The sequence below is a fragment of the Delftia sp. JD2 genome (assembly GCF_001682645.1).
Taxonomy (GTDB): domain Bacteria; phylum Pseudomonadota; class Gammaproteobacteria; order Burkholderiales; family Burkholderiaceae_C; genus Comamonas; species Comamonas acidovorans.
On sequence record NZ_LFJT01000054.1, the window covers coordinates 1 to 43,969 of the forward strand.

Sequence of the window (43,969 nt, forward strand, 5' to 3'; positions counted from 1 at the left end):
GAAAGTAGGTCATCGTCAGGCTCTTACAGCCCAAGAAACCCCGTAGCCCAAAGCTACGGGGTTTTTTGCATTGGGGTGCAGGAAACGGGGAAACAGCCAAAACGAACATCAAAACGGGCATCCCAAAAAAAAAGAGAGCGCTGACGCGCTCTCTTTTTTCATTCTGAATGCGCAATGCTTCAGAGCGGCAGGCATTCACCCTGTACAAAGACCTTGAGTTCGCCCGACTGGATTGATGTCCAGGTTTCATTCTTGGTCAACGGCGCTGTGACGATGATGGCCACACGGTCCTGTGGTGTGGTCTCTCGGGCGAAGTCCACGGTCAGGTCCTCATCCGACAGATGGGCCTGGGCAAAGGGGTGGCGACGCTCGATGTAGCACAGGTGTGTGGTGGCATGGGCCCACAGCGCCTCTCCGTTGGACAGCAGGAAGTTGAAGGTACCGTGCGGCGAGATGCGCCTGGCCAGTTCGCGCAGCGTGTGCGTGAGTTCCTGGACGCTGGGCAGGCCGGCATGGGACTTCCAGAGCTCCTGAAGAATCCAGCAGAAGGCCTGCTCGCTGTCGGTGTTGCCTACCGGATGGAAGTGGGCATGCAGTTTCGGAGCGAAGCCCTTGAGATCCCCGTTGTGGGCAAAGACCCAGTTGCGGCCCCACAGTTCACGCACGAAGGGGTGGCAGTTCTGCAGGCTTACTGCGCCCTGCGTGGCCTTGCGGATGTGGGCGATGACGTTGCGGCTCTTGATCGGGTACTCGCGTATCAGCTTGGCGATGGGCGAGTCGATGGCGCGCTCGTAGCCGACGAAGTGGCGCAGGCCCTTGTCCTCGAAGAAGGCGATGCCCCAGCCGTCCGTATGGTCGCCGGTATTGCCCGCCCGCTGGGTGAATCCCGAGAAGCTGAAGCGCACGTCGGTGGGCGTGTTGCAGTTCATTCCAAGCAGCTGGCACATGGCGGTATCGTTGTTTGCGTAGTTCAAGCCATAGCCTAACGCCTGGCGCGGCAGCTGCAAGCACAATGCGGGGCAACGGCAAAAAAACGGAACATACCCATGCCCATCCTCTGTCTGCATACGGCGCACAGCAACGCCGTGATCTTCGAGCAGGCTGCTGCCGAACTGGGCTGGCCGGCCCACTCAATCGTTCATCAGGTGCATGAGGAACTGCTGTTGGAGGCGGAGGCTGCTGGCGGCATGAATGCGTCGCTTCGGCAGAAAACGGCAGGGCAGCTCGATGCGCTGGCAGATCATGTCGATATCGATGCCGTGCTGCTGACCTGCTCGACCCTGGGCCCGGCCGTGGCGGATTGCCGCAGTGGCAAAGTCTGGCGTGCCGATGGCATGCTGGCCCGCAAGGTGGCCGCTGCCTTGCAAAGTGACCCCGAATCGCGCATTGCACTGCTGTGCGCCGCTCCCACGACGTACGAAGCCACGCGCAATCTGTTCATGGGAGAACTGCAGCAAGGCAACGCAGATCAACGCATGCAGCTGCAATGTGTTGAAGGGGCCTGGGCTCTTTTTCGCAGTGGTGATGTCGCCGGCTATGTGGCGTGCATGGCCGATGCGGCTGTTCAGGCCCATGCTGCCGGTGCTACCCAGGTGGCCCTGACCCAGGTGTCCATGGATGGCGTTGCCAGGCACTGGAAGCCAGATGCCCCCATGCCTGTGCCCTGGACGGTGGCAGGGAGTGCACTGCAGGCACTCATGAAAATACGGGATTAAAGACCAGGTTTCATGAAAAAAGGCAGCCAAAGCTGCCTTTTGCATGCATTGAGCGAAAGATCCTCAGCTGCGTTCGGACCAGAGCTTGCCGCCCGTGGCCCAGTTTTCGCGCTTGATGTCGGTGATCAGGATGTCCACCGATTCGGGCGAGCCACCGAGGACTTCGACCGAGACGCGCGTGATCTCTTCGACCAGCTTGCGCTTTTGTTCGACGGTGCGGCCTTCCATCATTTCGACGTGGTACGTGGGCATGTCAATCTCCTCAGGGATCAAGTTCTAGGGGGTTGGGTCGGCGACATCATATCGGCCGACGCGGGCGGTCGAGGCTTGTCGGTGCCAAGCGCGCAGGCGGGGCACAGGCAGGCCTTGTTGCGCAGTGGCTCCGGAATGCGGGCCAGTGCATCGGGTGCCACCGGCGTGTCCATGCACCAGCAGTTCAGCGGATCAACGCCCGCAAGAATGGCGCATTGATTGCTGCGGCCGCACAGCGGACACAGGCTGGCATCGGGGGGAGGGGCACTCATCGTGGTTCCGAGTGTAGGCCCATGAAAAAAGCACCTCAGGCAAGCCTGGGTGCTTTTGCAGCCTTGGGCGCCGCCAGGTGTCAGGCGGCTGCCTTGACCTTCAGGCGCCAGGCGTGCAGCAGGGGCTCGGTGTAGCCACTGGGTTGCTCCTTGCCCTTGAAGACCAGGTCACAGGCGGCCTGGTAGGCCATCGAGGTGTCGAAGTGGCCGGCCATGGGCTTGTACAGCGCATCGCCCGCGTTCTGCTGGTCGACCACGGCGGCCATGCGCTCGAAGGTCTCGCGCACCTGGGCCTCGGTCACGATGCCGTGCTGCAGCCAGTTGGCGATGTGCTGGCTGGAGATGCGCAGCGTGGCGCGGTCTTCCATCAGGCCCACGTTGTGGATGTCGGGCACCTTGGAGCAGCCCACGCCCTGGTCCACCCAGCGCACCACGTAGCCGAGGATGCCCTGGACGTTGTTGTCCAGCTCCTGCTGCTTCTCGGCGGCGCTCCACTTGTCTTCCTTGACCACGGGCACCTGCAGCAGGTCGGCCAGGATGGTGGCGCGCTCGGCGTCGGCATTGGTCTGCTCCAGCTGCTTTTGCACTTCGGCCACGTTGACCTGGTGGTAGTGCAGGGCGTGCAGCGTGGCGGCCGTGGGCGAGGGCACCCAGGCGGTATTGGCGCCGGCCTTGGGGTGGCCGATCTTTTGCTCCAGCATGGCCTTCATCAGGTCGGGCATGGCCCACATGCCCTTGCCGATCTGCGCCTTGCCGCGCAGGCCCAGGCCCAGGCCCACGAGCACGTTGCTGCGCTCATAGGCGGCCAGCCAGGCGCTGCCCTTCATGTCGGCCTTGCGGACCATGGGGCCGGCATACATGGCGGTGTGCATTTCGTCGCCCGTGCGGTCCAGGAAGCCGGTGTTGATGAAGGCCACGCGCGATGCGGCGGCGGCAATGCAGGCCTTGAGGTTGACGCTGGTACGGCGCTCCTCGTCCATGATGCCCAGCTTGACGGTGTTCTCGGGCAGGCCCAGGACCTTTTCCACGCGGCCGAACAGCTCGCTGGCGAAGGCGGCTTCCGCGGGGCCGTGCATCTTGGGCTTGACGATGTAGACGCTGCCCGTGCGCGAGTTGCGGATGCCGTTGGCGCCCAGACCCTTGATGTCGTGGACGGCGATGGCCGTGGTGACCATGGCGTCCAGGATGCCCTCGGGGATTTCCTTGCCGTTGCCCCAGAGGATGGCCGGGTTGGTCATCAGGTGGCCGACATTGCGCACGAACATCAGCGAACGGCCATGCAGCTTGACGGGCTTGCCATCGGCGCCCGTGTACTCGCGGTCGGCGTTCAGGCCGCGCGTCATGCTCTTGCCGCCCTTGTCGAAGGTTTCGGTCAGCGTGCCCTTGAGGATGCCCAGCCAGTTGGCATAGCCGACCACCTTGTCTTCGGCATCCACGGCGGCCACGGAGTCTTCCAGGTCCAGGATGGTGGACAGGGCGGCTTCGACCACCACGTCGGCCACGCCGGCGGCATCGGTCTGGCCGATGGCCGTGGTCTTGTCGATGCGGATGTCGATGTGCAGGCCGTTGTTGAGCAGCAGCACGGAAGAGGGCGCTGCGGCATCACCCTGGTAGCCGACAAACTGGGCGGTGTTCTTCAGGCCCGTGGTGCCGCCGCTCTTGAGCGCGACGACCAGCTGGCCAGCTTCCACGCGATAGCCGGCGGCATCCTTGTGCGAGCCCGAGGCCAGCGGGGCCGCCTGGTCCAGGAAATCACGTGCGAAGGCGATCACCTTGGCGCCGCGCACGGGGTTGTAGCCCTTGCCCTTTTCCGCGCCGCCGTCTTCGCCGATGGCATCCGTGCCGTACAGCGCGTCATACAGCGAACCCCAGCGCGCGTTGGCGGCGTTCAGCGCATAGCGGGCGTTGAGAATGGGCACGACCAGCTGGGGGCCGGCCTGGATGGCCAGTTCCGCATCCACATTGGTGGTGGTGGCCTTGGCATCCTTGGGCTGCTCGACCAGATAGCCGATCTGCGTCAGGAACTGCTGGTAGCCGGCCATGTCGGTGATGGGGCCGGGATGGGCCTTGTGCCAGGTGTCCAGCTCGGTCTGCAGGCGGTCACGCTCGGCCAGCAGGGCGGCATTGCGAGGAGCCAGATCGTTGACGATCGCGTCGAAGCCTTTCCAGAACGCCTCGGGAGCGACACCGGTGCCCGGGAGCACTTGTTCATTGATGAAACGGTGCAGCTCTGTAGCGACCTGCAGGCTGTGGGCTTGGGTGCGATCGGTCATGGTGGGAACCCCGGGTTGGATGGATGGAAAGGCTTGGCAGACCCTTTTCGGGCCTGACTATAAGGAATACTTTATTAGATTTATTTGCGTACATAAATAGACCATAAATCTTAAAACTCGTGACTTTTACGCAAAAATGTGGGAAGGTTATGCGCGCGCCAAAACCGGCCGGCTTTGGTGCGCAGCCCTATGCATGGTGCACATGGAGGACAGCCAGTGCCCACTATGCAAAAAAGGCGAGTCACAGGAGACGGGTGTGCGGTCGCATACCCCACAAGAACACGGAAAAGAAACGGACAGCGGTCATGGACAAGCTCAAGGCATTCGAGTCATTCGTATCGGTGGCAACGCGCGGCAGCCTCACGGCGGCGGCCAAGGCGGAAGGCGTGGCGCCGGCCATCATGGGGCGGCGCCTCGATGCCCTGGAAGAGCACCTGGGCGTCAAGCTCATGGTGCGCACCACGCGGCGCATCTCCCTCACGCATGAGGGCAGCGCCTTTCTTGAGGATTGCCAGCGCCTGCTGTCCGATGTGTCCAACGCCGAGGCCAGTGTCAGCGCGGGCGGGGTCAAGGCCACGGGCCACCTGCGCATCACGGCGCCGGCGGGTTTTGGCAGGCGGCACGTGGCGCCCCTGGTGCCGCTCTTTCGGGATCTGCACCCGGATGTGACGATTTCCCTGAACCTCAGCGACCGCGTGGTCGATCTGGCCGGCGAAGGCTTTGACTGTGCGGTGCGCGTGGGCGATCTGCCCGACTCGGCCCTGGTCAGCGTGCGCATTGCCGACAACCGGCGCCAGTGCGTGGCCACGCCTGCCTATCTGGAGCGCCGGGGCACGCCGCGCCACCCCAGCGAGCTGACCCAGCACGACTGCCTGACGCTGTCCAGCGACGCTTCGCAGACGCGTGGCTGGGCCTTTCGCATCCCCCATCCCGACAGCGGCACCAGCGAGGTCGTGCACTTCAAGCCGGGCGGCCCGCTGGACTGCTCCGACGGTCAGGTACTGCACGACTGGTGCCTGGGCGGCTGGGGCATCGCCTGGCGCAGCACCTGGGAGGTCGAGGCCGAGATCACCTCGGGCCGTTTGGTGGCCGTGCTCGAAACATTCGCGGCGCCGCCCAATGGCATTTTTGTCGTCTTTCCCCAGCGCAAGCACATGCCGCTGCGTGTGCGGCTGTGGATCGACTATCTCAAGCACCACTACGAGCAGCCGGATTTCTGGCGGCGTACCCACGCGGCCTGAGCGGGCCGCCCAGCAAGGAGGAATAAGCATGGCAGTGTCGATAGCGACGAAAGCGGTATCCGCAACGCAGGGCGCGGCCCCAGGACGGCGGCGCTGGATGCGCATGGCGCTGGGAGCCGCCTGCCTGGGCATGGTGGCGGGCTGCGCCGTCCAGGGGGCGGGGCAGGGCCGGCCGGACGGGATGCGGCAGGGCGCGGTGCCTGCCGGCATCGTGAGCGTGACCTTTGACGATCCTTCGCGGTTCGACGCCGGGCGCAACGGACCCCAGGAGTCCGAGAAGGCGCGCCGCGCCTGGGTCGATGCGCTGGCCCAGTTCCTGGCCGAGCGTGCCGCGCCCAGGCTGCCCCAGGGCCAGCGGCTTGAAGTTCACCTCACCGATGTGCAGCGCGCAGGCGGCTTCGAGCCCTGGCGCGGGCCCCAGGCTGCCGATGTGCGCATCGTGCGCGACATCTACCCACCGCGCATCGACCTGCGCTTCAAGCTGCTGGGAGCCGATGGAAAGCTGCTGCGAGAAGGCAGCCGCCAGCTGCGCGACGCCAGCTTCATGATGCGCCCGGACCTCTATCCCAACGATCCCCTGCGCTACGAAAAGACGCTGCTGGACGACTGGGTGCGCGCGGAACTGGGGCGCTGACCGGACCGCAGTGGTCTACCGATTGCCTCGGACATCACGATGGCAGTCCCCGTTTCTGGCGTAATGGACGCTTGGCCCAAGAGGCCCAATTTCTATACGGATTCCCCATGACGATAGAAGCCATCCTGGCCAGCCTCCACCTGCTGGCCATCCTCACCTTCGTGGTGTTCCTGTCCAGCCAGGCGGCGCTGTGCCGCAGCGAGTGGATGAACGCCGCCGTGGTGCAGCGCCTGGCGCGGCTGGACATGATCTATGGCCTTGCCGCGGTCTTCCTGGTGCTCACCGGCATCGCCCGTCTGGTGTGGGGCGTCAAGGGCATGTCCTGGTACGTCTCGCAGCCACTGTTTCATCTGAAGATGACTTTGTTTGTCGTCGGCGCGCTGCTGTCGATCAAGCCCACGCTGGCCTTCCGGCGCTGGCGCCGCGCGCTGGATGCCGGCCAGGGCCTGCCCCAGCCGGCCGAGGTCGCCAGCACGCGCCGCTGGGTGATGTGGCAGGCCCATGTGGTGCCCGTGATCGCCGTCGTCGCGGTGTTCTGGGCGCGGGGCATGTAGGCTCCGTTTTCCTGTCCGGCGGCATGGGGTGGGCCTGCCACGTAGAATCCGCCGATGCTCTCCGTCAAACAGGAACTGCTCGCGGCTCTGGCCGGCGAGCTTGAAACTTTGTCGCCCGGCGCCGGTGCCCGTGCCGCTTTTGAATCCCCCAAGGTGGCTGCCCATGGCGATTTCGCCTGCACGGCCGCCATGCAGCTGGCCAAGCCGCTCAAGCTCAACCCGCGTTCGCTGGGCGAGCAGCTCAAGGCTGCGCTGGAGGCCACGCCGTCCTTCCAACGTTGGGTCGATGCCATCGAGATCGCCGGCCCCGGCTTTCTGAACATCCGCCTCAAGCCCGCCGCCAAGCAGCAAATCATCCGCGAAGTGCTGGAGCAGGCCGAGAAGTTCGGCTGGCTGGCCGACCGTGGCGCAAAGATGCTGGTCGAGTTCGTCTCCGCCAACCCCACCGGCCCGCTGCACGTGGGCCATGGCCGCCAGGCCGCGCTGGGCGATGCCATCTGCAACCTCTATGCCACGCAGGGCTGGGGCGTGCACCGCGAGTTCTACTACAACGACGCGGGCGTGCAGATCGACACGCTGACCAAGAGCACGCAGCTGCGTGCCAAGGGCTTCAAGCCCGGCGACGAATGCTGGCCCATCGATCCCGAGAATCCGGCAAGCAAGGCCTTCTACAACGGCTCCTACATCCAGGACATCGCCGACGACTTCCTGGCCCGCAAGACCGTCAAGGCCGATGACCGCGAATTCACGGCCAACGGCGATGTCGAGGACTACGACAACATCCGCCAGTTCGCCGTCGCCTATCTGCGCAACGAGCAGGACAAGGACCTGCAGGCCTTCAACCTGCACTTTGACGAGTACTACCTCGAATCCAGCCTCTACACCAACGGCTATGTCGAGGACGCGGTGCAGCGCCTGATCGCGGGCGGACATACCTACGAACTCGACGGCGCGCTCTGGCTCAAGTCCACCGACTACGGTGACGACAAGGACCGCGTGATGCGCAAGCAGGACGGCAACTACACGTACTTCGTGCCCGATGTCGCCTACCACATCCAGAAATTCAAGCGCGGCTACTCCAAGGTCGTCAACATCCAGGGCACGGACCACCACGGCACCATCGCGCGCGTGCGCGCAGGCCTGCAGGCTGCCGACGTGGGCATCCCTGCCGGCTATCCCGACTATGTGCTGCACACCATGGTGCGCGTGGTGCGCGGCGGCGAGGAAGTCAAGATCAGCAAGCGCGCCGGCTCCTACGTCACGCTGCGCGACCTGATCGAATGGACCAGCAAGGACGCGGTGCGTTTCTTCCTGCTGTCCCGCAAGCCCGACACCGAGTACACCTTCGACGTGGACCTGGCCGTGGCCCAGAACAACGACAACCCCGTGTACTACGTCCAGTACGCCCATGCGCGCATCTGCTCGGTGCTGGCCGCGTGGGGGGGTGACGCGGTCACGCTCAAGGACGTGGACCTGTCGGCGCTGGAAGGCCCGCAGGCCCAGGCGCTGATGCTGCAGCTGGCCAAGTACCCGGCCATGCTGACCTCGGCCGCAGAAGGCAATGCGCCGCACGACGTGACGTTCTACCTGCGCGAACTGGCCTCGCTGTACCACAGCTACTACGACGCGGAACGCATCCTGGTGGACGACGAAAAGGTCAAGCTCGCCCGCTTGGCGCTGATCTCGGCCACGCGCCAGGTATTGCACAATGGCCTGGCAGTGCTGGGCGTCTCGGCCCCGCAACGCATGTAACTTCGAGCGACAAGCGATCTATGAAGACACAGCAACGTGGGGGCACCGTCATCGGTCTCATCATCGGCATGATCGTCGGGCTGGCAGCAGCCCTGGCCGTCGCCGTCTATGTGACCAAGGTGCCCGTGCCCTTTCTCTCCAAGGGCGGCAAGACGGCCGACCAGGACGCGGCCGAGGCCCAGCGCAACAAGAACTGGGACCCCAACGCGCCGCTGCAGGGCAAGAACCCGGCGCCGCCACCACCGGCCGCCGTCACGCCCAGCCTCCCCGGCAGCACCGCACCAACCGCCCCCACCCCGCCCGCCGTGGCAGGAGGCGTGACTCCGCCACCCTTGCCGGCGTCTCCGCCACCCGCGCCCGTGGACCCGGCCAAGCCGCCCGCCAAGCCCGAAACCAAGGCCGATGGCAAGAGCTCGGCCGATCCGCTGGGTGACCTGGTCAAGTCGCGCTCCGCCGCCGCCGAGAAGGCGGAAAAGGCAGAAAAGGCCGACGCCGCCTTCAACTACTTCGTGCAGGCCGGCGCCTTCCGCAGCCAGGGCGATGCCGATGCGCAGCGCGCCAAGCTGGCCATGCTGGGGTGGGAGGCGCGCGTGAGCGAGCGCGAGCAAAACGGCATCACCATCTTCCGCGTGCGTGTGGGTCCGTTCACCAAGCGCGACGATGCCGAGCAGCTCAAGCAAAAGCTCGATGGCGCCGGGGTCGAGTCCACGCTGGTGCGCGCCGCACGCTGAAAGCGCGTTGCAACAAGAGCGCTGAACTTTTGGCGGGCCCCTGCCTCCTAACCTGCAGCATTGAACGAGGAGTTTGTTTTGATGAATCGCCGCGACTTTTCCCTGGCTGCCTCGGCAGCCGCTGCCAGCGCACTGACGCTGGGCACTTCCGCCGCCCAGGCCCAGGCCGCAGCGCCCAAGGAGGGCAAGGACTACATCAAGCTGGCCAAGCCCGCACCCACCAGCGCCGGCGCCGGCAAGGTCGAGGTGGTCGAGTTCTTCTGGTACAGCTGCCCGCACTGCAATGCGTTCGAGCCCACCTTTGCCGCCTGGAAGAACCAGGCACCGGCCGACGTGGTCGTGCACCGCGTGCCCGTGGCCTTCAACGCCAGCTTCGTGCCCCAGCAAAAGCTCTACTACGCCTTCGAAGGCATGAACCTGCTGGACACCATGCATGCGCGCGCCTTCCACGCCATCCATGTGGAACGCAACCGCCTGGCCAAGGACGAGGACATCTTCGCCTGGGTCGGCAAGCAGGGCGTGGACGTGGCCAAGTTCAAGGAGGTCTACAACTCCTTCAGCGTCTCCAACCAGGTTCGCAAGGCCACCCAGCTGCAGCAGGACTATGACGTGGAAGGCGTGCCGGCCATGGGCGTGGCGGGCCGTTACTACACCGACGGCACCAAGGCCGGCAACATGACCAATGTGCTGCGCGTGGTCGATCAGCTGATCGCCACCAGCCGCAAGGGCTGAGGCCCGGGCCTCGGCCCAGCCAGTCCGCGACAGGCCCGCCATTGCGCGGGCCTGTCGCTTTTGGAAACCTCTTTTTGTGCCTTTGTGTCAGCGCTTTCCGTGCGCGTTGAAAGACGCCAGGAACGGTTGCGCGCGACACCCCCTACAATGGATGCAAGAAGCGTGCCCTCCATGAAACAACGACTTTCCTCCCTCCTGCTCGCCGCCGCCCTGGCGGCTTTCGCCGGTATGGCCCAGGCCGAAAAGGCCGACAGCACCAAGCCCATGAACATCGAGGCTGATGCGCTGCGCCATGACGAACTCAAGCAGACCAGCGTCTTCACTGGCAACGTGGTGATGACCAAGGGCACCATCGTGCTGCGCGGCGCCCAGCTCGATGTGCGGCAAGACCCTGAAGGCTTTCAGTACGGCGTGGTGACGGCCGAGGCGGGCAAGCGTGCCTTCTTCCGCCAAAAGCGCGATACCGTGCCGGGCCAACCCGAGGAATTCGTGGAAGGCGAGGGCGAGGTCATCGAATACGACGGCAAGGCCGACCTCGTGAAGTTCATTCGCCGCGGCGAACTGCGCCGCTATCGCGGCGGCCAGCTCAGCGACGAGATCACCGGCTCCATCATCGTCTACAACAACCTCACCGACGTGTTCACCGTCGACGGGCAAAAGACCAGCGGTGGCCAGCCCAGCTCCACGGCCGGCCAGGGCGGGCGCGTGCGCGCCGTGCTGGCGCCCAAGGAAGGCACGCCGGGCTCGCAGCCGCGCGCCCCCGCAGCGGGCACGCCGGGCACGTCCCTGCAGCCCAGCAACAGCCTGGACAGCCTCGGCGGTACCAAGCGATGAGCGGGCAAGCCGCAGCCCCGGCTGCCACTGCACGCGCCGACCAGGGCAGCAGCCTGCAGGCACGCCATCTTGCCAAGTCCTACGGCAGCCGCAAGGTGGTCAAGGACGTGTCGCTGTCCGTGAAAAAGGGCGAGGTCGTGGGCCTGCTGGGACCCAACGGCGCGGGCAAGACCACCTCGTTCTACATGATCGTGGGCCTGGTGCGCAGCGACGGCGGCGACATCTTCATCGACGGTCAGGCCGTGGGCAACATGCCCATCCACCAGCGCTCGCGCCTGGGCCTGTCCTACCTGCCGCAAGAGGCATCGATCTTCCGCAAGCTCAGCGTCGAGGACAACGTGCGCGCCGTTCTGGAGCTGCAAAGGGGCGAGCAGGGCCGGCCGCTGGCGCGCAGCGTCATCGAGGAGCGCCTGACGGCGCTGCTGCAGGAATTGCGGGTGGACCATCTGCGCGCATCGCCTGCGCTGGCGCTGTCGGGCGGCGAACGCCGCCGCGTCGAGATCGCGCGCGCCCTGGCCACGCAGCCGCGCTTCATCCTGCTGGACGAGCCCTTTGCCGGCATCGACCCCATCGCCGTGATCGAGATCCAGCGCATCATCGGCTTTCTCAAGGCGCGCGGCATCGGCGTGCTGATCACCGACCACAACGTGCGCGAGACGCTGGGCATCTGCGACCATGCCTTCATCATCAGCGACGGCCACGTGCTCGCCCAGGGCACACCCGAGGAGATCGTGGACAACGCCGAAGTGCGGCGTGTCTACCTCGGCGAACACTTCCGGATGTAGCGCCATGCCCTGCCTGGCCCGTCTGCGAGACTGTCTGCGCGAAGGAGCTGCCGCTTGAAGCCCGGTCTGTCGCTGCGCGTCTCCCAGCATCTTTCGCTCACTCCCCAGCTGCAGCAGTCGATACAGCTGCTGCAGCTGTCCACGCTGGAGCTGGCGCAGGAAGTGGAGCAGATGCTCGGCGACAACCCCTTCCTGGAGCTGGCGAACGAGGATGGGGATCACGATGCGGCCGCCGGCACCCGCGAGCCTGCCGTGCCCGGCGCCGAGGCCACGGAGTCCTTCCAGGAAAGCCGCGCAGACCAGCCTTCGGCGGCGGTGGAGTGGGAGCCCTCGTCGGACGCACCCTCCGGCGATGCCGTGGAGACTTCCGGCACGGCCGAGTCCCTGAGCTGGGAAGGCGACGGCCAGACCAACTCGGGCAACGATGACCGCGACTGGGGCAGCGATGCGCCCTCCAGCCGCACGCGCGGGCAGGGCGAGGAAGACGAGGCCGATGCCACCGAACTGGCTCGCAGCGCCGAAAGCCTGACCGACCACCTGCACCGCCAGGCCCTGAGCCTGCGCCTGGGCGAGGTGGACCGCGCCGCACTGCGCTTTCTGATCGAGAACCTCAACGACGACGGCTACCTGGAAGACCCGCTCGACGAACTGGCACAGGGCCTGGCGGGCGACGATCTGGAGGAGTGCGAGGAACTGGTGCACCGCTTCACCGTGGCGCTGCGCCTGCTGCAAAGCCTGGAGCCCGTGGGCGTGGGCGCGCGCGACCTGGCCGAATGCCTGACGCTGCAACTGCGCGACCAGCTGGCCGATGCCGAGCGCGAAGGCAACGGCAGTGCCGAGGACGAAGACCGGCAGGCCGTGCTGCGCACCGCGCTGGACATCTGCGCCCAGCCCATGGACCTGCTGGCGCGGCGCGACCTGCGCAAGCTCGCCAGCCTGTGCGGTGCGCGCGAGGAGCGGCTGCGCGAGGCGCTGGTGCTGATCACCCGGCTGGAGCCACGCCCGGGCCGGCGCTTTGCTGACGTGCAGCGCCAGATCGTCGTGCCCGACGTCATCGTGCGCCCCGTGCGCAGCGGCGCGGGCCGCATGGACTTCAGCGTGCAGCTCAACCCGGACGTCATGCCCAAGCTGCGCGTGCACGACATCTATGCGAGCGCGCTGCGCAGTCACAGGGGCAGCGAAGGCCATGCAGCGCTGCAGCAGCGGCTGCAGGAGGCGCGCTGGTTCATCAAGAACATCCAGCAGCGCTTCGACACCATCCTGCGCGTGTCGCAGGCCATCGTGGAGCGCCAGAAGAACTTCTTCGTGCATGGCGAGCTGGCCATGCGCCCGCTGGTGCTGCGCGACATTGCCGATGCGCTGGGCCTGCATGAATCCACCATCAGCCGCGTGACCACGGCCAAGTACATGGCCACGCCGCAGGGCACCTACGAGCTCAAGTACTTCTTCGGCTCGGGCCTGGGCACCGAGGCCGGTGGCAATGCCTCCAGCACGGCCGTGCGCGCGCTGATCAAGCAGTTCGTCGCGGCCGAAGATCCCAAGAAGCCGCTGTCGGACAACCAACTCGCCGACATGCTCAAGGAGCAGGGCATCGAATGCGCGCGGCGCACGGTGGCCAAGTATCGCGAGCTACTCAAGATCCCGCCGACCACGCTGCGCAAGGCGCTGTAGCCCAGGCGCGCAAACTCGCCATCGCGCCACCGTGGTGTCTATGGCGTTCGGCCGGCCACGGCATCCCACTTCAAGCCGAATTTCAGCAGGTACTTGCGCAGGCGGTCGGCATCGTTGACCACGCTGCGCTGGGTGCGTGACTGGTCGAACAGGCGGCGCCCCGCATCGGACAGCGAAGGCGACTCTCGGCACACGCGCAGCACCGCTTCGAGCTGCATGCGGTCGAACAGGTCCAGCGGCTCCAGCACTTCGGCAGACAGCAGGCTTTGCAGGCTGGCGCCGGCCGGTTGCACGGCATCGCCTCTTTGCCACAGCCACTTCAGGCGCTGGATCTCGGCATCGACCAGGGCCGTGGAGATGCGCCCCCCGTCGGCCAGCGTGGCCAGGCGCGTCATGCTGGCCGACAGGTCGCGGAAGTTGCCGCTCCACAGCGCCTCGGGCGAGCGCGCAAAGCGCAGATAGCGCTCGCGGGCCTCCACGTTGAAGCGCACCATCTGGCCGGTCTCGTCGGCCGAGCGCGCGAGCAGGTGGTCCATGTTGGGTTCGATGTCCTCGGGGCGCCCGGCCAGGCCCGGCAGCGCGTAGGACCACAGATTGATGCGCGCGAACAAATCCTCGCGAAAGCGCCCCTGCGCCACGTCGATGCGCAGGTCGCGGTGCGTGCCGGCGACCAGTTGGAAGTCGCTGCTGACCTCGCGGTCGCTGCCCATGGGATAGAAGCGCTTTTCCTCCACCGCCTTGAGCAGCATGGCCTGTTCGTCCAGGCCCAGCTCGCCGATTTCGTCCAGGAACAGCACGCCCTGGTGCGCGCTGCGCAGCAGGCCGGCGCGGTCGGCCGCAGCGCCCGTGAACGCGCCCTTCTTGTGGCCGAACAGCACCGAGGCCGCACCATCGCCGCGCAGCGTGGCGCAATTGACCTCCACGAAATCGCCCTGGACCTGGTGCCTGGCCTTCTTCAACTCGTACATGCGCCGCGCCAGATGCGACTTGCCCGCACCCGTGGGACCCGTGAGCAGGATGGGCGCGCGCGAGCGCACGGCCACGCGCTCGATCTCGTCGATCAGCGCGTTGAACCCGGCATTGCGCGTGGCGATGCCGCTCTTGAGAAATTGCACGGCCTCGCTCTGCTCGGCGCCGAAGCGCTGGGCGATCACGTCGTAGCGCGACAGGTCCAGGTCGATCAGCGCATAGCTGCCAGGGTCGCCCATGCGCTGGCGCCGGGGTGGCGAGGTCTGGGCCAGCACGCCGGGAATGCGGCGCGACTCCACCAGCAGGAACAGGCAGATCTGTGCCACGTGCGTGCCCGTGGTGATGTGCGTCCAGTACTCCTCGCGCTCGGGGTCGAAGCGGTAGGCCTGCGTCCAGTCGAACAGCCGCGCATAGACCTCGCCGAAATCCCAGGGATCGGCAATGTCCATGGGCACGAGGTTCACCTGGGTCTCGGGCGATGCCGTGGCGATGTCGCCCTGCAGCAGCTGCGCCAGGGCCAGATGGGGCGGCGTGTAGAGCAGCTCCAGCCGCTCCACCACCAGATCCTCATGCTGCATGAGGGAGAGGGTCGGCCGCCATTTTTCCCAGCGCCCCGCGCCCCTGCCGGAGTCCAGCTGCGTACCCAGAAAGCCGATGACGACCTTTTTCTTTTCCATGGTTTTGTCTAGTTGAATAGCTGAAATTCTAGTTTCTTTGGATCGAATACGAATTCAAGAAAAGTGTGATTTGAGATTTATTCAAATAAATCAATGGGTTGAAGAATTGTTTGGCGCCTGATGCCAGGCTGGCACGCATCTCGCAATAGCCAAGGCATCCAGTGCAGGCGGTGACCGCTCACAGGCCGGGGTTGGGGCAAAGGCCCGCCCCGCCGGTGCCGGAAGTCCGGGCCCCCAGGGGCTTGTCGATTTCCCGCATGCCGCACGCCGCAGGCGCTGGGTGACGGCAAGGTTGTGGAAACCGTCCCGCAAGGGACGCCTGGTTCGACTCCAGGCTTGCCAGCCACTGGTAGCTCAGTCTGGTAGAGCACCCTCGCAAGAGGACTGTCGCAGGTTCGATTCCTGTCCACTCTTCCGGCCGCAAGGCCGGGCTATTGAAACGGTCGAAAGACCACCCGCCGAACGCGGGAGGTGGCCACCGGGTTGCGATGCAGCCCAAGGCCCCCACCCGTCAGCGGCGGCGGCTGTGCCAGGTCCCGGCACGGTCCGCGCCCGCAGCCAGCCACGCTGCAACCTGTTTCCAGGGTTGCCGCCGCGGCGCACTGCAAGGCCCGGGCCGTGCCCCCTGGAACCCCGCCGCTGCTGTAACGGCACCCCTATTGATTGCGGCGAAGACGCCGAACGAGGAGAAGGAGAAATGCTGAAGATCCAACGCATCACCGTCAAGAAGAACGAACGCGCCCTGCTGCTGCGCAATGGCGATTTCGAGCGCGTGCTGCACAGCGGCCGGCACTGGCTGTTTGCCGGCACCGACCAGCTGCGCGTGGAAACCTTTGCCCTGGAGCAGCCCGCCTTCACGCACGGCCTGGCCGACTACCTGATGGCGCAGGAGCCCGCCGTGGTGGCCGCCGAATTCCTGCGCGTGGAACTGTCCGAGACCGAGGCGGGCCTGCGCAGCGAAAACGGCGTGCTGGTCGAGATCCTGCCGCCCGGCACGCGCCGCCTGTACTGGAAGGGACTGGTGGATGTGAGCGTGCAGGTGGTCGACCTGCAGGCCGGCGCCGAGCTGCCCGCCACCCTGGCGGCGCGCCTGACCCAGACGCAGCTGCGCCAGCGCAGCGTGTCCGGCCTCAACGGTGTGCTGCAGGTGCAGGTGCCCGCAGGCCAGTGCGCGCTGCTGACCATCGACGGCAAGGTGGACCGCCTGCTGCAGGCCGGCAGCCATGCGTTCTGGAAGTTCGGCCGCAGCATTGCCGTGGAGCTGGTGGATCTGCGCCTGCAGGCTGTCGAGGTCTCGGGCCAGGACATCATGACCCGCGACAAGGTGAGCCTGCGCCTGAACCTGAGCGCCACCTATCGCCACACCGACGTTCTGCGCGCCTTTGCCCAGCTGCAAAAGCCCGCCGAGCACCTGTACCGCGAACTGCAGTTCGCGCTGCGCGCCGCCGTGGGCACCCGCACGCTCGATGAGCTGCTGGAGAACAAGACGGTGATCGATGACGTGGTGACCGCGCACATGGCGGCCAAGCTGCAGCCCTTCGGCATGGTGGTGGAGAGCGTGGGCGTGAAGGACATCGTGCTGCCCGGCGAGATGAAGGCCATCCTGACCCAGGTGGTGCAGGCCGAAAAGCAGGCCCAGGCCAACGTGATCCGCCGCCGCGAGGAAACGGCGGCCACGCGCTCGCTGCTCAACACCGCCAAGGTCATGGAGGACAACCCCGTGGCCCTGCGCATGAAGGAGCTGGAGACGCTGGAACGCGTGGCCGAGCGCATCGACAAGATCTCCGTGTTCGGCGGGCTGGATCAGGTGCTCAACGGGCTGGTGAAGATGCGTTGACCGGCAGGCTGGTCGGGGCACAACGGACAACGAAGAAACAAAAGAGAGGTACGGCCATGGCCGCATTCGAAGAACTATGGAGCTATGAGGTGGGCAAGGCGGGCTGGGCGACGTTGAAGTTCAGCACGCCCGAGGAGGAACTGGTGTGTGCCGTGTCCTACCTGCACGATTCGCTGGGTGATCTGGCCGCCATGGCGCTGGCCTTGGCCAAGGGCGCGCACCGGGCTGCCGCCGTGTTCATGGACGAGCCCGGCGAAGTGCACCTGAGCATGGAAGGTGATCGCGACACCCTTTCCTACGAGCTGCGGCAGTACGCGGACTGGGCCAGCTGGGGCATCACCGCCATGGATGACTATGAAGTGCTGGCCCGTGGGCAGGTGGCCCGCGAGGACGTGGTGCGCAGCGTGTACCGCGTGCTGGACGGTATTTATTGCGGCATGGGTGTAGAGGAATACCGAAAGCGCTGGCTGGAGCATGAATTCCCGCTGCGGGACTATCAAAGCCTGGGCAGCGCCATCCGCAAGCGGGACCTGTCTCGCCTGATGCGTGGATGAGCCGCGCGGCAGCAAGACCTAAACAAGACGAACAGACAAGAAGACTGAAGGACAACGCAATGAACTACCTGCAACACAACGTGGAAAACGGCGTCCCCATCAAGATGTGGACCAAGGGCGTGCCCGTGGAGGACGAGGCGCGCAAGCAGCTGGAGAACGCCGCGCGCCTGCCCGTGGTGTTCAAGCATGTCGCGGCCATGCCCGATGTGCACCTGGGCATAGGCGCCACCGTGGGCTCGGTGATCCCGACCATCAAGGCCATCATCCCGGCGGCCGTGGGCGTGGACATCGGCTGCGGAATGATGGCCGCCAAGACCACGCTGCGCGCCGAGGACCTGCCCGACAACCTGGGCCCGCTGCGCTCGGCCATAGAGCAGGCCGTGCCGCATGGCTCGGTGCCGCGCCACCGGGGCCGCGATCCCGGCAGCTGGGAGAACCCGCCCGTGTCGGTGGACCAGGTCTGGGCCACGCTGGCCGATGAGTTCGACCTGCTGTGCGAGCTGCATCCGCGCCTGGCCAACACCAACAACCGCAAGCACCTGGGAACGCTGGGCAGCGGCAACCACTTCATCGAGATCTGCCTGGACGAGGCGGGCTTCGTGTGGTTCATGCTGCACTCGGGCTCGCGCGGCGTGGGCAATGCCATCGGCACCCATTTCATCGAGCTGGCCAAGAAGGATGCAGAACTCCATCAGCGCAACCTGCCCGACAAGGACCTGGCCTATTTCGAGGAAGGGGCCCGCTACTTTGGCGACTATGTGCGCGGCGTGTCCTGGGCGCAGAAGTTCGCCATGCGCAACCGCGAGGTGATGATGGCCAACCTCATCGCCACGGTGCGCAAGGTGATCGCCAAGCCCTTCGAGTCGCATGTGGAGGCGGTGAACTGCCACCACAACTATGTGCAGCAGGAGCGCCATTTCGGCCAGGACGTGTTCATCACTCGCAAGGGCGCGGTGAGCGCGCGGCGCGGCGAGCTGGGCATCATCCCGGGCAGCATGGGCGCGCGCAGCTATATCGTGCGCGGCCTGGGCAACCCGGAGAGCTTCGAGAGCTGCAGCCACGGTGCAGGCCGCGTGATGAGCCGGACTAAGGCCAAGAAGATGTTCAGCGTGGAGGACCACATCAAGGCCACCGAGGGCGTGGAATGCCGCAAGGATGCCAATGTGGTGGACGAGATTCCCATGGCCTACAAGGACATCGATGCGGTCATGGCCGCGCAGCAGGATCTGGTCGAGGTGGTGCACACCCTGAAGCAAGTGGTGTGCGTGAAAGGGTGAGTGGATGAGGGCCCAGGCTCTCATCCTCCAGAAAAGAAAGCAGGATGAGAGCATGAGGGAAGAGAAGGTATTGAGCGCGAATCCGGTCTCCGACGCCATGCGCGCCACGGTGCTGGCCAACCTGGCCGAGGTGGAGCGCAGGCACGAGGTCACGGTGCTGTTTGCCTGCGAGTCGGGCAGCCGCGGCTGGGGCTTTGCCTCGCCCGACAGCGACTACGACGTGCGCTTCATCTACGTCCACCGCCTGCCCTGGTACCTGACCGTGGCGCCGGGCCGCGATGTCATAGAGCAGCCGCTCAGCGGCGAGCTCGATGTCAGCGGCTGGGAGTTGCGCAAGGCGCTGGGGCTGCTGCGCGCCTCCAACCCTACGCTGCTTGAATGGCTGCGCTCGCCCGTGGTCTACCGGCAGGAGCAGCCCTGGGCCGAGCGCCTGCATCTGCTGGCCGAGCAGGGCTTTTCGCCCGTGCGCGGCTACCACCACTATGTGGCCATGGCGCGCAAGAACCTGCGCGCCCACCTGCAGGGCGATGTGGTGCGCTACAAGAAGTACTTCTATGTGCTGCGCCCTTTGCTGGCCGCGCGCTGGATACGCGAGGGGCGCGGTGCGCCGCCCATGCGCTTTGCACAGCTGGCGGCGGGCACGCTGGAGGATGCAGGCCTGCTGGCCGAGCTCAATGAGCTGCTGGAGCTCAAGATGCGCCTGGGCGAGGCCGCCAAGGGGCCGCGCCGGGTGCGCGTCCATGATTTCCTGGAGCGCGAGCTGGCCCATGCCATGGCCCATGCGCCCGATCCGGGGGAGCAGGCCGATGCGGCGCCGCTGGACCGCTATCTGCGGGATGCCGTGGCGCGCTTTGGCGGCAATGAATGAAAGAGAAAAATGAAAGTGATCGAGATCGACGGCTCCGCCGGGGAGGGCGGAGGCCAGCTGCTGCGCAGCGCGCTGGCGCTGTCCATGTGCACGGGTCAGCCCTTTGCCATGCAGCGCATCCGTGCCGGGCGCGCCAAGCCGGGCCTGATGCGCCAGCACCTGGCCTGCGTCAATGCCGCCGCCGAAATCTGCGGCGCGCAGATGCTGGGCGCCGAGATGAATTCGCAGGCGCTGCAATTCACACCGGGGCCGGTGCGTGCGGGCGAGTACCGCTTCGTCATCGCCTCGGCGGGCAGTTGCACCCTGCTGCTGCAGACGCTGTGGCCCGCGCTGATGCTGGCCAATGGCGAAAGCCGCCTGACCCTGGGCGGCGGCACCCACAACCCGGCCGCGCCGCCCTTCCATTTCCTGGAGCGCAGCTATGCGCCGCTGCTGCACAGGCTGGGCGCGCGCTGCGAACTGCGGCTGCGCCGGCTGGGCTTTTATCCGGCCGGTGGCGGCGAGATGGACGTGACGATCACGCCGGCAACCAATGGGCTTGTGCCTTTCGATATCACCGAACGTGGCGCCCCCGTGGCCAGCCATGCCGAATGCTTTGCGCCCGCGCTGCCACGCGCGGTGGCCCAGCGCGAACTGGACCATCTGGGCCAGGCCCTGGGCTGGTCTGGCGAGCAGCTGCAGGTGGCTGCCGTGCGCCAGAACGAGGGGCCGGGCAACGCGCTGCTGGCCACGCTGGCCTATGAGCACCTGAGCGAAGTGTTCACGCAGTTCGGCATGAAGGGCGTCAGCGCCGAAAAGGTGGCGCATGACCTGGCGCGCGAGGTGCGCCGCCACCAGGGCAGCCAGGCCGCGCTGGGCCCGTACCTGGCCGACCAATGGGCCCTGCCGCTGGCGCTGGCCGTCTGGCGCAGCGGGCGCGGTGCCAGCTACACCTGCACGGAACTGACGCCGCATGCGCGCAGCAATTTCGAGGTGATCGAGCGCTTTGTGCCTGTGCGCTTTGTGCCCGTGCGCCTTACTACGGACGCAACGGGCGACGGCTGGCGTGTTTCGCTCTCGCCAGCCTGAGCGGCCTCAGCGATCGGCCCGCACCAGCGTGCTCTTGCCGAACAGGCTCTCCAGCAGGTCCACCACCAGTTCTGCCGTCTGGTTGCGCACATCCAGCGCGGGATTGAGCTCCACCAGATCCATCGAGCCCAGGCGTCCGGTGTCGGCCAGCATCTCCATGCACAGCTGGGCCTCGCGGTAGCTGGGGCCGCCGCGCACGGGGGTGCCGGTGCCGGGCGCGATGTCGGGATCGAGGTAGTCCACGTCGAAGCTCAGGTGCAGGTGGGTGTCGCTGCCTTCCAGGTCTTCCAGCGCGCGGCGCATGACCTCGCGCATGCCCAGCTCGTCGATGGCGCGCATGTCATAGACCTCCACGCCCAGCGAATGCAGCAGGCGCTTTTCCTGGTCATCCACGCTGCGCAGGCCGATCTGGCACAGCGAGGCGGCTGCCAGCGCCGGATCGCCGCCCTGGGACAGCGCGGTGAGCGCCGCGGGGCCCAGGCCGCACAGGCTGGCCACGGGCATGCCGTGCAGGTTGCCGCTGGGCGAGATATCGGGCGTGTTGCAGTCGGCGTGGGCGTCCAGCCAGATCACGCGAAGCGCGCGGCCCCGTCGGCGGCAGTGGGCAGCCACGGCACTGATCGAGCCCATGGCCAGGCTGTGGTCGCCGCCCAGCATCAGCGGCAGCTCGCCATCGTCCAGCGCCTGGCCCACGGCCTGGTGCACGGCGTCCATCCAGGCGCGGGCCGGTGCGAGGTGGCGCAGCCCCTGCTCGGGCGGTGTCTGCGGATTGGGCGGGCCTGCCAGATTGCCGATGTCCCTCACCTGGCAGCCCAGCTGGCGCAGCGCCGGGCCCAGGCCGGCCACGCGCAGTGCGTCGGGGCCCATGGCGCTGCCCAGGCGGCTGGCGCCGATGTCGGTGGGCACGCCTATGAGTCTCAGGGCGCGTGCGGTCTGCGGGGTCGTATGGGTGTTCATGCTCATGGGACCCATGGTATGCAGTCCCCGTGTCAGCCAAAGCCGCGTTCTGCCTGACCGGCCTCGCGCACCAGCCGGTACAGGTCGCGGGGGTCGGCCAGCGCAGGCACCAGATCGATCGACTGCATCAGTCCGGTGTCGTGGGCCAGCGCACGCAACCAGCGCAGGGCCGAATAGTCCTCCAGCGCAAAGCCCACGGAGTCGAACAGCGTGATCTCCGTGTCATGCCCGCGGCCCGGCGCCTGGCCGTTGATGACCTGCCACAGCTCGGTCACGGGCGCGTCGGCGGGCAACTGCTGCAGCTCGCCTTCCACACGCGTTTGGGGCGTGAATTCCACGAAGATGCGCGCGCGCCGCAGCAGTGCCAGGGGCAGCTCGGTCTTGCCGGGGCAATCGCCGCCGACTGCGTTGATGTGGGTGCCCGGGCGCACGTCGGCATCGGCGATCACGCAGGCGCGGTGCTTGGCGGCCGTCACCGTGGTCACGATGTCGGCGCCCTCCAGGGCCTCGGCGCTGCTGGCGCAGCAGGTGATGCGCTGGGCCGCGATGCCCGCATGGCCCAGGTTGTCCACGAGCTTGCGCATGGCCTGGACATCGATGTCGAAGATGCGCAGCCGTTCCACGCCCAGCAGGTGGGTGAAGGCCAGGGCCTGGAATTCGGACTGCGATCCTGCGCCGATCAGCGCCATGCTGCGGCAGCCCGGCCGTGCCAGCCGGCGCGCGGCCAGCGCCGAGGTGGCGGCGGTGCGCAGCGCCGTGGCCAGCGTCAGGTCGGACAGGAAGACCGGCAGGCCCGTGGCCACGTCGGCCAGGGCGCCGAAGGCCATCACCGTGGGCAGGTCCCGATCGGCGTTGTCCGGGTGGCCGTTGACGTACTTGAAGGCGTAGTCGAGCGCATCGGACACGGGCATGAGCTCGATTACGCCGCCGGGCGAATGGTGGGCGATGCGGGCCGATTTCTCGAAATCGGGCCAGCGTGCGAAGTCTTGCTCGATGGCATCGGCCAGGCCGGCCAGGCAGGCGGCAACGCCGACCTGCGCCACCAGGCGTGCGGCCTGCGTGGCGCCGAGGAAATCCGTGTGGACGGGCGTGGTTCGAGGCTTCATGGTGCTCTCCCTCGCGGTTGCTTCCACTGTAGGCCCGGGCCGAAGCGCAGGCAAGCGGGTTTCGGCTGGCGCCTGCGCGGGGAATCGCGGTGCGCGTATGCTCGGCACCCAAGCTATGAACCAACTGCATCTGTTTTTGCCCTGCGCCGCCGGCGTCGAGGGATTTCTGGCCGACGAGGTCCACGCGATCACCGGCCTGAGCGGCCACGACCTCATGGTGGGCCGTGGCGGCGTGATGGTGCGCGGCCTGTGGCGCGACGCCCTGCTGCTGAACCTGCACAGCCGGCTGGCCCAGCGCGTGCTGGTGCAGCTGTCGCAGACCCTGTACCGCAACGAGAACGACCTGTACCGCGCCGCCAGCGAAGTGGCCTGGGAGATCTGGTTCTCCCCGCGCGAGAGCTTCAAGATCGAGGTCACGGCCCAGCACAGCCCGCTGACCAGCCTCAACTTCGCGGCGCTGCGCGTCAAGGACGCCATTGCCGACCGCTTCCGCGACAGGAAGGGCGTGCGCCCCGACGTGGAAACGCGCCACCCCGACGTGCGCGTGCACCTGCACCTGACGACCGACGAGGCCACCATCTACATCGACACCTCGGGCGAGGCGCTGTTCAAGCGCGGCTGGCGCGAGGACAAGGGCGATGCGCCGCTCAAGGAAACCCTGGCCGCGGCCATGATCGCCGCCACGGGCTGGGACCCGCATGGCGACGATCCCCAGCCACTGTACGACCCCTGCTGCGGCAGCGGCACGGTGCTGATCGAGGCCGCGCAGATTGCACGCCGCATTCCGGCCGGCATCCTGCGGCGCTTCGCGTTCGAGAAGCTGGTGCCCTTCCAGAGGCATGTGTGGGAAGCCATGCTGGACGAGGCCGAGGCCGCCATCCTGCCCGACAGCCCCGTGGCCATCTATGGCTCCGATGTGTCCCACCGCATGGTGGACTTTGCCCAGCGCAACGCCGAGCGCGCGGGCGTGGGCCAGACCGTGCAACTGCGCGGTGGCGACGCGTTGCAGCGCATGCCGCCCTGCGAGCAGCCCGGCCTGATGCTGCTGAACCCGCCCTATGGCGAGCGCATTGCCGCAGCCGGCTCGGCCGGCCGCAGCGCCGGTGAACGCATGGAAGTGGTCGAGCGCGCGGGCCGGGAGACGGCCCAGACCGAGGACGGCGTGGAATTCTTCAGCCAGCTGGCCACCCACTGGAAGAAGAACTACAGCGGCTGGAGCGCCTGGATGCTCACGCCCGACCTCAAGCTGCCCGGCAAGATGCGCCTGAAAGAGGCGCGCCGCACGCCCATGTGGAACGGCCCCATCGAATGCCGGCTGTTCCGCTTCGACATGATCCGTGGCGCAGTCAAGCCCAGAAAGGCCGCCGAAGGCCCGGCAGAGGGCGCCGCGCCATGAAGATCGTGCTGCGCTGGCCGCAGTGCAACGACGGCTACGAAGGTCCCCTGCCTCGGCCCGTGGTGCTTGATACCAATGTGGTCCTTGACATGCTGATCTTCGACGATCCGCATGTCCCCCCCATCCGCGAACTGGTGGAGCAGGGACAGATGCGCTGGATTGCCGATCAGGCCCAGCGCCTCGAGCTCGAACGCGTGCTGCACTACAGCCAGATCGCGCCGCGCGTGGCTTTCTACGGCAAGACGGTCGAGGGCGTGCTCTCGGCCTTTGACGGAGCGGTGGAATACGTGGCCGATGCGCCGCGCATCCGCTTTGCCTGCACCGACCCCGACGACCAGCATTTCCTGGACCTGGCCAGCCAGCACCAGGCGCTGCTGATCAGCAAGGACAAGGCCGTGCTCAAGCTGCGCAAGCGCGTGGCCGGCCTGGGCGCCACCGTGGGCAACATCCTGCTGGCCGAGCAGGAAGAGGCGCTGGCCGCCTGACGCCCTGGCCGCTGTTGTGCAGCAACCACCCAGGCGGCAATGGGGCAACAGGCTGGGTGCGGCCAGCTTGAAGGCTTTCTCCTAAACTGGCGGCCATGCAGGAGGCGCAAGCCCTTCTGCCAGGAGGACGGCCTCCCCCACATCGGGACATGCATGCGCCGGGACGACCCGGCTCCACAAGGAGTTTTCCATGGCATGGGTCTATCTGTTGGTGGCGGGGCTGCTCGAAGTGGTCTGGGCGTTCTCGATGAAGCAATCGCACGGCTTCACGCGCTTGGTGCCCAGCGCCATCACCATCGTCACCATGATCGCCAGCTTTGGCCTGCTGGCCGTGGCCATGCGCAGCCTGCCGCTGGGCACGGCCTACACGATCTGGACCGGCATCGGCGCCGTGGGCGCCTTCCTGGTCGGCATCACGGTCCTGGGCGAGCAGGTCAGCGCCATGCGCATCGGCGCGGCCGTGCTCATCGTTTCGGGCCTGGTGCTGATGAAGCTGTCCTCGGACTGAGCGGGGCCGCCCCCTGCCGGCCAGGCCGGCAGGAGGTCGGGGACCGGGCTCAGAACCTGGCTCAGAAGCGGTATTTGACGCCCACCATCAGATTGCGCGGCGTGCCGTAGTGGCTGTAGTAGCCCGCGTAGCTGAAGTACTTGCGGTCCAGGGCGTTGTTCAGGTGCACCGACGCACTCCAGTGCCGGTCGATGTCATAGCGTGCCATCAGGTTCACCACGGCATAGCTGGCCTGCCGCACCGTGGCGTCGCCTACCTCGCTTTGCCAGTTCACCCCGCCGCCCAGTGTCAGCCCCTGTAGTGCGCCGCCCAGGCGGTAGCTGCTGAAGAGCTTGACGCTGTTGCGCGGCAGCATGGTGTTGATGCGCTGGCCCTCTGCATTCGTGGTCAGGGTGTTGGCATAGCCGGCAGAGACCTGCCAGCCCGGCGCCAGCTCACCGCTCAGTTCCATCTCCAGCCCCTGGGAGGTGGTGTTCTGCTCGGCCTTGTAGACATTGCTGCCCGGAAATTGCGCCTGCCACACCGCCAGGTTGTCCTGCTTGAGGTTGAACAGGGCCAGGCTGGAGTTGAGCTTGCCGTCCAGGTGCCTGCCCTTGATGCCGACCTCCAGTCCCCGGCCTTCCATGGGCGCCAGCGTCGCATTGTTCTCATCGCGCACCCAGGAGGCCTGGGGATTGAAGATCTTGGTGTAGCTGGCGTACAGCGCCCACTGAGGCGTCATGTCGTAGACGGCGCCCACGTAGGGGATGAAGGCGCCGTTCTCCCGGGCGCGGGTGGTGGTGGCCTCTCCGGTGTCGGGCGTGCTGGCGGTATCGCGCCCCCAGTAGATCTGGCGGCTGCCCAGGATCAGGCGCAGCGGCTCGGAGATGCGGAAACGTCCGGTCAGATAGCCTGCGTACTGGTGCTCCTTGGTGGAGAACCGGCCGCTGGCCGCGAAGTCGGGCACGGGATTGCTGCCGTCATAGGTGAACAGGTTGTCTATGCGGCCTGCGGCCGAGTCGGAGTAGTCGTAGAGCCAGCTGCCGGAGGTGGGTCCCTTGTCCTCGAAGCGCGACAGCGTCAGGCCGGCGATCAACTCGTGCTCGCGGCCGAACAGTTTGAGCGGGCCGGTCAGGTACATGTCGAGGTTGTGCTGGCGCGGCTGGCCCTGAAAGCGCACGGGCAGCAGGCTGGTGCCGCTGCCATCGGCCTGCAGCGTGCCGTTGAGGTAGGTGTAGACCGAGTCGTAGCGGTCCTGGCCGTAGGCGTACTCGACCTTGCCGGTCCAGCCGCCGCTCAGCTCGCGCTCGATGGAGGTGAAGAAGCCGCTTTGCTCATGGTTGTTGTACGACCAGTTCGGCGATCCGTTCAGGGCGCGGGGCAGCCGGGTGGCACTGCCGTCCGGAAACCGCGACGGCAGGCCCGAGCGCATCGGCGCATCCACATCGTTGCGCAGGTAGCTGAAGCCCACGGTCCACAGGGTCCGGTCGTCGAGATCGACCTCGGCGATGCCGTACAGCAGGCGCGAGTCCTGGTGGTAGCGCTCCAGCCAGGCATCGCCCGATTGGTAGTCCGCAACCAGGCGCGCGCGGGCCGAGCCGTCCTGGTTCAGCGGGCGGGAGATGTCCAGGCCCGCGCCTCGGCGTCCCCAGCTGCCGGCATCGACATTGAGTTGCGTCTGGGGTCTGGCCGTGGGGCGCTTGCGGATCAGGTTGATGGTGGCCGAGGGGTTGCCCATGCCGCTGATGAGGCCCGTGGCGCCGCGCACGATCTCCACGCGGTCGTACATGGCCATGTGCTGGGTGTACTGGTTCAGGCCCGCAGCCGTGGGCACGCCATCGATCTCGTAGTTCTGGATCTCGAAACCCCGCGACCAGTAGCCGTCGCTTTCGGCACCCAGGCCGTCGCGCGTGACGATGATGCCAGGCGCGGCCTCCAGCATGTCGCTGAGCCGCGTGGTGCCCAGATCCTCCAGCCGCTGGCGCGTCATCACGGTCAGCGCCTGGGGCGTCTCCTGGGGAGCCAGGTTCAGGCGCGTGGAGCTGCTGGACGATGCCGTGGTGTAGGAGTCCGTGCCCTCCGTGGTCGAGCCCGGGGCCTTGCCGGACACGGTCACCGTGGCCAGGCTGACGCCTTGCTCCGGCAAAGGCGCTGCCGACGCAGGCAGGGCGCTGGCCTGGGGCGCTGGCCGCACGCCGAGCACGCCCTGGGCATCGCGCGTGAGCACCAGGCCGCTGCCGGCCAGCGCGGCCTGCAGCGCCTGCTCCGCCGTGTAGCTGCCCTGGATCGCCGGCGCCTGCTTGCCCGAGGCCAGGGCGGGGTCCAGCGACAGCGTGCGGCCGCTGTGCTGGCCAATGGCCAGCAGCGTCCGGGCCAGTGGCCCGGCTGGCAGGTCATAGCGTTGGCGCTGGGCGGCTTCGGCGCCGGAGGCTACCGCGGCCTCCTGGGTGGTCTGGGCCTGGAGGGGCAGGGTGGCGATGAGGGCGGCCAGGGCTGCGGCATGGGCCACGGGGCGCCATGCGAAAAGAGAGCGGGACATGCTTGTGGACTCCGGAGAATGGGGGATGACACAGGACATGTCGCGCGAGCGGGCGGGATGTGATCACCCCTGGCGCAGTTTTTTTTTGGAGCCCCGCGTTGACCGGGCCTCAGGCCGCATCGATCAGCGTCAGCCAGCCGCCGCGATAGCGCGTCACGCGGATGGGCAGGCTGCTGGCCAGCGCCTGCAGCGCACGGTCGGTATCGTCCAGCGCAAAGGTGCCCAGCACGCGCAGCCGGGAGGCGGCAGGGGCGATGCGCAACAGGCCGGTCCGGTAAGGCCGCAGGGCATCGACCACCGAGTCCAGCGGCCAATCGTCCACGGCCAGCATGCCGCTTTGCCAGGCCGCTGCCGCCTCGGCGCGCGCCAGGGCCTCGGAAATGGCGGCCCCGTCCATCCAGGCGCTGGCGCCGGCCTGCAGCGGGGACTGTGCGCCCAGCCGTGTGTGCAAGTCCACGTCCTGCGCGAGCGCGGCCACCTGCGTGCGCTCTTCCTGCAGGCGCACCATGAAGCGCGCGCCGTGCGCTGCCGGCACCTGGGCCTGGCCATGCCGGGTCTGCACGGTGAAGGGGCTGCCGGCCGACACCTGCGCGATCAGCGCGCCCTGGCGCAGATGCACGCGGCGGCGGTCGGCGCCCAGGTCGATATCGATGGCGCTGCGCGCGTCCAGCAGCAGCCGGCTGCCGTCGGCCAACTCCAGGCTGCGCCGCTCGGCCGTGGCGGTATGGGCATCGGCCAGCAGGCCGGGCAGCGGCGTGAATCGGTGGGCCACCAGGCCTCCCAGGGCCGCGCCCGCAAAGGCCAGTGCGCCGCCCGCAATGCGCCTGCGGCGGCGGTCGGGCTGCAGCAGTGCGCTCAGCGCTGCATCGGCTGACGCATGGCTGGAGGTGTGGGGCGCCAGCGGTTGGAGCACGCGCTCCAGCGAGCCGCTCACCTGGGACCACGCGGCTTCGTGGGCCGGGTCGGCCTGTCGCCAACGGTCCAGGGCCTTGCGCTGGTGCTCGGTCATGGCTCCCGAGCGCGACTCCACCAGCCAGGCGATGGCCTGCTGGCGCAGGGCGGCGGCCGAGGTGGCACTCATTGCGGCAGCGCCGTTGCGCAGTCCAGTGCGCAGCAGGCGGCTATGGCGCGGCCCATGTGGCGCCGCACGGTGATCTCGGCAATGCCCAGGCGCAGCGCGATCTCCCGGTAGGGCATGTCGTGCAATTGGTTGAGCAGCAGCACGCGGCGCGTGGTGGGTGGCAGCGACTGCAGCACGCGGTCCACGGCCTGCAGCGCCTGCACGATGGCATAGCGTTCCTCTTCCGAGGGCTGGTGCATGGCGGGCTGGGCCGCCAGCGCCTCCAGGTAGGCCTGCTCCAGGTCGCGCCTGCGCCAGAAGGAGAACAGCGTGCGCTTGGCCATGGTGGTCAGGTAGGCGCGCGGGTTGTCCAGCGGTGGAAGGTGGCGGGTGGTGAGCAGTTGCACGAAGGTGTCGTGCGTCAGGTCCTGCGCCTGTGCGGTGTCGCCCAGCTTGCGGCGCAGCCAGCCTTGCAGCCAGCCATGGTGGTCTGCGTAGAGCACGGCGACGGGAGGTGGCGGCAGGGGATGGGCGGGCATGCGGCGGGACAGGTGATGGGATGGGAATGCGTCTCAATTATCACGCCATGCCCTCACTCCCCGTGATTCACCTCGCCCGCGAGGCCCTCAGCGGCCCGTGCCCAGCTCCAGCGTCAGGCGCAGCATGTCGCGATGCTGCACGCCGCGCTCCCACAGCTGGGTGGTGTAGTGCCTGAGGAAGAAATCCCGGTCTATGCCCGTCACGCGAAAACCCGCGCGCTGGTAGAAGACCAGCTGGTCGCCGAAGCTGCCTGTGCCGACCTCGATGCGCGGCGCTCGCTGGGAGCGCGCCCATTCGATGGCGCGCCGCAGCAGGGCGCTGCCCAGGCCCCGGTGGTGCAGCGATTCCGCGACCGCGATGTTCATCAGCTCCCAGGCGGGTGGGCCTGAGGCCTCGTCGCCGCTGGCGCGCAGCGGCACCAGCACGCACATGCCCAATACCTCGCCGCGCCCGCCGGGACGCGGCGGCTGGCCTTCGCGCTGGAAGGACTCGCGCGCGGCAAAACAGGTGGAGCCCGCCAGATAGCCGCGCACCTTCTCCCGCGACGGATCCGCCGACAGCAGCAGCGGCCACGGCGCCTCGGCCGGGTTCAGCGGCTCTATGTGCCAGGGTGCGAGAGAAACGGAAGGCGCGGTCATAAGCCTGAATCATCCCATGCCTGACATTGGGACGCAGTTGGGCTCCTCTGCGGAATCTTGACGTGCGCTTACAACTGTGCCTTTGCATGGGTGGATCTAGTGGTTTATACTTAGACCTAGGGTAAACGCTTAGAGGGTTTTCCCGGCATTCGCGGCACTTGAGATGCATGCCGCCAGTGATTGTTGAGCGTCTCAGTAAGGAAGTTCACCATGCGCCAAGCAATCTATTCCCTGATCGATTTCATCCAGCAAGCCCGCAACGCCGAGCTCGAAATCGCCAACCAGTAATCCGGTTGGAGGCAGGTGCGCCCCGAAGCGCGCCCACCGATGCGATCGCCCCATTGCCGATGATGGCCTTGGGGCTTTTGTGTTTCTGGGCGCCGGGCTGCCCTGTAGCCCTGGCTACAGGCCCAGCACCAGCCTGCCGCTCCTGGCGCGCGAGCAGCAGCTCATCATCTTGGTGCAGGCCGCGCGCTCGCCGCGCGTGAGCACCATGTCGCGGTGGTCCACCTCGCCGTCGAGCACAGGCACTTCGCAGGACCCGCACAGCCCTTCCCGGCAGTCGCTTTGCACTTCGATCTTCGCGCTGTGCAGGGCGTCCAGCAGCGTCTGGTCGTTGCGCACCTGCAGCACAAGGCCCGAGGCGCGCAGTTCCACCTCGAAGCCCTGCTCCCTGGCAGGGTCCAGCGCCCCCACGGTGGAGACGAAATGCTCCACGCGCAGGCTGTCCTCGGGCCAGTGGCGGCTGGCGGCCTCCAGGCCGTCCAGCAGGCGCGCCGGTCCGCAGGCATGGATGCGGGCTCCGGCGCGCGGCGTGGCCAGCAAGGCGGCGTAGTCGGCGCGCCGGCCTTCCTCCGCCACGTACAGATGCAGTCTGGCGCCATGCTCGGCCAGCAGCGGCGCCAGCAGCGCCATGCCCGCGCGGCGCCGGCCGCTGTAGTGGATTTCATAGGACAGGCCCAGCGCCCTGGCGCGCCGTGCCATGGCCGAGATGGGCGTGATGCCGATGCCGCCGGCCACCAGGATCAGGTGGCTGGCGCCTTCGTCCAGCGGGAAATGGTTGCGCGGGCCCCGCACCTGTACTTTGGCGCCGCGGTGCAGATGCTCATGCACCCAGGCCGAGCCGCCACGGCCGTTGGCCTCGCGCAGCACGGCAATCTGGTAGCTGCCGGTGTCCTGCGGGTCGCCGCACAGCGAGTACTGGCGTGACAGGCCCGTGTCGCCGCATTGCAGGTCGATGTGCGAGCCCGGCGTCCAGCGCGGCAGGGCATGTCCATCGGCGGCCTTCAGGCGCAGGCGCAGCACGCCTTCGGCGGCGGCCTCGGCCTCGGCCACGACCATGGGCCGGCTGGCGCCGCCCTGCAGGGCTTCGCCAATGCGCACGGGCTGGCGCGCCTGCAGCAGGGCGGGACGGGCGCGCTCGGGGTTGAGGGCCGGGTCCCATTCCACCCACAGGTGCTCGGGGCCCCGGAACGAGGTGTTGGGCACGTAGGTGAACCGCTGCTCGGCCAGCCGCATGTGGGGAAGGCGGCGCGTGAACTCCTCCAGGAAGATCTGCATCTCCATGCGCGCCAGGTTCTTGCCCATGCACTGGTGCGAGCCATAGCCGAAGGTCAGGTGGTCGCCGGCGTTGTCGCGGTGGATGTCGAAGAAGTCGGCATCGGCGAAATGCCGCTCGTCGTGGTTGGCCGACGAGGTCACGATGAGCAGCTTCGAGCCCGCCGGCACGGCCACGCCGCCGATCACCACGTCGCGCGTGGCCAGGCGCCGCCAGGCGGCCACCGAGCCGTTGTGGCGCAGGCATTCCTCCACGGCATTGGGGATCAGCGCGGGGTTCTCGCAGATCTGCTTCCAGGCGCCGGGATGCTGCAGCAGCAGCTTGACGGCGTTGGCCGTGGCATTGGCCGTGGTCTCGTGCGCGGCCACGATGCCGGCCATCATCATGGAGTGCAGGTAGGAGTCGGTGACGACCTCGGGAAGCTCCTTTTGCTTGCGTATGCCGTATTGCATCCAGCCCGGCGCATCGGGGTTCTCGCGCATCTTGGCCAGCACCTTGCCGGCCAGCTGCCAGAAGTTGCCCACCGCATGGGCCACGGCCACCTGCTGCTCTGGCCGGGGCCGGCCCCAGGTGTTGACGGTGTGGGCGATGGAGTACTCGCGCAGCCGGTCCATGTCCTCCTCGGGCACGCCGAGAAAGTGCAGGGCCACGGTCAGCGGCACCTCCCACAGCATCTGGTCCACAAGGTCGGCGCGGCCGTCGTCGATGAAGCGGTCCACATAGGCGCGCGCCAGCTCGCGCACCATGGGCTCGTGGTGGCGCAGCTCCTCGGGCGTGAACGGGTCCATCAGCGCGCGGCGGCGCGGCATGTGGGCGGGCTCGTCCTCGTTGACCAGGGTGCGGTTCAGCGCGAAGCCGTAGGAGGCCAGCACGGCATTGGCCTCCTCGCCCGTGGGCGTGATCTTCTCCAGCGCGATCGAGGGACTGAAGGCGATGTTGTCGCGGAACACCGCCTTGATGTCGTCGAAGCGCGTGACCACCCAGTAGCCCAGTTGCGGGCTGTAGAACACCGGCTCCTGCTCGCGCGCCCAGCGCACATATTCGGGCGGGTCCTGCTGGTAGCCGTCGCTGAACGGGTCGAAGGCCGCGGCACCCGCGCTGACGGGGCAGCCCGTGGGGCCGGTCTGGCCGCTGGGCTGGCGGTGGTCGAAGGGGCAGCGCACGGAGGCTGGCGCAGAGCCGGACGCAAAGGCGGACGGGGCGGTGTCGGGGGCGGCGGAGGCAGTCATGGCAGGTTCGCAGGCAGGCGCGGAGGGTCAATCCAAAGTGATGTTCTGGTCGCGGATCAGCTGGTGCCAGCGCGTGCTTTCGCTGGCCAGCAGCGCGGCGAACTGCTCGGGCGTGTTGCCCACGGGCTCCACGCCGAAATCCACGAGCTTCTGGCGCACGGCGGGCTCGTTGATCGCGGCCACGACCTGCCTGTGCAGGGCCGCGATGACCGGGGCCGGGGTCCTGGCGGGCGCCACCAGTCCCACCAGGGCGGCGGCCTGCACCTTGGGCAGGCCCAGCTCGGCGAAGGTGGGCACGTCGGGCAACTGGGGCAGGCGCGTGGCGTTGGCCACGGCCAGCGGGCGGACCTTGCCGCCCTTGATGAAGCCTGCGCCCGCGGCCAGGTCCACCATCATCACGGGCACCTGGCCGCCCGCCACGTCGCCCAGGGCCGGTGCCGCGCCCTTGTAGGGGGCGTGCACCAGCTTCAGGCCGGCCTCCACCCTGAGCAGTTCCATGGCCAGGTGGTGCGGGCTGCCGGCACCGGCCGAGGCGTAGTTCACGCCGTCCTTGCTGGTGCGCGCCTGGGCCAGGAAGTCTTTGGCCGTGGCCGCTGCCATGCCGGGGCCGGCCACCAGGATCATCGGGAAGCGGCCCATCAGCGTGACCGGCGCAAGGTCCCTGGCGGGGTTGTAGCTGAGGCTCTTGTAGAGCACGGGATTGAAGACCAGGGTGCCGTTGTCGGCCGACAGCACGGTGTAGCCATCGGCGGCGGCGCGCGCGGTTTCCGAGGCGCCTATGGCCGTGTTGCCGCCCGGGCGGTTGTCCACCACGATGGGCTGGTGCACCTGGCCGCCCCAGGCCTGGCCTATGGTGCGGGCCAGGAAGTCCGAGCCGCCGCCGGCCGCGTAGGGAACGATCCAGCGCACGTTCCTGCTGGGGAATCCGTCCTGGGCCAGCGCGCCGGGCAGGGCGGTGGCCGATAGCAGGCCTGCGGCCAGTGTGGTGAGGAAAAGGCGCTTGTGCATGGGGCTTGTCTCCGGTGAGGCCTGGGTGGAATCCATGGAATCTTGTTTTGCGTAATTTTTCTACGCATTGCGTAAAAACACCGCCCGGGATTACCCGCAAGCTGCGGCACAATGCCCCGCCAGCCCTTAAAACAGGCCTTTCCAGACCCGCCCTGCCGCCATGACTTCCACTGTTGCCTCCGAGATTGACGAGCCCGCGCCGCCGCGCGAAAGGCGCCAGCGCGTGCAGGCCGCCGAGACCTGCCTGGCCGTGCTCAAGGCCCTGGCCACGCTGGGCGGACGCGCCAGCCTCACAGCCATCGCGGGCGCGGTGGAGGAAAGCCCGGCCAAGGTCCACCGCTACCTGGCCAGCCTGATGGCCGAGGGGCTGGTGGAGCAGGACCGTGGCGGCACGCAGTACGCGCTGGCGGCCGAGGCCATGCGCGTGGGCCTGGCCGCCATGCGGCAGTCCGACCCCATCCGCCTGGCCGAGCCGGCCCTATTGCACCTGCGCGAGGCCTTGCAGGTCACCAGCTTCGTGGCTGTGATGGGCAACCTGGGGCCGACCATCGTGCGCTTCGAGGAGCCGGGCCTGCCGGTCACCGTCAATGTGCGCGTGGGCTCGGTGATGTCGCTGCTGTGGTCGGCCACGGGGCGCGCCTTCTTCGCCTTCATGGACGACGATGCCCGCGTGGATGCGCTGCTGGCCCGGGAGCTGGCCGAGGCGCCGGCCGCGCGGCGCGCGCTGCTCGATGGCGCGGACCCGCTGGGCACGCTGCGCCGCGAGATCCGCGCTGCGGGCTGCGCCTCGGTGCGCGACGTCAACCTGCCGGGCATCAGCGCCGTGGCGGCGCCGCTGCAAGACTACACGGGCCATGTGGTGGGCGTGCTGTGCGCGCTGGGCGCCAGCGGCGGCTTCGACCCGGACCCGCAGGGCGCGGTGGCCCGGGCCCTGCGCGCCGAAGCGGCGCGCGTCAGCGCCTCGCTGGGCCACCTGCCCGGCTGAGGCCCGGCTGAGGCCTGCAGCCCGCTGCCGCTACGGCGTCACCAGCGTGTAGGCCATGCGCACGCGCTGCATGTCGCGGCCCAGGCGGCGGCTTTCGGGCAGGCGGCGCACCCAGGCCAGCTGTTTCACGGTGCGCGCCATCAGGGCGCGGGTTTCGGGCTCCATGGACTGCACGAAATCCCGCCAGGCCGTGCGCGCGGCCGGCATGGCGCCGGCCTGCTCCAGTATCCAGGCCGTGGAGTGGGCGTAGCACAGGGCATCGCGCACGCGGCACAGCGCCAGGGGCAGGTGGGCGGCGGGGTCGTCCTCGAAGTCGATGAAGCCGATCACGCCATCGGCACAGCAGACCATGTTGCGCGCAAAGGCCTGGCTCAGGCAGTCGCCGCTGCCATGCACCTGCTGCAGGGTCTGCAGGCCCTGCAGCCACAGCGCCAGCGTGCTGCCATCCCCCCGGGGCAGGGCGGCTTCCATGGCATTGCCCAGCGAGGGCGCCTCCACGCCGGGGCTGCCCAGGTGGCGCATGGCAAAGCCGTCCTCGCACTCGGCCAGCACGGCAGGCACGCGCAGGCCGCGCTGCGCGAGCTGGCGCAGGCGGCGCACCTCGGTGCGGATGGCTTCGTGGCCGCCGGGATTGGGCACGGGCCGCAGCACGGGCAGGCGCAGGCACAAGGCGAGCAGGGCCAGCGCGCGATAGCGCCATGCCGGATTGCTGGCGCCCGCGCGCTTGACCCAGATGGTTTCGTCTTCCCGGTCATAGCGCTGGATGCTCAGGGGCTGGCTCAGCACATGGGCGCGCAAAAAGGCGTCGTAGTCTGGCGGCTCGGTAGGCGGGACGGCGAAGGACGGTTCGGACACGGCAGGCTCTGGAAAGTGAGTGGCTGGCGCGCAACGCCAGCCGGATGCGGCAATTGTGCCGTGCCAGGACTTGCCGCTTGCGCCGGCCGGCGGTGGCGCCAGGGTTTGCACTGCGGCAAGGCCGGTGGATTTGCCGCTTGGCAGCCGGAAAATTGAGACAATCGTTTCATCTTTAGCAGTGCCGAAAACCATTCATGAACACAGAAGACAGTGGCAAGCTGGTGGCCGCCCTGGTGCGCGGCATCTCCGTGCTCCAGTGCTTTTCCAACAAGCACCAGGAACTCAGCGCCCGTGAACTGATGGACATGACGGGCCTGCCCAAGCCCACGCTGTTCCGCCTGATCGACACCCTGTGCGAACTGAACCTGATGCGCTACTCCGAGCGCCTGTCCAAGTACGTGCCGGGCGTGGGGCTGCTGAACCTGTCCTCGCCCGTGCTGGCGCGCATGCACATGCGCCAGTTCGCGCGGCCGCACATGCAGGAGCTGGCCAACCATCTGGAAGGCCAGATCCAGCTGGCCGTGGGGCACGGCCGCCAGCTGTGCCTGGTGGAGCTGGCCAACGGCCTGACCAACAAGGTCTTCCTGCCCGAGATCGGCGTGCACATCTCGCTGTCGCGCACCGCCACGGGCCGCGCCTACCTGCTGAGCCTGCCCGAGGCCGAGCGCGAGGCCTTCATCGCGGAACTGCAGGCCGACGATCCCGCACGCGGCCAGCAACTGCGCGAGCGGCTCGACGATGCGAGGCGCGACCTGGCCGAGCACGGCTTTTGCCGCAGCCACGGCGACCTGCACCGCGAGATCCAGTCCATTGCCGTGCCCATGTCCACGGCCCAGGACGGCGAGTACTGGGTGTTCTCGGTCTCCCTGCCCATCTACAGCCCGCAAAGCCGCGCGCTGGAAAGCGATGCCGGGCCGCGCCTGATCACGCTGGTGCGCCTGGTCGAAGGCATGCTGGGCGCCTCCAGCCTCTCGTGAATCAGCGGGCGCTGCGCCAGACTTCCTGCGCGCGCCCTGCGCTCACCTTCTCCCGCACGCTGGCGGTGTCTGAGCCTGCAGCATTTGCAGGACCCGGCGCATAGGCCTGGCCGTCAAAGCGCGGCGCGGGGCTGGCCTGCAGGGCGCCGCCTTCGGGCTGCAGATAGACGCCACGCGCCTGCAGGTGCGGGTGGCTGGCGGCTTCCACAGGGCTGAGCACGGCGCCGAAGCAGGCATCGCTGCCCTCCATCAATTGCTGCCAGTACGCGCGGGGCCGGGAGGCGAACAGCGTCTGCAGCTGCGCGCGCCGCGCGGGCCAGGCGGCGCGGTCCCACTGGGGGCCCTGGAACGCTGCGGCACCGGCCAGGCCCAGCCTGTCCAGCAGCAGGGCGTGGAACTGCGGCTCGATGGCTCCCACGGTGATGAAGCCGCCATCGGCACAGGCATAGGTTTCGTAGAACGGTGCACTGTCGTGGATGCTGTGGCCGCGCTCGTCGGCCACCAGCCCGCGCTGGCGCGCGTGCAGCATGAGGTTGAGCATGTGCGCCGCACCATCGACGATGGCCGCGTCCACCACCGTGCCGCGCCCCGTGGCGCGCGCCTGCACGATGCCGGCCAGCAGCCCCGTCATCAGGTACATGGCGCCGCCGCCGATGTCGCCCAGCGTGGCAAACGGCGAGACCGGCCGGGCATCGGCCGGCGCGCACCCCCACAGCGCGCCCGAGACGGCCGCATAGTTGTTGTCGTGGCCGGCTGCCTGGGCCAGCGGGCCGTCCTGGCCCCAGCCCGTCATGCGGCCATAGACCAGGCGCGGGTTGAGGGCCTGGCAGGCCTCGGGTCCCAGGCCCAGGCGCTCCATGGCGCCGGGCCGCATGCCCTCGATCAGCGCATCGGCATCGCGCACCAGGGCCAGCACCAGGTCACGCCCTTCGGTTGACTTGAGATCGGCGAACACCGAGCGCTTGCCGCGCGACAGCGCGGAGGCGGCTGAGGCGGCTGAGGTGGCGGCGGGTTCCGCCTCGGGCCGCACGATGGACACCACATCGGCTCCCAGGTCCGCCAGATGCATGGCGCAGAACGGCCCCGGGCCGATGCCGCCAATCTCCAGCACGCGCACGCTGTCCAGCACCTTCATGGCGTCTCCGTCGAAATCGGTTCAGTCGAGTTGCAGTTGGCGGCTGGTGATCAGCGCGCCCCAGCTCTTGCGGTCGTTGTCCACCAGCTGGGTGAACTGCGCCTGCGGCATGCCGCCCGGGCGGCCGCCGAGCTCGCGGTAGCGGCGCGCCACCTCGGGGTCCCGGAGCACGGCGACCAGGCCGTCGGTGAGCTTGCGCACCACGGCGGGCGGCGTCTGCGCGGGCAGGAAGAAACCCATCCAGCCGACCTTGTCGAAGTCCTGCAGGCCCAGCTCGGTGGTGGTGGGCACGTTGGGCAGCTCGGGCTCGCGCTGCGCGCCCGTCACGGCGATGGGATGCAGCTTGCCCGCCTTGATGTGCACCAGCGAGGCCGTGAGGTTGTCGAACATGAACTGCGTCTCTCCCGAGACGATGGCCGCCGTCGCCGGTGCCGAGCCGCGGTAGGGCACATGCACCACGTCCACGCCTGTGCGCTCGCGCAGCAGCTCGCCCATGAGGTGCGTGGTCTGGCCCACGCCGGCCGAGGAGAACGACAACTTGCCCGGCGCCTGCCGCGCGGCCTTGAGCAGGTCCTCCAGCGAGCGCACCGGCGATGCCTGCGGCACGACCAGCACGTTGGAAAACGAGATCATGTCCGTCAGCGCCACGAAGTCCTCGGGCCTGTAGGGCAGCTTCTTGTAGGCCGTGTAGTTGATGGCGTTGGAGCCCGTGTTGCCCACCAGCACCGTATAGCCGTCCGGCTGTGCGCGTGCCACCTGGCTGGCACCGATGGAGCCGCCCGCGCCCGGCCTGTTGTCCACGATGACGGGCTGCCCCAGCCGCTCGCCCAGCTTGAGCGCCAGCAGCCGCGCGGGAATGTCGGTGGAGCCCCCGGCCGCGCCCGGCACGACCAGGGTGATGGGCCGGGTGGGCCAGGCGTCGGCTGCAATGGCGGCCGTGGCGCACAGCCAGGCGGCAGCCGCCAGCGTGAGGCGTTTGAACATGGTGTTTCTTCTCCGCGCGTGTGCTGGGCCAGGGCGCTTCTCAGCGAGGACTCATGCGGATGGCGCCGTCCAGGCGAATCGTCTCGCCATTGAGCATGGGATTTTCAAGAATGTGCAGCGCGGTCAGCGCGTACTCGGACGGGTGGCCCAGGCGTGCGGGGTTGGGCACGGAGGCGGCCAGCGACTGGCGGATGTTGTCGGGCAGCTTGGCCAGGATGGGCGTGTCGAACAGGCCCGGCGCAATGGTGCACACGCGGATCATGCGCGTGGCCAGGTCGCGCGCGGCGACGATGGTCATGCCGATGATGCCGGCCTTGGCCGACGCATAGGGAATCTGGCCGATCTGCCCCTCGTAGCCCGCCACTGAGGCCGTGAGCACGCAGGCGCCGCGCTCGCCTTGCACGGGCTCGTTGCGCGCCATGCTGGCGGCGGCCAGGCGCAGCGTGTTGAAGGTGCCGATCAGGTTCACGCGCACGATGCCCGTGTACTTGTCCAGCGAGCCCGGGCTGCCGTCTTTCTCCACCAGCCGCAGCGGCCCGCCCACGCCCGCGCAGTGCACCAGGGCGCGGAACTCGCCGAAGTCCTCGGCGGCCGCAATGGCGGCGGCCATCTGGTCGGCCTCGGCCACGTCGGCCTTCACGAAGCGCAGGCGGCTGCCGTGGCGCTGGCGGGCGGCGTCCACCATGGCCGCGCCGCGGTCCTCGTTCAGGTCCACCACCACCACGTTCAGGCCGCGTTCCAGCAGCGCCTGGGCCGATGCCTCGCCCAGGCCCGATACGCCGCCCGTCACCAGGGCCGTCATGTTCTCTTGCAGTTGCATGGATGTGTCTCCCGTGCCTGGCTCACAGGCGTTCGATGATGGTGGCGTTGGCCATGCCGCCGGCCTCGCACATGGATTGCAGGCCGTAGCGCGCGCCGCTGTCCTCCAGCGCGTGCAGCATGGTGGTCATCAGACGGATGCCCGAGGCGCCCAGCGGATGCCCCAGGGCGATGGCGCCGCCGCGCGGGTTCAGCCGCTCGGGGTCGGCGCCCAGTTCCCTCAGCTCTTTCAGCCAGGCCAGCGGCACGGAGGCGAAGGCCTCGTTGATCTCGCAGTGGTCCATCTGCTCCAGCCGCATGCCGGCCTTGGCCAGCACGCGCCGCGTGGCGGGAATGGGGGCCGTGAGCATGTACAGCGGATCGTCGCCCACCACGTCCAGCGCCACGAAGCGCGCACGCGGGCGCAGGCCCAGTTGCTGGGCGCGCTTCTCGCTCATCAGCAGCATGGCGCTGGCGCCGTCGGTCATCTGCGAGGCATTGCCCGCCGTGGTGTGCCAGCGGATCTGCGGAAAGCGCGCCGACAGCTCGTCGTTCTGGAACACGGCCTTGAGCGCGCCCAGCTTCTGCGCCGTGGTGCCCGGGCGGATGGTCTCGTCGGCCGTGAAGAGGCCGGCAGGCGTGGTGATGCCCACGATCTCGCGCTCGAAGTGCCCGGCCGACTGGGCCGCATGGGCGCGCTGGTGCGATCGCGCGGCATAGGCATCCAGTTCCTCGCGGCCCAGGCCCCAGCGCGCGGCCACGAGGTCGGCCGACACGCCCTGGCCCACCAGCCCCGGCGCGAAGCGCGCATCGAAGCGCGCGCCCGTGGTGTTCTGCCCCATGCGCGAGCTGCCCATGGGCACGCGGCTCATGGACTCCACGCCGCAGGCGATCACCATGTCCTGCGTGCCCGACATGATGGCCTGCACGGCAAAGTGCACCGCCTGCTGGCTGGAGCCGCACTTGCGGTCGATGGTGGTGGACGGCACATGGGCCGGCAGGCCTGCGGCCAGCCAGGCCAGGCGGCCCGGCGTGCCGGCCTGCTCGCCGGCCTGGCTCACGCAGCCGGTGATCACATCGTCCACCGCGCCGGGGTCGATGCGGTTGCGCTGCACGAGCTGCTCCAGCACCTGGCTGAGCAGATCGACGGGGTGGAGCTGGGCCAGGGCGCCATCGGGCTTGGCCCGGGCCATGGGACTGCGGATGGCATCGACGATGACAGGAGTGTTCATGCGGATTTAATGAGACTGGAGGTTCATGAAATGAATGATAAGTCTCGAAATTTGCATTGAACAAAGCGTTTTCCCGGATGAAAAACCGAGCGTAAACAAAAATACTTGCTGAAAACCCGATGAATTCGAGACGGCGGATTCAAAAAAGCAAAGGAGACAGGCGTGCATGACTTTCACAGCTGGGCCGATGCCCGGCCCGACCGCGTTGCGCTGACCATGGGCGACAGCGGCCAGCAGCACACGGCGGGCGCGCTGGCGCAGCGCTCGCGCGAGGTGGCGCAGTGGATGGCCGGGCAGGGCCTTGCGGCCGGCGACACGGTGGCCGTGCTGATGGAAAACCGCGTGGAGATCCTGGAGCTGGTGCTGGCCGCGCGCCTGGCGGGCCTGTACGCGGTGGTCATCAGCACCCACCTGACGGCGCCCGAGGTGGCCTACATCCTGGGCGACAGCGGGGCGCGCCATGTCTTTGCCTCCGCCGCCCCGGCGGCGCAGCTGCCGGCCGCGCTGGCCGCGACCGTGCATTCGGTGGACGGAGACTGCGCATCCACGGGCCTGCCGTCGCTGGCCGATGCCCTGGCCGCCTGGCGTGCGCAGGCGCCCGCGCCCATCGACCTGTCAGGCCGCCCGCTGGGGCGCGACCTGCTGTATTCCTCCGGCACCACGGGCCGGCCCAAGGGCATCAAGAAGGCGCTGCCGGCGGCGCTCTACCGCACGCAGGCCGACCCCGAATTCCTGGCCTGGCAGCGCAACATGGGCTTTGATGCCGACGCGGTCTACCTCTCGCCCGCGCCGCTGTACCACGCAGCACCGCTGCGCTACTGCCTGCGCACGCTGGACGGCGGCGGCGCGGTGGTGATCACGGCGCGCTTCGACGCACAGCAGGCGCTGGCGATGATCGAGCGCTACCGCATCACCCACAGCCAGTGGGTGCCGACCATGCTGGGCCGCCTGCTGCAGCTGCCCGAGGAGGTGCGGCACGGCTATGACCTGTCCAGCCACCGCTGCGCCATCCATGCGGCCGCGCCCTGCCCGGTGGCCGTCAAGCAGGCGCTGCTGGACTGGTGGGGCGACATCCTGCTGGAGTACTACGCAGGCTCCGAAGGCTGCGGCATCACCCTGATCAACTCCGCCGAATGGCGCCGGCGTCCAGGCTCCGTGGGCCGCGCCAGCTACGGGAGGCTGCGCATCGTGGGTGACGACGGGCAGGAGCTGCCTGCGGGCCAGATCGGCCGCGTGTTCTTCTCGGACGTGGCGCCCTTCGCCTATCTCAACGACCCCGCCAAGACCCGCGAGGCCATCGACGAGCGTGGCTGGGCCACCTATGGCGACCTGGGCCATGTGGACGAGGAGGGCTACCTCTTCCTCAGCGACCGGCGGGCCGACCTCATCCTTTCGGGCGGCGTCAACCTCTATCCGCAGGAGATAGAGAACGCGCTGGCCACGCACCCGGCCGTGCAGGAGGTGGCCGTGGTCGGCGTGCCCGAGCCCGACTTCGGCGAGCAGCCCATGGCCGTGGTCGTGCTGCGCCAGGGCCATGCGGCCAGCGCCGAGATGGCGCGCGCCATCGTCGCCGAGGCCGGCGCCACGCTGTCGCGCCTCAAGCGCCCGCAGCGCCTGCAGTTCGTGGACGAGCTGCCGCGCCTGCCCACGGGCAAGCTGCTGCGCCGCGTGCTCAAGGACAGGCTGCGCGAGCAGCCCCACGCGGGCTTCAACCTGCGCAGCGCCTGAACGGCCCTTCACCGTCTTTCCTCACCGACAACCACCGGATACCGACCCATGCAAGACCTGACCGAGCGCTCCGTCTACCGCGAAGACCATGAACAGTTCCGCGAGCAGGCCCGCCGCTTCTTCGAGCGCGAGATCGTGCCCCACCATGCCGAATGGGAGCGCCAGGGCATCGTGCCCAAGGAGGTTTGGCGCAAGGCCGGGCGCGAAGGCCTGCTCAACCCCATGCTGCCCGAGCCCTACGGCGGCGGCGGCGACTTCGGCCATGCCGCCGTGCTGCTGGAGGAGATCGCGCGCACGGGCGCCAGCGGGCTGGGCTTTCCGCTGCATTCGGACATCGTCGCACCCTACATCCATGCCTATGGCAGCAAGGCGCAGAAGGACCGCTGGCTGCCGCGCATGGCCGCAGGCGAGCTGATCGGCGCCATCGCCATGACCGAGCCCGGCGCGGGCAGCGACCTCAAGTCCGTGCGCACCACGGCGCGGCGCGAGGGCGACCACTACGTGCTCAACGGCCAGAAGACCTTCATCACCAACGGCATCAATTCGGAGCTGGTCATCGTCGTCGCCAAGACCGCGCCCGAGATGGGCGCCAAGGGCGTGTCCCTGATCGTGGTCGAGGACGGCATGCCCGGCTTCTCCAAGGGCCGCAAGCTCGAGAAGATCGGCCTCATGGCGCAGGACACCTCGGAGCTGTTCTTCGACAACGTGCGCGTGCCGGCCGACCACCTGCTGGGCGAGGAGAACGCGGGCTTCAGGTATCTGATGCACGAACTGGCCCAGGAGCGCCTGGTGGTGGCCGTGCGCGCGGCCGCCTCCATCGAGGCCTTTTTGCACAAGACCATTGCCTACACGCGCGAGCGCAAGGCCTTCGGCCAGCCGGTGTTTGACTTCCAGAACACGCGCTTCAAGCTGGCCGAGGCCAAGGCCCAGGCCACCATGCTGCGCGTCTTCGTGGACGACTGCATCGCCCTGCACCTGCGTCGCGCGCTCGCGCCCGACCGGGCGGCCATGGTCAAGCTCAATGCCACGGCGCTGCAAAACCGCCTGCTCGACGAATTCCTGCAACTGCACGGCGGCTACGGCTACATGACCGAATACCAGATCGGCCGCGCCTGGACCGATGCGCGCATAGGGCGGATCTACGGGGGGAGCGACGAGATCATGAAGGAGATCATCGCCAGGACACTGTGAACCCCTGAGCGGCTGCGCGGGCGTGCGGCGCCCTGATCCGGGGGCGGCCAGCCGGGGCGATGTGTGGCGGCAGCACATCATGAAGGCCCTTGCTCCGGCCGCTTGTCCTAGGCTTTTCCCAAGCCCGTTCCGGGTGGGAGAGTCGGCAACTTCCCTTTGGCAATCCTATTTTTCGGCAGAAACTGGAATTTCCATGGGGCGGCTCATTCTTCCATGATCTTTCCGTATCGAAAGACCGGGAGGGCGCCCCGACAGGGCGTGAGCATCAATGACACGCCGAGTCACCATCCATACGCCATTGGGCGATGAACTGCATTTCCGTGAATTGCGCGGCCAGGAAAACATCAGCCAGCTCTTCAGCCTCGATGTGGAAATGCTCAGCGAA

At 68.0% G+C, this 43,969-nt stretch carries 40 protein-coding genes; 22 read left to right on the forward strand and 18 right to left on the reverse strand.

Features of this window, described 5'->3' with window-relative positions:
* Positions 1-179 precede the first annotated feature (179 nt).
* On the reverse strand, positions 180-947 hold the full coding sequence (locus ACM14_RS23325; RefSeq protein WP_012202593.1) for a class II glutamine amidotransferase: 768 nt from the start codon (positions 945-947) through the stop codon (positions 180-182).
* Positions 948-1,085: 138 nt separating this feature from the next.
* On the opposite strand from ACM14_RS23325, the gene ACM14_RS23330 reads away from it, so the two are divergent.
* A complete protein-coding gene (locus tag ACM14_RS23330) occupies positions 1,086-1,715 on the forward strand; it encodes a hypothetical protein (protein ID WP_254662123.1) in 630 nt (209 codons plus the stop codon).
* Positions 1,716-1,778: 63 nt separating this feature from the next.
* Here ACM14_RS23330 and ACM14_RS23335 read toward each other — a convergent pair whose 3' ends face one another.
* The 3 genes from ACM14_RS23335 to ACM14_RS23340 form a co-directional block, all read right to left on the reverse strand.
* Complete coding sequence (locus ACM14_RS23335; RefSeq protein WP_012202595.1) at positions 1,779-1,967, reverse strand: 4-oxalocrotonate tautomerase; 189 nt, start codon at positions 1,965-1,967, stop codon at positions 1,779-1,781.
* A gap of 17 nt (positions 1,968-1,984) precedes the next feature.
* A complete protein-coding gene (locus ACM14_RS30900; RefSeq protein ID WP_013804760.1) occupies positions 1,985-2,239 on the reverse strand; it encodes a cysteine-rich CWC family protein in 255 nt (84 codons plus the stop codon).
* 80 nt (positions 2,240-2,319) lie between these two features.
* Positions 2,320-4,512, reverse strand: coding sequence for a malate synthase G (locus tag ACM14_RS23340; protein ID WP_012202597.1), 2,193 nt, complete (start codon positions 4,510-4,512; stop codon positions 2,320-2,322).
* 305 nt (positions 4,513-4,817) lie between these two features.
* On the opposite strand from ACM14_RS23340, the gene ACM14_RS23345 reads away from it, so the two are divergent.
* The 9 genes from ACM14_RS23345 to ACM14_RS23385 all read left to right on the forward strand — a co-directional run bounded on the left by ACM14_RS23345 (position 4,818) and on the right by ACM14_RS23385 (position 13,446).
* Complete coding sequence (locus tag ACM14_RS23345) at positions 4,818-5,753, forward strand: LysR family transcriptional regulator (RefSeq protein WP_013804758.1); 936 nt, start codon at positions 4,818-4,820, stop codon at positions 5,751-5,753.
* Between the two features lie 28 nt (positions 5,754-5,781).
* Entirely contained in the window at positions 5,782-6,387 is a 606-nt protein-coding gene (locus tag ACM14_RS23350; RefSeq protein WP_065347439.1) for a DUF3016 domain-containing protein, read from the forward strand.
* Positions 6,388-6,494: 107 nt separating this feature from the next.
* Positions 6,495-6,941: a DUF2214 family protein gene (locus ACM14_RS23355; RefSeq protein WP_065347440.1), complete on the forward strand. Its 447-nt coding sequence runs from the start codon at positions 6,495-6,497 to the stop codon at positions 6,939-6,941.
* A 54-nt stretch (positions 6,942-6,995) separates the two neighbouring features.
* Positions 6,996-8,693: an arginine--tRNA ligase gene (gene argS, locus ACM14_RS23360; protein WP_065347441.1), complete on the forward strand. Its 1,698-nt coding sequence runs from the start codon at positions 6,996-6,998 to the stop codon at positions 8,691-8,693.
* Between the two features lie 20 nt (positions 8,694-8,713).
* Positions 8,714-9,424: an SPOR domain-containing protein gene (locus ACM14_RS23365; RefSeq protein ID WP_065347442.1), complete on the forward strand. Its 711-nt coding sequence runs from the start codon at positions 8,714-8,716 to the stop codon at positions 9,422-9,424.
* 81 nt (positions 9,425-9,505) lie between these two features.
* Positions 9,506-10,156 (forward strand): thiol:disulfide interchange protein DsbA/DsbL, encoded by a 651-nt coding sequence (locus tag ACM14_RS23370; protein WP_065347443.1) that lies wholly within the window; start codon positions 9,506-9,508, stop codon positions 10,154-10,156.
* 171 nt (positions 10,157-10,327) lie between these two features.
* Positions 10,328-10,990, forward strand: a complete 663-nt coding sequence (lptA, locus tag ACM14_RS23375) for a lipopolysaccharide transport periplasmic protein LptA (RefSeq protein WP_013804753.1) — start codon at positions 10,328-10,330, stop codon at positions 10,988-10,990.
* Positions 10,987-11,775 (forward strand): LPS export ABC transporter ATP-binding protein, encoded by a 789-nt coding sequence (gene lptB / locus ACM14_RS23380; protein ID WP_065347444.1) that lies wholly within the window; start codon positions 10,987-10,989, stop codon positions 11,773-11,775. The genes lptA and lptB overlap by 4 nt, the downstream gene beginning before the upstream one ends.
* Positions 11,776-11,829: 54 nt before the next feature.
* Positions 11,830-13,446 carry an RNA polymerase factor sigma-54 gene (locus ACM14_RS23385; RefSeq protein ID WP_065347445.1) on the forward strand — a complete coding sequence of 539 codons (1,617 nt, stop codon included), beginning with the start codon at positions 11,830-11,832 and terminating at the stop codon, positions 13,444-13,446.
* A 38-nt stretch (positions 13,447-13,484) separates the two neighbouring features.
* Here the strand turns inward: ACM14_RS23385 and rtcR are convergent, their stop codons facing one another.
* Positions 13,485-15,092 carry an RNA repair transcriptional activator RtcR gene (gene rtcR / locus ACM14_RS23390; protein WP_065347446.1) on the reverse strand — a complete coding sequence of 536 codons (1,608 nt, stop codon included), beginning with the start codon at positions 15,090-15,092 and terminating at the stop codon, positions 13,485-13,487.
* A 697-nt stretch (positions 15,093-15,789) separates the two neighbouring features.
* On the opposite strand from rtcR, the gene ACM14_RS23400 reads away from it, so the two are divergent.
* From ACM14_RS23400 to rtcA, 5 genes are read left to right on the forward strand one after another with little or no spacing between them, the layout of a single operon-like run.
* Entirely contained in the window at positions 15,790-16,929 is a 1,140-nt protein-coding gene (locus tag ACM14_RS23400; protein ID WP_065347447.1) for a slipin family protein, read from the forward strand.
* A gap of 56 nt (positions 16,930-16,985) precedes the next feature.
* Positions 16,986-17,483: a hypothetical protein gene (locus tag ACM14_RS23405; RefSeq protein ID WP_043820033.1), complete on the forward strand. Its 498-nt coding sequence runs from the start codon at positions 16,986-16,988 to the stop codon at positions 17,481-17,483.
* Positions 17,484-17,542: 59 nt separating this feature from the next.
* Complete coding sequence (locus tag ACM14_RS23410) at positions 17,543-18,760, forward strand: RtcB family protein (protein ID WP_174549419.1); 1,218 nt, start codon at positions 17,543-17,545, stop codon at positions 18,758-18,760.
* A gap of 52 nt (positions 18,761-18,812) precedes the next feature.
* Positions 18,813-19,628, forward strand: a complete 816-nt coding sequence (locus ACM14_RS23415; protein ID WP_065347448.1) for a nucleotidyltransferase domain-containing protein — start codon at positions 18,813-18,815, stop codon at positions 19,626-19,628.
* A 9-nt stretch (positions 19,629-19,637) separates the two neighbouring features.
* Entirely contained in the window at positions 19,638-20,696 is a 1,059-nt protein-coding gene (gene rtcA, locus ACM14_RS23420) for an RNA 3'-terminal phosphate cyclase (RefSeq protein ID WP_065347449.1), read from the forward strand.
* A 6-nt stretch (positions 20,697-20,702) separates the two neighbouring features.
* On the opposite strand, the gene rocF is transcribed toward rtcA, so the two are convergent.
* Positions 20,703-21,668, reverse strand: coding sequence for an arginase (gene rocF, locus ACM14_RS23425; RefSeq protein WP_065347450.1), 966 nt, complete (start codon positions 21,666-21,668; stop codon positions 20,703-20,705).
* Positions 21,669-21,685: 17 nt separating this feature from the next.
* Positions 21,686-22,759 carry an ornithine cyclodeaminase gene (locus ACM14_RS23430; RefSeq protein WP_043820039.1) on the reverse strand — a complete coding sequence of 358 codons (1,074 nt, stop codon included), beginning with the start codon at positions 22,757-22,759 and terminating at the stop codon, positions 21,686-21,688.
* Positions 22,760-22,874: 115 nt separating this feature from the next.
* Between ACM14_RS23430 and ACM14_RS23435 the strand changes: the two genes are divergently transcribed.
* The 3 genes from ACM14_RS23435 to sugE all read left to right on the forward strand — a co-directional run bounded on the left by ACM14_RS23435 (position 22,875) and on the right by sugE (position 25,148).
* Positions 22,875-24,155 carry a class I SAM-dependent RNA methyltransferase gene (locus tag ACM14_RS23435; RefSeq protein WP_012202615.1) on the forward strand — a complete coding sequence of 427 codons (1,281 nt, stop codon included), beginning with the start codon at positions 22,875-22,877 and terminating at the stop codon, positions 24,153-24,155.
* Positions 24,152-24,640, forward strand: coding sequence for a putative toxin-antitoxin system toxin component, PIN family (locus ACM14_RS23440; protein WP_012202616.1), 489 nt, complete (start codon positions 24,152-24,154; stop codon positions 24,638-24,640). Before ACM14_RS23435 ends, ACM14_RS23440 begins: the two co-directional genes overlap by 4 nt.
* 190 nt (positions 24,641-24,830) lie before the next feature.
* Positions 24,831-25,148 (forward strand): quaternary ammonium compound efflux SMR transporter SugE, encoded by a 318-nt coding sequence (gene sugE / locus ACM14_RS23445; RefSeq protein WP_012202617.1) that lies wholly within the window; start codon positions 24,831-24,833, stop codon positions 25,146-25,148.
* Positions 25,149-25,209: 61 nt separating this feature from the next.
* Here the strand turns inward: sugE and ACM14_RS23450 are convergent, their stop codons facing one another.
* The 6 genes from ACM14_RS23450 to ACM14_RS23475 all read right to left on the reverse strand — a co-directional run bounded on the left by ACM14_RS23450 (position 25,210) and on the right by ACM14_RS23475 (position 33,699).
* Entirely contained in the window at positions 25,210-27,666 is a 2,457-nt protein-coding gene (locus ACM14_RS23450) for a TonB-dependent siderophore receptor (protein ID WP_065347451.1), read from the reverse strand.
* A gap of 109 nt (positions 27,667-27,775) precedes the next feature.
* Positions 27,776-28,747, reverse strand: coding sequence for a FecR domain-containing protein (locus ACM14_RS23455; protein ID WP_065347452.1), 972 nt, complete (start codon positions 28,745-28,747; stop codon positions 27,776-27,778).
* On the reverse strand, positions 28,744-29,265 hold the full coding sequence (locus ACM14_RS23460) for a sigma-70 family RNA polymerase sigma factor (protein ID WP_065347453.1): 522 nt from the start codon (positions 29,263-29,265) through the stop codon (positions 28,744-28,746). The genes ACM14_RS23455 and ACM14_RS23460 overlap by 4 nt, the downstream gene beginning before the upstream one ends.
* 87 nt (positions 29,266-29,352) lie before the next feature.
* Entirely contained in the window at positions 29,353-29,904 is a 552-nt protein-coding gene (locus tag ACM14_RS23465; protein WP_034389533.1) for an N-acetyltransferase, read from the reverse strand.
* Between the two features lie 402 nt (positions 29,905-30,306).
* Positions 30,307-32,691: a cytochrome P450/oxidoreductase gene (locus tag ACM14_RS23470; RefSeq protein ID WP_065347454.1), complete on the reverse strand. Its 2,385-nt coding sequence runs from the start codon at positions 32,689-32,691 to the stop codon at positions 30,307-30,309.
* 27 nt (positions 32,692-32,718) lie between these two features.
* The gene (locus ACM14_RS23475) at positions 32,719-33,699 is read right to left on the reverse strand and encodes a tripartite tricarboxylate transporter substrate binding protein (RefSeq protein ID WP_034389537.1); all 981 of its coding nucleotides are present in this window, start codon (positions 33,697-33,699) and stop codon (positions 32,719-32,721) included.
* 160 nt (positions 33,700-33,859) lie between these two features.
* On the opposite strand from ACM14_RS23475, the gene ACM14_RS23480 reads away from it, so the two are divergent.
* Complete coding sequence (locus ACM14_RS23480) at positions 33,860-34,684, forward strand: IclR family transcriptional regulator (RefSeq protein ID WP_065347455.1); 825 nt, start codon at positions 33,860-33,862, stop codon at positions 34,682-34,684.
* Positions 34,685-34,714: 30 nt separating this feature from the next.
* Here the strand turns inward: ACM14_RS23480 and ACM14_RS23485 are convergent, their stop codons facing one another.
* Positions 34,715-35,539 carry a hypothetical protein gene (locus ACM14_RS23485; RefSeq protein ID WP_065347456.1) on the reverse strand — a complete coding sequence of 275 codons (825 nt, stop codon included), beginning with the start codon at positions 35,537-35,539 and terminating at the stop codon, positions 34,715-34,717.
* 194 nt (positions 35,540-35,733) lie between these two features.
* On the opposite strand from ACM14_RS23485, the gene ACM14_RS23490 reads away from it, so the two are divergent.
* On the forward strand, positions 35,734-36,516 hold the full coding sequence (locus ACM14_RS23490) for an IclR family transcriptional regulator (protein ID WP_065347457.1): 783 nt from the start codon (positions 35,734-35,736) through the stop codon (positions 36,514-36,516).
* A gap of 1 nt (position 36,517) precedes the next feature.
* Here ACM14_RS23490 and ACM14_RS23495 read toward each other — a convergent pair whose 3' ends face one another.
* From ACM14_RS23495 to ACM14_RS23510, 4 genes are read right to left on the reverse strand one after another with little or no spacing between them, the layout of a single operon-like run.
* Positions 36,518-37,651: a CaiB/BaiF CoA-transferase family protein gene (locus ACM14_RS23495; RefSeq protein ID WP_065347458.1), complete on the reverse strand. Its 1,134-nt coding sequence runs from the start codon at positions 37,649-37,651 to the stop codon at positions 36,518-36,520.
* Between the two features lie 21 nt (positions 37,652-37,672).
* Positions 37,673-38,635: a tripartite tricarboxylate transporter substrate binding protein gene (locus ACM14_RS23500; RefSeq protein ID WP_013804732.1), complete on the reverse strand. Its 963-nt coding sequence runs from the start codon at positions 38,633-38,635 to the stop codon at positions 37,673-37,675.
* Positions 38,636-38,675: 40 nt separating this feature from the next.
* Positions 38,676-39,455, reverse strand: a complete 780-nt coding sequence (locus ACM14_RS23505) for an SDR family NAD(P)-dependent oxidoreductase (RefSeq protein WP_065347459.1) — start codon at positions 39,453-39,455, stop codon at positions 38,676-38,678.
* A gap of 22 nt (positions 39,456-39,477) precedes the next feature.
* Positions 39,478-40,665 (reverse strand): thiolase family protein, encoded by a 1,188-nt coding sequence (locus tag ACM14_RS23510; RefSeq protein ID WP_065347460.1) that lies wholly within the window; start codon positions 40,663-40,665, stop codon positions 39,478-39,480.
* A gap of 162 nt (positions 40,666-40,827) precedes the next feature.
* Here ACM14_RS23510 and ACM14_RS23515 point away from each other — a divergent pair, with 162 nt between their 5' ends.
* The gene (locus tag ACM14_RS23515; protein WP_065347461.1) at positions 40,828-42,393 is read left to right on the forward strand and encodes an AMP-binding protein; all 1,566 of its coding nucleotides are present in this window, start codon (positions 40,828-40,830) and stop codon (positions 42,391-42,393) included.
* Positions 42,394-42,441: 48 nt separating this feature from the next.
* Positions 42,442-43,584: an acyl-CoA dehydrogenase family protein gene (locus ACM14_RS23520; RefSeq protein WP_012202629.1), complete on the forward strand. Its 1,143-nt coding sequence runs from the start codon at positions 42,442-42,444 to the stop codon at positions 43,582-43,584.
* Positions 43,585-43,969: the final 385 nt, after the last annotated feature.

Excerpts from the sequence above, each read along its gene's own strand:
- ACM14_RS23325 (WP_012202593.1), bottom strand. The coding sequence starts at position 947 with ATGTGCCAGCTGCTTGGAATGAACTGCAACACGCCCACCGACGTGCGC.
- ACM14_RS23335 (WP_012202595.1), bottom strand. The coding sequence starts at position 1,967 with ATGCCCACGTACCACGTCGAAATGATGGAAGGCCGCACCGTCGAACAA.
- ACM14_RS30900 (WP_013804760.1), bottom strand. The coding sequence starts at position 2,239 with ATGAGTGCCCCTCCCCCCGATGCCAGCCTGTGTCCGCTGTGCGGCCGC.
- ACM14_RS23340 (WP_012202597.1), bottom strand. The coding sequence starts at position 4,512 with ATGACCGATCGCACCCAAGCCCACAGCCTGCAGGTCGCTACAGAGCTG.
- ACM14_RS23345 (WP_013804758.1), top strand. The coding sequence starts at position 4,818 with ATGGACAAGCTCAAGGCATTCGAGTCATTCGTATCGGTGGCAACGCGC.
- ACM14_RS23350 (WP_065347439.1), top strand. The coding sequence starts at position 5,782 with ATGGCAGTGTCGATAGCGACGAAAGCGGTATCCGCAACGCAGGGCGCG.
- ACM14_RS23355 (WP_065347440.1), top strand. The coding sequence starts at position 6,495 with ATGACGATAGAAGCCATCCTGGCCAGCCTCCACCTGCTGGCCATCCTC.
- argS (WP_065347441.1), top strand. The coding sequence starts at position 6,996 with ATGCTCTCCGTCAAACAGGAACTGCTCGCGGCTCTGGCCGGCGAGCTT.
- ACM14_RS23365 (WP_065347442.1), top strand. The coding sequence starts at position 8,714 with ATGAAGACACAGCAACGTGGGGGCACCGTCATCGGTCTCATCATCGGC.
- ACM14_RS23370 (WP_065347443.1), top strand. The coding sequence starts at position 9,506 with ATGAATCGCCGCGACTTTTCCCTGGCTGCCTCGGCAGCCGCTGCCAGC.
- lptA (WP_013804753.1), top strand. The coding sequence starts at position 10,328 with ATGAAACAACGACTTTCCTCCCTCCTGCTCGCCGCCGCCCTGGCGGCT.
- lptB (WP_065347444.1), top strand. The coding sequence starts at position 10,987 with ATGAGCGGGCAAGCCGCAGCCCCGGCTGCCACTGCACGCGCCGACCAG.
- rtcR (WP_065347446.1), bottom strand. The coding sequence starts at position 15,092 with ATGGAAAAGAAAAAGGTCGTCATCGGCTTTCTGGGTACGCAGCTGGAC.
- ACM14_RS23400 (WP_065347447.1), top strand. The coding sequence starts at position 15,790 with ATGCTGAAGATCCAACGCATCACCGTCAAGAAGAACGAACGCGCCCTG.
- ACM14_RS23405 (WP_043820033.1), top strand. The coding sequence starts at position 16,986 with ATGGCCGCATTCGAAGAACTATGGAGCTATGAGGTGGGCAAGGCGGGC.
- ACM14_RS23410 (WP_174549419.1), top strand. The coding sequence starts at position 17,543 with ATGAACTACCTGCAACACAACGTGGAAAACGGCGTCCCCATCAAGATG.
- ACM14_RS23415 (WP_065347448.1), top strand. The coding sequence starts at position 18,813 with ATGAGGGAAGAGAAGGTATTGAGCGCGAATCCGGTCTCCGACGCCATG.
- rtcA (WP_065347449.1), top strand. The coding sequence starts at position 19,638 with ATGAAAGTGATCGAGATCGACGGCTCCGCCGGGGAGGGCGGAGGCCAG.
- rocF (WP_065347450.1), bottom strand. The coding sequence starts at position 21,668 with ATGGGTCCCATGAGCATGAACACCCATACGACCCCGCAGACCGCACGC.
- ACM14_RS23430 (WP_043820039.1), bottom strand. The coding sequence starts at position 22,759 with ATGAAGCCTCGAACCACGCCCGTCCACACGGATTTCCTCGGCGCCACG.
- ACM14_RS23435 (WP_012202615.1), top strand. The coding sequence starts at position 22,875 with ATGAACCAACTGCATCTGTTTTTGCCCTGCGCCGCCGGCGTCGAGGGA.
- ACM14_RS23440 (WP_012202616.1), top strand. The coding sequence starts at position 24,152 with ATGAAGATCGTGCTGCGCTGGCCGCAGTGCAACGACGGCTACGAAGGT.
- sugE (WP_012202617.1), top strand. The coding sequence starts at position 24,831 with ATGGCATGGGTCTATCTGTTGGTGGCGGGGCTGCTCGAAGTGGTCTGG.
- ACM14_RS23450 (WP_065347451.1), bottom strand. The coding sequence starts at position 27,666 with ATGTCCCGCTCTCTTTTCGCATGGCGCCCCGTGGCCCATGCCGCAGCC.
- ACM14_RS23455 (WP_065347452.1), bottom strand. The coding sequence starts at position 28,747 with ATGAGTGCCACCTCGGCCGCCGCCCTGCGCCAGCAGGCCATCGCCTGG.
- ACM14_RS23460 (WP_065347453.1), bottom strand. The coding sequence starts at position 29,265 with ATGCCCGCCCATCCCCTGCCGCCACCTCCCGTCGCCGTGCTCTACGCA.
- ACM14_RS23465 (WP_034389533.1), bottom strand. The coding sequence starts at position 29,904 with ATGACCGCGCCTTCCGTTTCTCTCGCACCCTGGCACATAGAGCCGCTG.
- ACM14_RS23470 (WP_065347454.1), bottom strand. The coding sequence starts at position 32,691 with ATGACTGCCTCCGCCGCCCCCGACACCGCCCCGTCCGCCTTTGCGTCC.
- ACM14_RS23475 (WP_034389537.1), bottom strand. The coding sequence starts at position 33,699 with ATGCACAAGCGCCTTTTCCTCACCACACTGGCCGCAGGCCTGCTATCG.
- ACM14_RS23480 (WP_065347455.1), top strand. The coding sequence starts at position 33,860 with ATGACTTCCACTGTTGCCTCCGAGATTGACGAGCCCGCGCCGCCGCGC.
- ACM14_RS23490 (WP_065347457.1), top strand. The coding sequence starts at position 35,734 with ATGAACACAGAAGACAGTGGCAAGCTGGTGGCCGCCCTGGTGCGCGGC.
- ACM14_RS23495 (WP_065347458.1), bottom strand. The coding sequence starts at position 37,651 with ATGAAGGTGCTGGACAGCGTGCGCGTGCTGGAGATTGGCGGCATCGGC.
- ACM14_RS23500 (WP_013804732.1), bottom strand. The coding sequence starts at position 38,635 with ATGTTCAAACGCCTCACGCTGGCGGCTGCCGCCTGGCTGTGCGCCACG.
- ACM14_RS23505 (WP_065347459.1), bottom strand. The coding sequence starts at position 39,455 with ATGCAACTGCAAGAGAACATGACGGCCCTGGTGACGGGCGGCGTATCG.
- ACM14_RS23510 (WP_065347460.1), bottom strand. The coding sequence starts at position 40,665 with ATGAACACTCCTGTCATCGTCGATGCCATCCGCAGTCCCATGGCCCGG.
- ACM14_RS23520 (WP_012202629.1), top strand. The coding sequence starts at position 42,442 with ATGCAAGACCTGACCGAGCGCTCCGTCTACCGCGAAGACCATGAACAG.